The sequence below is a fragment of the Gordonia sp. SGD-V-85 genome (assembly GCF_001456905.1).
GTDB classification, from domain to species: domain Bacteria; phylum Actinomycetota; class Actinomycetes; order Mycobacteriales; family Mycobacteriaceae; genus Gordonia; species Gordonia hongkongensis.
This window is the reverse complement of sequence record NZ_LNQO01000015.1, coordinates 56,668-114,338: the sequence shown is the minus strand read 5'-3', so window position 1 is coordinate 114,338 and position 57,671 is coordinate 56,668. Positions and strand designations below refer to the sequence as shown.

46 protein-coding genes and 1 tRNA gene (2 of these 47 only partly in view) are annotated in these 57,671 nt (G+C 69.2%); 12 read left to right on the top strand and 35 right to left on the bottom strand.

The features are described 5' to 3' along the window. Both mdo and murA read right to left on the bottom strand, forming a co-directional pair. A protein-coding gene (gene mdo / locus AS181_RS17220; protein WP_004021262.1) for an NDMA-dependent methanol dehydrogenase crosses the window boundary here: on the bottom strand, positions 1–851 show its 5' portion. It extends 421 nt beyond the left edge of the window; 851 of the gene's 1,272 nt are visible here — the first part of the coding sequence; it begins with the start codon at positions 849–851; its stop codon lies beyond the left edge, outside the window. A 138-nt stretch (positions 852–989) separates the two neighbouring features. Next, complete coding sequence (gene murA / locus AS181_RS17215; RefSeq protein ID WP_058252773.1) at positions 990–2,246, bottom strand: UDP-N-acetylglucosamine 1-carboxyvinyltransferase; 1,257 nt, start codon at positions 2,244–2,246, stop codon at positions 990–992. Positions 2,247–2,344: 98 nt separating this feature from the next. Between murA and AS181_RS17210 the strand changes: the two genes are divergently transcribed. Then, positions 2,345–3,037: a cob(I)yrinic acid a,c-diamide adenosyltransferase gene (locus AS181_RS17210; RefSeq protein WP_058252760.1), complete on the top strand. Its 693-nt coding sequence runs from the start codon at positions 2,345–2,347 to the stop codon at positions 3,035–3,037. On the opposite strand, the gene AS181_RS17205 is transcribed toward AS181_RS17210, so the two are convergent. From AS181_RS17205 to rpmE, 16 genes are all read right to left on the bottom strand, one after another. Beyond that, positions 3,034–3,474: a DUF2550 domain-containing protein gene (locus AS181_RS17205; RefSeq protein WP_058252759.1), complete on the bottom strand. Its 441-nt coding sequence runs from the start codon at positions 3,472–3,474 to the stop codon at positions 3,034–3,036. The two genes, AS181_RS17210 and AS181_RS17205, sit on opposite strands and share 4 nt — an antisense overlap. A 215-nt stretch (positions 3,475–3,689) precedes the next feature. Next, positions 3,690–4,070, bottom strand: a complete 381-nt coding sequence (locus AS181_RS17200) for a F0F1 ATP synthase subunit epsilon (protein WP_055474987.1) — start codon at positions 4,068–4,070, stop codon at positions 3,690–3,692. A gap of 9 nt (positions 4,071–4,079) precedes the next feature. Next, on the bottom strand, positions 4,080–5,528 hold the full coding sequence (atpD, locus tag AS181_RS17195) for a F0F1 ATP synthase subunit beta (protein WP_010842985.1): 1,449 nt from the start codon (positions 5,526–5,528) through the stop codon (positions 4,080–4,082). Positions 5,529–5,597: 69 nt separating this feature from the next. Further along, a complete protein-coding gene (locus AS181_RS17190) occupies positions 5,598–6,521 on the bottom strand; it encodes a F0F1 ATP synthase subunit gamma (RefSeq protein WP_055474988.1) in 924 nt (307 codons plus the stop codon). Positions 6,522–6,566: 45 nt separating this feature from the next. Next, positions 6,567–8,195 carry a F0F1 ATP synthase subunit alpha gene (gene atpA / locus AS181_RS17185; protein WP_055474989.1) on the bottom strand — a complete coding sequence of 543 codons (1,629 nt, stop codon included), beginning with the start codon at positions 8,193–8,195 and terminating at the stop codon, positions 6,567–6,569. 86 nt (positions 8,196–8,281) lie between these two features. Beyond that, positions 8,282–9,706, bottom strand: a complete 1,425-nt coding sequence (locus AS181_RS17180) for a F0F1 ATP synthase subunit B/delta (RefSeq protein ID WP_058252758.1) — start codon at positions 9,704–9,706, stop codon at positions 8,282–8,284. A gap of 2 nt (positions 9,707–9,708) precedes the next feature. After that, positions 9,709–10,197 carry a F0F1 ATP synthase subunit B gene (locus tag AS181_RS17175; protein ID WP_055474991.1) on the bottom strand — a complete coding sequence of 163 codons (489 nt, stop codon included), beginning with the start codon at positions 10,195–10,197 and terminating at the stop codon, positions 9,709–9,711. Positions 10,198–10,244: 47 nt separating this feature from the next. Then, entirely contained in the window at positions 10,245–10,496 is a 252-nt protein-coding gene (locus tag AS181_RS17170) for a F0F1 ATP synthase subunit C (RefSeq protein ID WP_004021252.1), read from the bottom strand. A 136-nt stretch (positions 10,497–10,632) separates the two neighbouring features. After that, positions 10,633–11,382 carry a F0F1 ATP synthase subunit A gene (gene atpB / locus AS181_RS17165; RefSeq protein ID WP_058252757.1) on the bottom strand — a complete coding sequence of 250 codons (750 nt, stop codon included), beginning with the start codon at positions 11,380–11,382 and terminating at the stop codon, positions 10,633–10,635. Beyond that, positions 11,379–11,792 (bottom strand): hypothetical protein, encoded by a 414-nt coding sequence (locus tag AS181_RS17160; RefSeq protein WP_004021250.1) that lies wholly within the window; start codon positions 11,790–11,792, stop codon positions 11,379–11,381. Before AS181_RS17160 ends, atpB begins: the two co-directional genes overlap by 4 nt. 284 nt (positions 11,793–12,076) lie before the next feature. Continuing rightward, positions 12,077–13,276: a glycosyltransferase family 4 protein gene (locus tag AS181_RS17155; protein WP_058252756.1), complete on the bottom strand. Its 1,200-nt coding sequence runs from the start codon at positions 13,274–13,276 to the stop codon at positions 12,077–12,079. Between the two features lie 51 nt (positions 13,277–13,327). After that, a complete protein-coding gene (glyA, locus tag AS181_RS17150; protein WP_078112010.1) occupies positions 13,328–14,587 on the bottom strand; it encodes a serine hydroxymethyltransferase in 1,260 nt (419 codons plus the stop codon). Next, a complete protein-coding gene (locus tag AS181_RS17145) occupies positions 14,584–15,243 on the bottom strand; it encodes an L-threonylcarbamoyladenylate synthase (protein ID WP_058252755.1) in 660 nt (219 codons plus the stop codon). Before AS181_RS17145 ends, glyA begins: the two co-directional genes overlap by 4 nt. Before the next feature lie 4 nt (positions 15,244–15,247). Further along, a complete protein-coding gene (locus tag AS181_RS17140) occupies positions 15,248–16,156 on the bottom strand; it encodes a N5-glutamine methyltransferase family protein (protein ID WP_058252754.1) in 909 nt (302 codons plus the stop codon). Positions 16,157–16,161: 5 nt separating this feature from the next. After that, the gene (gene prfA, locus AS181_RS17135) at positions 16,162–17,238 is read right to left on the bottom strand and encodes a peptide chain release factor 1 (RefSeq protein WP_058252753.1); all 1,077 of its coding nucleotides are present in this window, start codon (positions 17,236–17,238) and stop codon (positions 16,162–16,164) included. A gap of 120 nt (positions 17,239–17,358) precedes the next feature. Continuing rightward, positions 17,359–17,571, bottom strand: a complete 213-nt coding sequence (gene rpmE / locus AS181_RS17130; protein ID WP_010842972.1) for a 50S ribosomal protein L31 — start codon at positions 17,569–17,571, stop codon at positions 17,359–17,361. 301 nt (positions 17,572–17,872) lie between these two features. Between rpmE and AS181_RS17125 the strand changes: the two genes are divergently transcribed. Together AS181_RS17125 and AS181_RS17120 are read left to right on the top strand one after the other, a co-directional pair. Then, the gene (locus tag AS181_RS17125) at positions 17,873–19,081 is read left to right on the top strand and encodes a sulfite reductase subunit alpha (protein WP_058252752.1); all 1,209 of its coding nucleotides are present in this window, start codon (positions 17,873–17,875) and stop codon (positions 19,079–19,081) included. 1 nt (position 19,082) lies between these two features. Next, complete coding sequence (locus AS181_RS17120) at positions 19,083–20,015, top strand: heme transporter (protein WP_058252751.1); 933 nt, start codon at positions 19,083–19,085, stop codon at positions 20,013–20,015. Between the two features lie 330 nt (positions 20,016–20,345). Here AS181_RS17120 and rho read toward each other — a convergent pair whose 3' ends face one another. The 6 genes from rho to argS form a co-directional block, all read right to left on the bottom strand. Then, entirely contained in the window at positions 20,346–22,415 is a 2,070-nt protein-coding gene (rho, locus tag AS181_RS17115) for a transcription termination factor Rho (RefSeq protein ID WP_058252750.1), read from the bottom strand. A gap of 337 nt (positions 22,416–22,752) precedes the next feature. After that, positions 22,753–23,724, bottom strand: a complete 972-nt coding sequence (gene thrB, locus AS181_RS17110) for a homoserine kinase (protein ID WP_058252749.1) — start codon at positions 23,722–23,724, stop codon at positions 22,753–22,755. Beyond that, positions 23,705–24,790: a threonine synthase gene (gene thrC, locus AS181_RS17105; RefSeq protein ID WP_058252748.1), complete on the bottom strand. Its 1,086-nt coding sequence runs from the start codon at positions 24,788–24,790 to the stop codon at positions 23,705–23,707. Before thrC ends, thrB begins: the two co-directional genes overlap by 20 nt. Further along, a complete protein-coding gene (locus tag AS181_RS17100; RefSeq protein WP_058252747.1) occupies positions 24,783–26,123 on the bottom strand; it encodes a homoserine dehydrogenase in 1,341 nt (446 codons plus the stop codon). The genes thrC and AS181_RS17100 overlap by 8 nt, the downstream gene beginning before the upstream one ends. Beyond that, positions 26,120–27,541: a diaminopimelate decarboxylase gene (lysA, locus tag AS181_RS17095; protein ID WP_058252746.1), complete on the bottom strand. Its 1,422-nt coding sequence runs from the start codon at positions 27,539–27,541 to the stop codon at positions 26,120–26,122. The genes AS181_RS17100 and lysA overlap by 4 nt, the downstream gene beginning before the upstream one ends. Next, positions 27,538–29,190, bottom strand: coding sequence for an arginine--tRNA ligase (argS, locus tag AS181_RS17090; protein WP_058252745.1), 1,653 nt, complete (start codon positions 29,188–29,190; stop codon positions 27,538–27,540). The genes lysA and argS overlap by 4 nt, the downstream gene beginning before the upstream one ends. A gap of 150 nt (positions 29,191–29,340) precedes the next feature. Here argS and AS181_RS17085 point away from each other — a divergent pair, with 150 nt between their 5' ends. The 3 genes from AS181_RS17085 (at position 29,341) to AS181_RS17075 (ending at position 31,639) form a co-directional block, all read left to right on the top strand. Beyond that, a complete protein-coding gene (locus tag AS181_RS17085) occupies positions 29,341–30,159 on the top strand; it encodes a DUF3105 domain-containing protein (RefSeq protein WP_058252744.1) in 819 nt (272 codons plus the stop codon). A gap of 76 nt (positions 30,160–30,235) precedes the next feature. Then, positions 30,236–31,129, top strand: coding sequence for a DUF305 domain-containing protein (locus tag AS181_RS17080; RefSeq protein WP_058252743.1), 894 nt, complete (start codon positions 30,236–30,238; stop codon positions 31,127–31,129). An 81-nt stretch (positions 31,130–31,210) separates the two neighbouring features. Further along, a complete protein-coding gene (locus tag AS181_RS17075; protein WP_058252742.1) occupies positions 31,211–31,639 on the top strand; it encodes a class I SAM-dependent methyltransferase in 429 nt (142 codons plus the stop codon). Positions 31,640–31,653: 14 nt separating this feature from the next. Here the strand turns inward: AS181_RS17075 and AS181_RS17070 are convergent, their stop codons facing one another. After that, positions 31,654–32,526 carry an alpha/beta hydrolase gene (locus tag AS181_RS17070; RefSeq protein WP_058252771.1) on the bottom strand — a complete coding sequence of 291 codons (873 nt, stop codon included), beginning with the start codon at positions 32,524–32,526 and terminating at the stop codon, positions 31,654–31,656. A 157-nt stretch (positions 32,527–32,683) separates the two neighbouring features. Between AS181_RS17070 and AS181_RS17065 the strand changes: the two genes are divergently transcribed. Beyond that, entirely contained in the window at positions 32,684–33,052 is a 369-nt protein-coding gene (locus AS181_RS17065) for a VOC family protein (RefSeq protein ID WP_058252741.1), read from the top strand. A 157-nt stretch (positions 33,053–33,209) separates the two neighbouring features. On the opposite strand, the gene AS181_RS17060 is transcribed toward AS181_RS17065, so the two are convergent. The 4 genes from AS181_RS17060 to AS181_RS17045 all read right to left on the bottom strand — a co-directional run bounded on the left by AS181_RS17060 (position 33,210) and on the right by AS181_RS17045 (position 39,122). Beyond that, positions 33,210–33,282: transfer RNA gene (locus AS181_RS17060), tRNA-Arg, on the bottom strand. A gap of 55 nt (positions 33,283–33,337) precedes the next feature. Further along, entirely contained in the window at positions 33,338–36,328 is a 2,991-nt protein-coding gene (locus tag AS181_RS17055) for an AAA family ATPase (protein WP_058252740.1), read from the bottom strand. Beyond that, the gene (locus tag AS181_RS17050) at positions 36,325–37,515 is read right to left on the bottom strand and encodes an exonuclease SbcCD subunit D (RefSeq protein ID WP_058252739.1); all 1,191 of its coding nucleotides are present in this window, start codon (positions 37,513–37,515) and stop codon (positions 36,325–36,327) included. The genes AS181_RS17055 and AS181_RS17050 overlap by 4 nt, the downstream gene beginning before the upstream one ends. A 50-nt stretch (positions 37,516–37,565) precedes the next feature. Continuing rightward, on the bottom strand, positions 37,566–39,122 hold the full coding sequence (locus tag AS181_RS17045) for an MFS transporter (protein ID WP_058252738.1): 1,557 nt from the start codon (positions 39,120–39,122) through the stop codon (positions 37,566–37,568). 265 nt (positions 39,123–39,387) lie between these two features. Between AS181_RS17045 and AS181_RS17040 the strand changes: the two genes are divergently transcribed. From AS181_RS17040 to AS181_RS17025, 4 genes are all read left to right on the top strand, one after another. Next, positions 39,388–40,458: a glutathione S-transferase family protein gene (locus AS181_RS17040; RefSeq protein WP_058252737.1), complete on the top strand. Its 1,071-nt coding sequence runs from the start codon at positions 39,388–39,390 to the stop codon at positions 40,456–40,458. After that, a complete protein-coding gene (locus AS181_RS17035) occupies positions 40,455–41,213 on the top strand; it encodes a hypothetical protein (RefSeq protein ID WP_058252736.1) in 759 nt (252 codons plus the stop codon). Before AS181_RS17040 ends, AS181_RS17035 begins: the two co-directional genes overlap by 4 nt. After that, positions 41,207–45,142 (top strand): ABC transporter ATP-binding protein, encoded by a 3,936-nt coding sequence (locus AS181_RS17030; RefSeq protein ID WP_058252735.1) that lies wholly within the window; start codon positions 41,207–41,209, stop codon positions 45,140–45,142. The genes AS181_RS17035 and AS181_RS17030 overlap by 7 nt, the downstream gene beginning before the upstream one ends. A gap of 183 nt (positions 45,143–45,325) precedes the next feature. Further along, positions 45,326–49,168, top strand: a complete 3,843-nt coding sequence (locus AS181_RS17025; RefSeq protein WP_058252734.1) for a multifunctional oxoglutarate decarboxylase/oxoglutarate dehydrogenase thiamine pyrophosphate-binding subunit/dihydrolipoyllysine-residue succinyltransferase subunit — start codon at positions 45,326–45,328, stop codon at positions 49,166–49,168. Between the two features lie 64 nt (positions 49,169–49,232). Here AS181_RS17025 and AS181_RS17020 read toward each other — a convergent pair whose 3' ends face one another. From AS181_RS17020 to AS181_RS17005, 4 genes are read right to left on the bottom strand one after another with little or no spacing between them, the layout of a single operon-like run. Then, entirely contained in the window at positions 49,233–50,531 is a 1,299-nt protein-coding gene (locus AS181_RS17020) for a glycosyltransferase (protein ID WP_058252733.1), read from the bottom strand. Further along, positions 50,528–51,910, bottom strand: a complete 1,383-nt coding sequence (locus tag AS181_RS17015; RefSeq protein ID WP_058252732.1) for a hypothetical protein — start codon at positions 51,908–51,910, stop codon at positions 50,528–50,530. Before AS181_RS17015 ends, AS181_RS17020 begins: the two co-directional genes overlap by 4 nt. A 31-nt stretch (positions 51,911–51,941) precedes the next feature. After that, positions 51,942–53,411, bottom strand: a complete 1,470-nt coding sequence (locus AS181_RS17010) for a hypothetical protein (protein ID WP_058252731.1) — start codon at positions 53,409–53,411, stop codon at positions 51,942–51,944. After that, positions 53,408–54,775: a glycosyltransferase gene (locus AS181_RS17005; RefSeq protein ID WP_058252730.1), complete on the bottom strand. Its 1,368-nt coding sequence runs from the start codon at positions 54,773–54,775 to the stop codon at positions 53,408–53,410. Before AS181_RS17005 ends, AS181_RS17010 begins: the two co-directional genes overlap by 4 nt. Positions 54,776–54,939: 164 nt before the next feature. Between AS181_RS17005 and AS181_RS17000 the strand changes: the two genes are divergently transcribed. Next, positions 54,940–56,271: a glycosyltransferase gene (locus AS181_RS17000; protein WP_231742518.1), complete on the top strand. Its 1,332-nt coding sequence runs from the start codon at positions 54,940–54,942 to the stop codon at positions 56,269–56,271. Between the two features lie 28 nt (positions 56,272–56,299). On the opposite strand, the gene AS181_RS16995 is transcribed toward AS181_RS17000, so the two are convergent. Both AS181_RS16995 and AS181_RS16990 read right to left on the bottom strand, forming a co-directional pair. Further along, the gene (locus tag AS181_RS16995; RefSeq protein WP_058252728.1) at positions 56,300–57,178 is read right to left on the bottom strand and encodes a glycosyltransferase family 2 protein; all 879 of its coding nucleotides are present in this window, start codon (positions 57,176–57,178) and stop codon (positions 56,300–56,302) included. A gap of 39 nt (positions 57,179–57,217) precedes the next feature. Continuing rightward, on the bottom strand, positions 57,218–57,671 hold the 3' portion of the coding sequence (locus tag AS181_RS16990) for an ABC transporter permease (RefSeq protein ID WP_058252727.1). The gene runs 377 nt beyond the window's last position; the window shows 454 of its 831 coding nt (coding positions 378–831); its start codon lies off the right edge, out of view; it ends in the stop codon at positions 57,218–57,220.

Sequence of the window (57,671 nt, the reverse complement as noted above, 5' to 3'; positions counted from 1 at the left end):
CTCACCGCATGCGACAGCGAGTGCACGAGACCGAGGCCGCCGGAGTTGAACGCCTGCGCGGAGATGTACTGCGCGTACATCATCCCGGTGCGGGCCGCCAGGTTTCGCGGGTCGTACACGGCGGTGCGCAGATGGTCGCGGATCAGCTCGATCGAGTACTTGGCATTGCCCAGCGAGGGTGCGAAGTCCAGACGCGACACGTAGGGCTCGCTCGCGTGCGCGAGCACGTCGAAACCGCAGAAGGCGGTGAAGTGCTCGGGGCACGTGTAGTAGAGCAGCGGGTCGTCCATCGCCAGGTCGACGAGGCAGGTGTCGTCGAAGGCCACCCATTTGTGCGGCTTGTTCATGTCCGAGGTATCGGTGATGACGTAGGCCCAGGAGGTCTCCGAGCCGGTGCCGGCCGTCGTCGAGACCGCGATGTGCTTCGGATTCTCCTTGTTGGTGGCCTTGGAGAAGCCCTCGAACTCGTTGATGTTGCGGCCGTCGTGGGCGATGACCATACGTGCACCCTTGGCGGCGTCGTGGCTGGAGCCGCCACCGACCGAGATGATGCCGTCGCACTTCTCCGACTGGTAGAGGGCCGCGGCGTCCATGCAGTTGTAGTCCTTGGGGTTGGACTCCACCTGGTCGTAGAGCACCACGTCGACGCCCTGGTACTCGATCTTGCCGATCAGCTCCTCGATGATCCCGGAGCCGCGTAGACCCGTCGTCATCAGGAGCGCACGGGTCATGCCCAGGTCCTTGGCCTCGACACCGAGCATGTCGTGCGCGCCGACACCCAGCTTCGCCTTCGGGAACGGATGGAACTCCTTGATCGGGAAGTCCCAGATCTGGTTCAGCTCAATGGCCATGGTGGTGAACTCCTTGTGACGGTTGGTCTGTCACAACGAGAATGTCGTCCAGATCACAACCGGGACAAGGGGTCCTGCCCGTCCTCGACCACAGTGCACCCGGCCGGACGGGCCGGTACCTGTCCGATCGGACAGGGTTCAGTCGCGCACGCGCTCGATCTCACCGCCGAGACTGCGCAGGATCTCCACGAAGTGCGGGTACCCGCGGTCGATGTGCTCGACGTCGTGTACTTCGGTCACGCCGTCGGCGACGAGCCCGGCCAGCACGAGGCCGGCGCCCGCCCGGATGTCCGAACACCAGACCGGCGCACTCGACAGGCGGTCGATCCCGCGGATGACGGCGTGGTGGCCGTCGGTCCGCGCATCCGCACCGAGACGGACCATCTCCTCGACGAAGCGGAACCGGGCCTCGAAGACGTTCTCCGTGATCACCGACATGCCGTCGGAGATGGCGGCGAGGCCGATCGCCATCGGCTGCAGATCGGTGGGGAATCCGGGAAACGGCAACGTCGAGACGTTGACGGCGGTGGGCCGGCGGTCGTGCCGGACCCGGAAGCCGTCGTCGAAGGTGTCGACCACCGCGCCGGTGTCGCCCAGTTTGTTCAGAACCAGCTGCAGGTGCTCGGGTTTCACGCCGCGCACGGTGACGTCACCGCGCGTCATGGCGGCCGCAATCCCCCAGGTGGCACCGACGATGCGGTCTCCGACCACCCGGTGCGTCGTCGGATGCAGCCGGTCCACACCGACGACGGTCAGGGTCGAGGTGCCGGCGCCGTCGATCTGTGCGCCCATCTGCTGCAGCATCACGCACAGGTCGACGATCTCCGGCTCGCGGGCGGCGTTGTCGATGGTGGTCTGTCCCTCGGCCAGCACGGCGGCCATGAGGATGTTCTCGGTCGCCCCCACCGACGGGAACTCCAGCGCGATCGGTGCGCCGACCAACGTGTCGGCCTCGGCCACCACGCAGCCGTGCTCGATCGAGCTGGTGGCGCCGAGGGCGCGCAGACCCGCCTGGTGCATGTCGAGCGGCCGCGACCCGATCGCGTCTCCGCCGGGCAGCGCCACGACGGCCCGGTGACAACGCGCCATCAGCGGGCCGAGGACACAGACCGAGGCGCGGAACTGCCGGACCGCCGCGAAGTCGGCATGGAACTTCGGCTCCGCCGGCGCCGTGATGGTGACCGTCTCGCCGTCCATGTCGACGACCGCACCCAGACCGCGGAGAACGTCCGCCATCAGCGGGACATCGGCGATCTCGGGTGCGTTGGTCAGCACGGTCGTCCCCTCGGCGAGGAGGGCCGCGGCCATGAGTTTCAGGACGCTGTTCTTCGCGCCCCCCACTGCCACCTCGCCGGACAGACGCGCTCCCCCGGACACCAGAAACCGATCGCTCACGACTGCCACCTTAACCGTCCGGGGTCACCGGCCCACCGGCCAGTACGTCCTCCGACCGTGCGTCCGATCCCGTGGGTCCGGCGCAGTACATTCGACGCATGGCGGTACACCTGACGAGGATCTACACCCGAACGGGCGACGACGGCTCCACCGGGCTGAGCGACTTCTCCCGGGTGTCCAAGACCGATCCGCGTGTCGTCGCCTACGCCGATTGCGACGAGGCGAACGCCGTCATCGGTGTCGCCCTGGCACTCGGGGGTGACGTCCCCGACGACCTGCGGGAAGTGCTCACGACCGTCCAGAACGACCTCTTCGACGCCGGCGCCGACCTCTCCACGCCGGTCGTCGACGACCCCGAGTACCCGCCGCTGCGCATCGCGCAGGATTACATCGACGCCCTCGAGCGCTGGTGCGACTCCTTCGGTGCCGATCTGCCCGCACTGGACTCGTTCATCCTGCCGGGCGGCACACCGCTGGCTGCCCTGCTGCATCAGGCACGAACGGTGACCAGACGGGCCGAGCGCTCGGCGTGGGCCGCGGTCGCCGCCCACCCCGACGACACCAGCGTGCTGCCCGCGAAATACCTGAACCGGTTGTCGGATCTGCTGTTCATCCTGTCGCGGGTGGCGAACCGCACTCGCCCCGCCGCGGGAGGCGACCAGCAGGGCGCGAACTCCCCCGGCGACGTCAAGTGGGTTCCGGGCGGCAACCGGCAACGGCCCCCGGCGAAGCCGGTCCATCAAGACCCGGCGAAGACGGGCGGGAAAGCCCCGGCGCAGCCGGATTCCTAGGCGCTGCGGCGCCGCTGCGATCTCGCGGACTGCCGGGATTCGAGCCAGGACTGGAACGCGGTCACCGCACCCGGGCCCATCGCCAGTTCGTAGTCGTCCTCGGCGCGGCCGGCGGTCTGCACCTGGAGGATGAGCATGCCGTCGAGGATCTCCGTCTCGGTGCCCTCGGGGGCGCGACGACCGGAGATCTCCATGCCCTGTCGTGCGAACGTCACGTTCGGTCCCGGTTTCAGCGACGTGAGCCGGTAGTAGCGCAGAGAGTCGTCGCTGTAGTGCACGGTGCCGTGACGCCATCCCTGGTCGACGCCGGCCGGCACCGTGCGCAGCAGGACCGGAGTGCCCGCGCGACGGAGTTGCGCCAGACGCAGCGCCAGGAAGCCACACAACAGGAGCGCCACCGCCAGCAGCACACTGAGCATCACGACCGCCAGCGACATCACCTACTCCTTCGTGCAGTCACCGCGGATAGGCGAAGCGTCGAACCCGGTAGGGCTCCAGACGGCTTGGGCTGCATACACGCGGGACAGGGGGGCTGTGGAACAAGCATGCCAGAACGTGCACATGAGACGCCAAACGACCTCGGCCGGCCATCGGAGAATTCCGATGGCCGGCCGAGGTCGGTCGTTGACCCTAACCGCTCGCGCGGCTCGCTCTACCGGGAAAGGTGTTGTGCCGCAGTCAGACGCGCGTGAGCACGGTGGTACTCGGGCGAATCCGGCTCCGCCTCGTCGAGCGCGGTCTTCTCCGCGTTGACGTCGACGTCGTCGGCCCAGTCGGCCGACTCCGCCAGCACCGTGACGGCCTCGCCGGTGACGGAGAGGAACCCGCCCTCGACCGCTGCCGCACGACGGTTGCCGTTCTCCTCGACGATGACCACGAAGCCACCCGGGACCAGCTGGCCCAGGAGCGGCTCGTGGTTGGCCAGGACACCCAGCTCACCGACGGTGGTCTGCGCGATCACGAACGTGGCCTCTCCCGAGTACAGGCTCGAATCCGCGGAGACAACCTCGACGTGGAAGGACTTCTCAGCCATGGCGAACCGCTACTTTCCGCTGATCTTGGCGGCGGCGGCCTCCACGTCGTCGAGTCCACCGCAGCTGTTGAACGCCTGCTCGGGCAGGTGGTCGAACTCGCCCTTGGCGACACGGTCGAAGGCCTCGATGGTGTCGGCGAGCGGGACGACCGAGCCCTTCTGGCCGGTGAACTTCTCGGCGACGAGGAAGTTCTGGCCGAGGAACTTCTGGATACGGCGCGCACGCTGCACCGTGACCTTGTCCTCTTCGGAGAGCTCGTCCATACCGAGGATGGCGATGATGTCCTGCAGTTCCTTGTACTTCTGCAGGATGCGCTTGACCTCGTTGGCGACGCGGAAGTGCTCGTCGCCGACGATCGACGCCTCGAGGATGCGCGAGGTCGAGGTCAGCGGGTCCACGGCGGGGTAGATACCCAGCTGCGAGATCGGACGCGAGAGCTCGGTGGTCGCGTCGAGGTGCGCGAAGGTCGTGGCCGGTGCCGGGTCGGTGTAGTCGTCGGCGGGGACGTAGATCGCCTGCAGCGAGGTGATCGAACGACCCTTGGTCGAGGTGATGCGCTCCTGGAGCTCACCCATCTCGTCGGCCAGGGTCGGCTGGTAACCCACCGCGGACGGCATACGGCCGAGGAGGGTCGAGACCTCCGAGCCCGCCTGCGTGAAGCGGAAGATGTTGTCGATGAAGAGCAGCACGTCCTGGTGTTTCACATCGCGGAAGTACTCCGCCATGGTCAGCGCCGACAGCGCCACGCGCATACGCGTGCCCGGCGGCTCGTCCATCTGACCGAACACCAACGCGGTGTCCTGGAGAACGCCCATCTCCTCCATCTCGAGGTGGAGGTCGGTGCCCTCACGGGTGCGCTCACCGACGCCGGCGAACACCGAGGTGCCGGAGAACTCACGCGCGATACGCGTGATCATCTCCTGGATGAGGACGGTCTTGCCGACGCCCGCACCACCGAACAGACCGATCTTGCCGCCCTTGACGTACGGGGTCAGCAGGTCGATGACCTTGATGCCGGTCTCGAGGATCTCGGTCTTGCCCTCGAGCTCGTCGAAGGCCGGCGGCTTGCGGTGGATGCTCCACTGCTCGCCGTCGCGGCCGAGGCCCGGGCTGTCGAGGCAGTCACCGAGGGCGTTGAACACGTGGCCCTTGACGACGTCGCCGACCGGCACGACGATCGACTTGCCGGTGTCGGACACGGCCGCGCCGCGGACCAGGCCGTCGGTCGGCTGCATCGAGATCGTGCGCACCAGGTTGTCACCGAGGTGCTGCGCGACCTCGAGGGTCAGGGTCTTGGCGACCGAGGAGAGAGCGACCTCGGCGTGCAGGGCGTTGAACAGTTCAGGAATCGAGCCCCGCGGGAACTCGACGTCGACCACGGGGCCGATGATGCGGACGACCCGCCCGTCGGCGGAACCCGCCGACTGCGCGGAGGGGGTTTCTACTGCTGCGGTCATGGTGCTTGGGTCACTTCCTCTTTATCGAAGTATGGGTTCTCGTCGATCCGGACTCGGCTGGCGCGCACGCTAATTCGCCAGTGCGCTCGAGCCGCCGACGATCTCGCTGATTTCCTGGGTGATCTGGGCCTGGCGGAGCTGGTTGGCCTCGCGCGACAACGACTTGGACAGTTCTTCGGCGTTGTCCGTCGCGGCCTTCATCGCGGTGCGGCGCGCGGCCGACTCCGATGCCGACGAATCCAGCAGCGCCGCGTAGACCCGCGTCGCCACGTACTTCGGCAGCAGCGCGTCGAGCAGGGCGTCGGCCCCGGGTTCGAAGGTGTAGTTGCGCGACGGCGTGTCGTCGGACGAATCCTCGTCGTGCGACACGACCAGCGGGGCGATCCGCCGGACCTCGGGCACCTGCGCCAGCATCGACTGGAACCGCGTGTAGACCAGGTGCAGCTCGTCGACACCCTCGAGGGTGCCGTCTCCTTCTGGGCGCTCGACCTCGGTGCCCGATCCTGCCTGGAAGAGGTCCACCAGGAAGCTGGTCGCCGTCGCCGCGTCCGAGTACTGCGGTGACTCCGAGAAGCCCGTCCACGAGTCCGAGATCTCCAGACCCCGGAAGCTGAAGAACCCGACACCCTTGCGACCCATGACGAACAGGACCGCTTCCTTGCCTTCGTCGCGCAGGAGCGCGATGAGTTCGCGGGTCGCCTTGAGCACGTTCGCGTTGTAACCACCGCACATACCGCGGTCGCTGGTCACGACCAGGATCGCCGCGCGCTTCGGGTTCTCCCGCTCGTTGAGCAGCGGGTTGTCCAGCGATCCCGAGTTGCTCGCCAGCTCCGAGAGCACGGCGGTCATCTCCTGCGAGTACGGCTTGGCCGCCGCCACCCGTCCCTGTGCCTTGGTGATACGCGAGGTCGCGATCAGTTCCTGAGCCTTGGTGATCTTCTTGGTCGACTGGACCGACCGGATGCGTGAGCGCAGCTCACGAATGCTGGCCATGAGCCCTCACCCCTTCCTTTTCGCGATGTCCGTTGACGTCTGAGATCACTTGCGGATCTTGATCTCTTCGTTCTCGACGTTGTCGGCATCCATCGCCTCGGCCTCGGCCTCGTTGACGACGCGACGGCCGTCGTGGGTGAGGTAGCCGTTCTTGAACTTGTTGGTCTCGGCGATCAGGGCCTCGGCCTGGTCGTCGCTGAGCACCTTGCCGCCGGCGATCGAGTCGTAGACACCGGTCGCGTTGTGGTGCAGGTGGCTCAGCAGCTGGGTCTCGAAGTTGCGCACGTCGTCGACCGGGACCGAGTCGTAGTGGCCCTCACCGCAGAGATAGATCGAGACGATCTGATCCTCGACCGAGAAGGGGCTGTACTGGTCCTGCTTCAGCATCTCGACCCAGCGGGCACCGCGCTCGAGCTGTGCCTTCGAGGCGTCGTCGAGGTCGGAGGCGAAGGCCGAGAAGGCCTCCAGCTCACGGAACTGGGCCAGCTCCAGACGCAGCGATCCCGAGACCTTCTTGAGGCCCTTGGTCTGGGCGGCGCCACCGACGCGCGACACCGAGGTACCGACGTTGATGGCCGGTCGAACACCCTTGTTGAAGAGGTCCGACTCCAGGAAGACCTGGCCGTCGGTGATCGAGATGACGTTGGTCGGGATGAACGCCGAGACGTCGTTGGCCTTGGTCTCGATGATCGGCAGACCGGTCATCGAGCCACCGCCGAGCTCGTCGGACAGCTTCGCACAACGCTCCAGCAGACGGGAGTGCAAGTAGAAGACGTCACCGGGGTATGCCTCGCGGCCCGGCGGACGACGCAGCAGCAGCGAGATGGCGCGGTAGGCCTCGGCCTGCTTGGTCAGGTCGTCGAACACGATGAGGACGTGCTTGCCCTGGTACATCCAGTGCTGGCCGATGGCCGAGCCGGTGTACGGGGCCAGCCACTTGAAGCCGGCCGAGTCCGAGGCGGGAGCCGCGACGATGGTGGTGTACTCCATCGCGCCCGCCTCTTCGAGGGCGGACTTGACGCCGGCGATGGTCGAACCCTTCTGACCGATCGCGACGTAGATGCAGCGAACCTGCTTGGTGGGGTCGCCGGTCTCCCAGTTGGCCTTCTGGTTCAGGATGGCGTCGATGCAGACCGCGGTCTTGCCGGTCTTGCGGTCGCCGATGACGAGCTGACGCTGTCCGCGGCCGATGGCGGTCATGGCGTCGATGGCCTTGATGCCGGTGGCGAGGGACTCCTCGACCGGCTGGCGCTCGAGCACGGTGGCGGCCTGCAACTCGAGGACGCGCTGCTCGTCGGCTTCGATGTCGCCCTGGCCGTCGATCGGGGCACCCAGCGGGTTGATGACGCGTCCCAGGAACGCATCACCGACGGGGACGGAGAGCACGTCGCCGGTGCGGCTGACCTGCTGGCCTTCTTCCAGGGACTCGTAGTCACCCAGGATCACGGCGCCGATCTCGTCCTCGTCGAGGTTCAGTGCGACGCCGAGGACGCCGCCGGGGAACTCGAGGAGCTCGTTGGCCATTGCGCTCGGAAGGCCGCTGACGTGGGCGATGCCGTCCGAGGTATCGGTGATGATGCCGACCTCGTCACGCGACGCTTCGGCTTCGAACGACGAGACGTACTGCTCGATCGCTCCCTTGATCTCGTCTGGTGAGATCGTCAACTCCGCCATGGGTTCTCGTCTTTCCTTGATGTGGCTCGGAGTCTCGAAGGCTCTGAGCTCTGGGCTTCGTGGGTTCGGGTGTGTCGGGGTGGTCGTCAGCGCGGCAGCGTCTCGGCGGCCTTGGCCAGCCGTGTCGCGACATCGGCGTCGATGACCTCGTCGCCGACACTGATCCGGAGACCGCCGAGCAGTTCCGGGGCGATCTCGGTCTGCACCGAGATGGTCCGACCGTAGATTCCGCCGAGCACGCCCGACAGTCGATCGATCTGGGCATCGGACAGCGGTGAGGCGGACACCACGTGGGCGACCGACTCGCCGCGACGGGCGGCGGCCAGCTCGGCGAGCTGATCGACCGCGACGTCGGCGGCCTGGCCGTGCAGCAGGCGCACGGTCGAGGACAGCAGCGTCCAGGTGTGGGTGCCGACCTTGTCGCCGACCAGCTTCTTCAGCAGGTCGACGCGCTTGTCGGCGTCCTTGCCGTGGTCGGACAGCAGCGAGGACAGCTGCGGGTTGGCCTCGAGGACTCGGCTCACCCGGAAGAGCTCGTCCTCGACCTGCTCGATGACCCCGTCGCGTTCGGCGGCGGTGAGGACGATCAGGGAGTTCTGACGACGCAGACCGACGACGAAGTCGCTCGACGACGACCACCGCTGACTCGACGCGGTCGCGAGCACCTCGACGACGACCGGGGCGAGCTTGCCGTCGAACAGACGGTGCACCATGGCCTTCTTGCCCTCGGGGTTCTCGTCGTCCTCGACCAGGCGCTTGCGCAGGACCGGGTTCTCGCCGAGGAAGTTGATGGCCGCGGTGAGGTCACCCGAGGCGTCGGCAAGTGCCGAACCGTCGAGATCGATTGCCGCCGAATCGAAGTGCTCCGACACGGCGAGAGCGGCGTCGCGGCTGGCGGCACGCATCGCGTGCAGACCGACGAGCGAGGCGCTCGAGGGAACCGCGTTCGCCGAACCCGACGACATCTCCTCGAGTTCGTCGATGACCCGGTCGACGCTCGCCGCCTGGGCCGAGTCGTCGGCGAGATGATTGCGCACCAGTTCGCCGGCCTTGTCGACCGCGGTGAGTCCGAGATCGGTGCGCAGCTGACGAACGAGGTTGGCGCGCACCAGGGCGACCTGGTTGCGGCCGTGCTCGGAGATGCGCTTGACCTCGTGGTCGGCCTGTGCGCGGATGTCGGAGGTGATCGCCTCGGCGTCGGCCGCGGCGTCCTTCTGCATCTGTTCCGCCTCGGCCTTGGCCTCGGCGACCGCCTTCTCGCGGGCCTGCTTGCCGTCGGCGACGCGCTTGGCAGCGGCCTCGCTCTCGGCGAGCTGCTGACGCACGGTCTCCTGTCGATCCCGCATCATCTTCGCCACCGGCGGCCGGACGTACTTCCACAGGAGGAAGAGGATGACCGCGAAGCCGAAGAGCTGAGCGATGAAGATCGCGGGGTCGAACGCAGCACCGATGTCGTGCAGCCAGGTGCCGATGGGGCCCTGGTCGGATTCGGTCTCAGTGTTGGCAGCCATGATCAGTTCACCGCTCCGCTCGTCGATCGGGTATCGGAAAGAGTTGCCGAGTCGACACCGAGCACACGCGCCGCAAGCGTCTTGGCGAGTGCGTCCACATCAGCTGCAGCCGTCGAAGCGGCCTGCTCACCCTGCGTCGCCAGCTCGGAGCTGGTCGACTGCAGGGCGGCGTCGGCCTCGGCGGTCGCTCGCTGCTTCATCTCGTTCAGCTGTTCCCGCCCCTGGGCGCGAGCATCGTCGCGCTTGGCGGTGGCCTCACCGCGCGCTTCCTTGAGGAGCGAACGGAACTGGACGTCCGCATCCTCGAATTCGGCGGCGGCGGTCCGGTTGTCCTCCACGGTGCGGTGGATCATCGCGTCCCGCTCCTCGAGGACCTGCTGGATCGGCGGAACCACGAACTTGCGGATGACCAGCAGCAAAATCACGAAGATGAGCAGGACAACGAAGAACGTTCCATTCGGGAGCAGGAAGTTCTCTGCAGCAAGCGTCATTGTGGTGAGGTGTCGTTTCTACTCGGCGACAAAAGGGAGAGCGACGATCAGCCGGCGCTGATCGGGGTGGCGAACACGAAGAGCGCCATGAAGGCCAGGTTGATGAAGTAGGCCGCCTCGACCAGACCGACGGTGATGAAGAACGGGGTGAACAGGCGACCCTGTGCCTCGGGCTGGCGAGCGATACCGGCGATCAGCTGGCTACCGGCCAGACCGTTACCGATACCGGCACCGACGGCGCCACCGGCCATGATCAGGCCGCCACCGATGAGTGCGCCGAGGCCAATCATTGGATCCATTGTGATATTTCCCTTTCGTTGCTGACATCTGGTGTGTCAGGTCTGGAGTTGCGCCGACAGGTGCCGGAGCAGGTCGTCATGTTCGGTTGTGGGCGCGGCCGTGTCCGTCTCCGCGCGGTGCCCGGGTTCGGGCGGGTCAGTGATCCTCGGTCTCCATCGACTGCGAGAAGTAGAGGATCGTCAGCAGCGCGAAGATGAACGCCTGGATCAGACCGACGAAAAGCTCGAAGGACTTCCAGATCGCGTTGGGCGCCCACATGATGTACGGCGGGAAGAGTGCGATCAGGGCGACCATCATGCTGCCGGCGAAGACGTTGCCGAAGAGTCGCAGCGAGAGCGAGATCGGCTTGGTGAACTCCTCGATGACGTTGATCGGCGCGAGGAATGCGACGTGGCCCTTGATGATCCGCTTCGGGTGACCCAGCAGGCCGCGCTTCCGGAAGCCGGCGATCTGGTACCAGACGAAGACGAAGAGCGCGAGGGCGTAGGCGAAGTTCACGTCCGCGGCCGGCGGCTTGAGGATCTCGTGGTGACCGACCTGGACCGGCAGGACGGACAGCCAGTTGGAGATCAGGATGAAGGTGAAGAGCGAGACCGCGAGCGGGAGAACGTAGGGGGCGATCTTCATGCCGATGGCACTCTCGACCTGCCCACGCATCTGGATGGTGATGGCCTCCCAGAACAGCTGCACACCCGACGGCACGCCGGTCGAGGTGACCTTCGACTTCAGGTAGAACGCCAGCGCGAGCATGATCGCCGCGGCCAGCGCCGTCGCGATGATGGTCTCCAGGTTGAAGGTCAGTCCGAACAGCTCGAACTTGGTGTAGTGACCCACCTGGATGGCCGGTTCGCCATCCTCTGCGGCAAGGTTGAAGGCGGTCGTCATGGTTGGCTACGAAGTCCTTTCATCACCGGAATGACCGTGTTCAGCACCAAGACCACTTGGCCGATGGCGAGTCCGAACATCGCGCCCAACCCGTCGGGTTGGACCAGAAAAGCCGCCAGCAGCGCGAGCGCCGTGATGGCACCGAGTCGCATGGCGGAGTTGAGAGCAAGGGCGGTCTTGCGCGGGTTCTCGTCGGCGACCACGACGTCGACGGCACGTCGGACGAGGATCGCGTTGACGAAGATCCCGGCGACACCGAGAAGGAAGAACACCGCGAAGAGCGGATGTCCGACGGCGAGCGAGACGGCAGCCACGACCACGATGAACCCGCCCGCGATGAGCGCGGGGCGGCGGAGTCCGGTCGGCGCCTGGGGATAGACGGGGGCCGAATCAGGGGCAGATGCGGTCATGTCCCTCCTCAGCTCTCCTACTCCATACCGATGGCACGGATCACCCGCGTACGTGCAGCAACACATGGCCGCTGGGCGTCAGCTCGCGTTTCGTTGTGACCCTACCAACACCGTTCTTGGTGTCTCACCGGGGGGTATTGCGTCGTGTGAGACAGAACCGGGGCTTTGTGTCCGGGTCTGCGCACATGTTGACTACTACGGGCGATAGTACACGATAATTTACGGTTTCCTTACCTTAGGCCCAGGTATCGCCCTCACGGAAATGACAGGGTCGCAGACGCCGGTCAGCGGTACGCCTTCGTCGACGTTCGCAGTTCGGCGAGGCGTCGATGCAGGCGCGGCGCCATCGTCACCAGCATCGCGACGACGAGGCCCGCACCGAAGGCCGGGGCGACCACCGACAGCGGGAACAGCGTGCTGGCCGCCGCCGAGAACGCGAGCACCCCGACCCACAGATAGATGATCAGCGCGACCCGGCGCTGCGAGTGCCCGAGTTCGAGCAGGCGGTGGTGCAGGTGCATCTTGTCCGGGGTGTAGAAACCGACGCCGGCCCGGGTCCGCCGGATCACCGCCAGCAGCATGTCGAGCATCGGGATGAAGACGACGGCGGCGACCAGGATCAGCGGGGACAGCAGCGTGAAGATGTCGGCCGGTCCGTAGGCGTTCACGGCGATACGGCCCGAGGCACTCGTGGAGGCCGCGGCGAGCAGCAGACCGATCAGCATCGCACCCGAGTCACCCATGAAGATCCGTGCCGGCGAGAAGTTGTGCGGGAGGAATCCGAGGCACGCGCCGGCCAGTGCCACCGAGATGAGGGCCGGGGGGTAGTAGCTGACGTCGCCGCCCTGGTCGCGCAGCAGACCGAGCGAGAACATACAGATCGCCGCCGCGGCGATGAGTCCCAATCCCGCGGCCAGACCGTCGAGGCCGTCGACGAAGTTGATCGCGTTGATCGTCGCGACCGTGATCGCGACCGTGAGGAGACCGGCCTGCAGCGGGTCGAGCACCAGCGTGCCGATGTCGGCGAACGGGATGTAGAGCTGCAGCCAGCTGATGCCGAGCAGCACCAGGACGCCGGCGGCGGTGAGCTGACCGACGAATTTGGTCAGCGCGTCCAGGCCCCACCGGTCGTCGACGACGCCGACGAGGACGATCACCGTGCCGGCGGCGATCACCGCCGTCATGTCCGTGGTGTAGGCGAATCCGCGATTGAGCGCGGGGAGGTTCGCGGCGAGCGCGATGCCGGCGACCACTCCACCGAACATCCCGAGCCCGCCGAGGCGAGGTGTCGGGATCACGTGCACGTCGCGGACCCGCGGCACGGCGACCGCGCCGGCGCGGATCGCGAAGACGCGGACCGCCGAGGTCAGGAGGTAGGTCATGGCCGCGGCCGTGAGCCCCACGAGCAGGAGCTCGCGCAGGGGGACCCCCGTCCCTCCCCCGTCCGCGGCGGCGGCGAGCAACACCGGTGCGGCACCGGTCATCGCGCCACCACCGGTGTCAGACGGGCAAGGGTCTCTGACATTGCGACCACGCTACCCGTAGGCCAGCGCGGCGATCTCGCGACGGATCCGCTCGTGTGTCTCACGGTCGCGCGTCGACATCGCCGCGGCCATCGCGTCGGCGACGACCGGATGCATCGCGGCGGTCATGCCGCGCTCGGTGGCCACCGGCGTACCGATCCGGATCGCCGATCCCTCGGAGACGGGGCGGGTGTCGAACGGGAGGACCGCCTTGTCGACGACGATCCCGGCCGCGCCGAGCCGGTGCTGCGCCTCCATCCCGGAGATGCCGAAGCCGCTGACGTCGACGACCGCGAGGTGGATGTCGGTGCCGCCGGACACCACCCGGGCGCCCCGAGACGCCAGTTCCGCGGCGAGACCGCGGGCGTTGTCCACCGCACGACGGACGTAGCCGGCGAACTCGTCGGTACCGGATTCCGCGCAGGCGACCGCCTTCGCGGCGACGGCGTGCATCGCGGGACCGCCCTGCACGAACGGGAAGACCGCCTTGCGCAGGGCCTCGCCGTGTTCGGCCCGCGCGAGGATGACCCCGCCGCGCGGACCGCGGATCACCTTGTTGGTGGACAGGGTGACGATGTCGGCGTGCGGCACCGGCGAGGGCAGCAGGCCGGCCGCGATGTGCCCGGCGAGATGTGCGGCGTCGACCCAGAGGATGCATTCGGCCTCGTCGGCGATCCGGCGCAGGGACGCAAAGTCGAACGTCCGCGAGTAGGACGCGGCGCCGGCGACGAGGATGCGGGGGCGGTGCACCAGCGCGAGATCCCGGACCTGGTCGTAGTCGACGAGTTCGTCGTCGCGGCGGACCTCGTAGTGCAATGGCGAGAACCACCGGCCGGAGAAGTTCGCCCGAGAACCATGCGTCTGGTGGCCGCCGTGTTCGAGGCGCAGCGCGAGCACCGGGTCTCCGGGCTGGGCGAAGGCGGCATAGACGGCGAGGTTCGCCGCACTCCCCGACAGCGGCTGGACATTGACGTACTCGGCGCCGAACAGCGCGCGGGCCCGTCCGACGGCGAGCTCCTCGAGCTCGTCGGCCACCTCACAACCGCCGTGGTAGCGCGCCCCGGGATACCCTTCCGCATACTTCGCGTCGAAGACCGACGCCATCGCGGCACGCACCCCGGGCGTCGGCTCGGTCTCGCTGGCGAGCAGCTGCAAGGTGTCGCGGCGCCGGCCGACCTCGCGGCTCACCAGGGCGTCGACCGCGGCGTCACCGGTCGGGGCGCTGCCCGCCTCGACGCCGTGTGGTCCGAACCTCGGCGCGTCGGGGCTCATCGCTCCGCGAGCAGCGCGGCCGGGTCCGTGTCGAGTACGTCGGCGACGGCGTCCGTCGAGACCGCGCCCTCGCGCAGGATGCGCGGACTCGGCCCGGAGACATCGACGATCGTCGACGCCTGCGCGGCCGGCGCCGGGCCACCGTCGAGGTACACCGCGATCTCGTCACCGAGTTGTTCGCGCGCCTCGTCGGCGGTGGTCGCCGGCGGACGCCCCGAGACGTTCGCGCTCGAGACCGCCATCGGCCCCACCTCGCGCAGAACGTCGATCGCGACCGGGTGCAGCGGCATCCGCAGCATGACGGTGCCGTCGGTGTCGCCGAGGTCCCACGCCAGCGAGGGTGCTTGTCGGACAACCAGACTCAGGCCGCCCGGCCAGAAGGCCTCGATCAGGTCGCGGGCAGGCTGCGGCACCGAGAGGACCAGTCCGTCGATCGAGTGCCAAGAGCCGACCAGGACCGGCACCGGCATGTCCCGGCCGCGGTGCTTGGCCGCCAGCAGCGCACCGACGGCGTCGGAATCGAACGCGTCGCATCCGACGCCGTAGAGCGTGTCGGTGGGCATCACGATCAGCCGTCCGGCCTTCGCCGCCCCGACCGCCGCCCGAATCCCCGACGAGCGGTTCTGTGGATCGTTGCAGTCGAAAACAGTGCTCACGCGATCATCCTGCCATGCCGCGTCCGACGGACCCGGCCTGCCGTCGGCGCGCCGTCACGAACCTCGGCCGGCCCGTCAGATCCGTGTGCCGGGTGACTTCCTCGAAGTCGCCGTGCGCGTGCAGGCACGACACGACGGCGTCGGCGGTCGTGTCGTCGTGTTCGATCCCGACGACGCCACCCGGCGTCAGCGTGCGGGCGATGACCGGCACCATCGGCACGATGACCGACATCCCGTCCGCGCCGCCGAAGACCGCGCGAGCCGGGTCGTGGGCGACCTCGGGTCCGACCACGGCGTCGAGCGGCACGTAGGGCGGGTTCGTGACCAGGACCGACACGCTGCCGGCCGGGATGGCTCCCGCGACCTGATCCGGATCGGTGACGTCCGCGGCGACCACGTCGACCCGTGACCCGCCGGCCGGTGTCGCGGCGGCGACGTTGCGACGCAACCACACCAGCGCATCCTCGTCGGCCTCGACCGCCACGACCCGGGTCGCCGGACTCATCGCGGCGATGCCGATCGCCAGTGCCCCACTGCCGCTGCAGAAATCAGCCGCGGAATGCGGCCCGGGGGTGGCGCGGAGTCGGTCGACCGCCCATTCGAGGAGGTACTCGGTCTCCGGCCGGGGGATGAACACTCCGGGGCCGACGGCCAGCTCGACCGGGCCGAACGCGGCGGTCCCGATGATGTGCTGCAACGGAATTCGCTGCGACCGCAGGTCGATCGCGGACCGGAACGCGCGGGCCGGCGCGTCGTCGATCGCGTCCACCAGCACGAGACGGCCCGCATCGATCCCGAGCACGTGCGCCATCAGCCATTCGGCGTCACGGCGGGCGGAGTCGATCCCGGACGCGGCGAGACGGGCGGTTGCGGCACGCAGTTCGTCCAGCACCGGGGTCGGCCTGCCGGTCACAACACCTATTCCGCTTCCATGCGGGCCTGCCGGTCCGCGGCGACGAGCGCGTCGAGCAGGTTGTCCATGTCACCGGCGAGCACCGCGTCGAGATTGCTGGCCTTGTAACCGATGCGGTGATCGGTGATGCGGTTCTCGGGGAAGTTGTAGGTCCGGATCCGCTCGGACCGGTCCACGGTGCGGATCTGGGCCGCACGACCCTGCGCGGCGGCGGCCTCCGCTTCTTCCTCGGCTGCGGACTGCAGCCGGGCGGCGAGGACCTGCATCGCGCGCGCCTTGTTCTGCAACTGCGAACGTTCGTTCTGGCATGTGACGACGATTCCGGTGGGCAGGTGGGTGATCCGGACCGCCGAATCGGTGGTGTTCACGCCCTGGCCGCCCTTGCCGGACGAGCGGTAGACGTCGATGCGCAGTTCCGATTCGTCGATCGTCACCTCGGCCACCTCTTCGGGCTCGGGGTAGATCAGCACCCCGGCCGCCGACGTGTGGATGCGGCCCTGCGACTCGGTGACCGGCACCCGCTGGACGCGGTGCACACCGCCCTCGAACTTCAGTCGCGACCAGACCCCGTCGCGCACGGCCTCTTTCGACTTGATCGAGAAGGTGGCCTCTTTGTAGCCGCCGAGATCGGACTCGGTCACGCCGAGCACCTGCGCCTTCCAGCCGTGACGCTCGCAGTACTTGAGGTACATCCGGGCCAGGTCCGCCGCGAACAGTGCCGATTCCTCGCCGCCCGCACCGGATTTGATCTCCAAGACCACGTCGTCGGCGTCGTGGGGGTCGCGCGGGGCGAGCAGGTCGGTCAACGTCGCGTCGAGTTCCTCGACGGCCTCTTCGAGAGAGGGGATCTCGGCGGCGAACGACGCGTCATCGGCGGCCAGTTCCCGTGCGGCCTCGAGATCCTCGCGTGCCGCCTTCAACCGGGTGTAGGTCGCCATGACGGGCGCGAGCTCGGCGAATCGCTTGCCGACGCGACGGGCCGCGGCGGGATCGTCGTGCAGGGCGGGATCGGCCAGCTGGCGTTCGAGACCCGAGTGCTCGGCCAGGATGTCGTCGATGGCCGAGGGACTCTGCGTACTCATGAAGGCGACCTCACTTGTCGACCGGCGCACGCCGGATGATCGGCGACACCGGGAAGAACTCTGACCGGAAAACACAGCGACGCCCGTCCCGACATCGTCGGGCGGGCGTCGCAGCGTGGTCTACTTGGCGCGCTTGCCGTAGCGCTTCTCGAACCGGGCAACGCGGCCGCCGGTGTCGAGGATCTTCTGCTTGCCCGTGTAGAACGGGTGGCACTGCGAGCAGACCTCGACGTTGATCCGACCGTTGGCAGCGGTGCTGCGGGTCTCGAAGGTGTTGCCGCAGCCGCAGACGACGGTGGTCGTCGCGTACTCGGGGTGGATTCCCTGCTTCATGTCTGACTGTCCCTTTCTGAGGTCGCCGGGTCACCGTCGCTTGTCGACGGTGTGAACCGGAACCGGACTCGACCGATCAGTATGCCACGGGGGCATCACCCGGGAAAAATCCCGGTCACCGCGGTCGCAGGTGCCTCAACGGCAGGCCGCTCGGATCCATTCCCGGCACGGCCACCCGCACTCCACTGCACGTGACGCAGATCGCGATCCTCGTAAGGGTTGCCTAAGTGTAGTACCGTGGCGTCGCCCGCCCTGTCGGCGGCACACGCTCCCCCGCACCCCGTCCCCGAAGGAATCCTCGATGTACGACGCCGCCTCCACCGGCAGCAGCCTCGCAGTCGACACCGCACGGACCTCCCCCGCCCGTCGTACCGGCAAGACGGCCCGATCGCCGTGGAACCGGCGCAATCCCTACCCGGCGACGGTCGTGCGGAACGAACTCCTCTCCGGTCCCGGATCGGCCAAGGAGGTCCGGCATCTCGAACTCGATCTCGGCGACAGCGGCATCACCTACGAGCCCGGCGACGGCATCGGCATCGCTCCGACGAACGATCCCGCGCTGGTCGATCTCCTGCTCGCCCGGCTGCGCGCGGTGGGCGACGAGATCATCGCCGACCGCAAGGCGACCTATACCCTGCGCGAGGCACTGACCAGCAGGTACGAGATCGGCGCGCCGTCGAAGTACCTCGTCCGGGTCGTCGCCGAACGCACCGGACACCCCGAACTCGCCCGACTTCTCGACGCCGGTGACCCGCAGGCACTCGACGCGTGGCTCCACGGACTCGACGTCCTCGATCTGCTGGATCTGGACCCGACCTTCACCCCGACTCCCGAGGAACTGCTCGAGGAGTTGAGTCCCCTCGCGCACCGCGAGTACTCGATGTCGTCGAGCCCGCGGGTCCACGGCGACACCGTCCACATCACGATGGCCACGGTGCGCTACCGCGTCGCCGACCGGGATCGCGGAGGTGTGTGCTCCACCCACCTGGCCGACCGCTGCGCGCCCGGCGACACCGTGCCCGTCTTCATCTCCCCCAACAAGAAGTTCCGGCTGCCCGCCGACGACGTCTCGGCCATCATGATCGGCCCGGGCACCGGCATCGCCCCGTTCCGCGGTTTCCTGCATGAGCGGGCCGCGGCCGGCGCACCCGGCGGCAACTGGCTGTTCTTCGGTGACCAGCATCGCGGCCACGACTACCTCTATGCCGAGGAGCTCGACCGGTTCGTCACCGACGGGCTTCTCGACCGGCTCGACCTCGCCTTCTCCCGCGATCAGGAACACAAGATCTACGTCCAGGACCGGATGTGCGAACACGGCGGTGAGCTGTTCGCGTGGCTCGAGGCCGGCGCGCATCTGTACGTGTGCGGCGACGCCACGACGATGGCCGACGACGTCGACGCGGCGCTGCACGAGATCGTCGCCGAACACGGTGGTCTCGAGCCCGACCAGGCCGTGGCGTACGTCGATCGCCTGCGCGCGGAGAATCGCTACTCTCGCGACGTCTACTGAGATGACCCACTCCGCCGGGGACCATCCGCACGCCCGCAGCGATCTCGAGATCCTGCTGCGGACAGCCGGATTCGCGGAATCCTCGGTGAATCACGACGTCCCCGCGGTCGCCGCGCGCCTGCCCGGTCTGGCCCAGGTCGTCGGCGTCACCGTTGCCGGTCCGGTGATCATGAACGCGGTCGGAGTCCATGACCTCCCGACGGCCGTGGGCGGTCCGCTACGTGTCGACTCGCAGCAGATCGCACTGCGGCTCAACCCCTCTCGCTTGTCGTCGGCGTTGCTCAGCGATCCCGCCGCCCACGTTCCGCCGACCCTGCGACTGTTCGACCACCGCGGCAACACCGCTCACGCCACCTACCTGACGGAGAACTCCGACCGGCTGGCGTTCGAGGCGATGACCTGCACCGGCGCGGCCGCGGTCCTCGATGGGCCCTTCGTGGATTCGCCTGCGCCACAGTGCGTGGAGCCGTCCGCCTCGATCGACGACGATCAGGTCGCACAATTCGACGCGGTACTCACCGACGGAGGTGTCGCCCGCCTGGCGGCCCTCCCCCATCTCGACTGCGCGCGTACCGTCCGCGTCGAGACACGTGCGGTGATCGCCGCACTCGAGCACGCAGCGGGACTGGGGATGACCGTGACCTTCGCGACGGCGGCGCCGGGATGCATCCAGATGCGCCAGGACCGTCTCGACGGAGCCCGCGAGCATCGGGGCCAGATGGTGCTGGCATCCGGCAGCACCCGCGTGATGATCAACTTCGATCTCGTCGGCGAGTGCTGGGTGACGTGGCCCCGCGGGGTGTGGGACCGCTCGGGATCACTCGAGATCTACAGCCGCGGAGGCGAGTGCGCGCTGATCGTGACCCAGACCGGGGCCGTCGCACCGCCGAGTGCGCAGGCGTGGCAACACCTGGCGGCCGACCTCGCCGGCTGAGAGGGTACCGCGCGAGTCGCGCACCCGTACCGTCCCACTGCTTCTCCAAGCCGAGAGAACGACCTGCCCCCTGCTCCTGAGGAGCACCCGAAGCGTGCGGAGGGCGCGTCCAACCCCGCTCCCTGAGGAGCGCCCGGAGCTTGCGGAGGGCGCGTCCAACCCCGCTCCCTGAGGAGCGCCCGGAGCTTGCGGAGGGCGCGTCACGAAGGGTCTTCGCAACCCGTCGTCTCACCAGGACCCTTCGTGACGCTCGCAAGCTCGCTCCTCAGGGAGCGGGGATATGACGCTCGCGAGCTCGCTCCTCAGGGAGCGGGGATATGCCGGACGAACTCAGTCGTCGTTGTTCCCGCCCGGTGCGGTCTTCTGCACGGTCATCAGGAACTCGATGTTCGTCTTGGTCTTCTTGAGCTGACTGATCAGCAGGTCGATGGCCTGCTGCGAGTCGAGACCCGAGAGCACGCGACGCAGCTTGTGCACGATGGAGAATTCCTCCGGCGACAGCAGCAGCTCGTCCTTACGAGTACTCGACAGGTTGACGTCCACCGCCGGGAACACCCGGCGCTCGGAGATCTTGCGGTCGAGCTTGAGCTCGGCGTTGCCGGTGCCCTTGAACTCCTCGAAGATCACCGTGTCGCCGGTGGAGCCGGTCTCGACGAGCGCCGAGGCGATGATCGTCAGCGATCCGCCGTTCTCGATGTTGCGCGCCGCACCCAGGAACCGCTTCGGCGGGTACAGCGCGGTCGAATCGACACCACCGGACAGGATCCGACCCGACGCGGGCGACGCGTTGTTGTACGCACGACCCAGACGGGTGATCGAGTCCAGCAGCACCACAACGTCTTTCCCGCTCTCGACGAGTCGCTTGGCGCGCTCGATCGCGAGCTCGGACACCGAGGTGTGGTCTGACGGCGGCCGATCGAAGGTCGAGGCGATGACCTCACCCCGCACCGAACGCTGCATGTCCGTGACCTCCTCGGGACGCTCGTCGACGAGGACGACCATGAGGTGGCATTCGGGATTGTTGGTCGCGATCGCGTTGGCGATGTCCTGCAGGATCGTCGTCTTACCGGCCTTCGGCGGCGACACGATCAGGGCCCGCTGCCCCTTGCCGATCGGCATGATCAGATCGATCACACGGGTGTCGAGTCGTTCGGGGGTGGTCTCCAGCCGCAGGCGCTGGTTCGGGTACAGCGGCGTGAGCTTGTTGAACTCGGGGCGACGCTTGGCCGTCTCGACGTCTCCGCCGTTGACGGTGTCCAGCCGCACCAGCGGGTTGAACTTCTGGCGCTGGTTCTGCTGGTCGCCCTCGCGCGGCACCTTGACCGCACCGGTGATCGCGTCGCCGCGTCGAAGTCCGTTCTTGCGGACCAGGTTCATCGAGACGTAGACGTCGTTCGGACCGGCGAGGTACCCCGAGGTGCGCACGAAGGCGTAGTTGTCGAGCACGTCGAGGATGCCGGCGACGGGCTGCAACACGTCATCGTCGGACACCTGCGGCTCGTTCGGGGTGTCGCGATTCTGGCCGCGACGACGCTCACGGAACCGGCGACCCCGACGGCGACCGCCGCCCTCGCCGTCGTCGTCCTGACCACCGTCGCGGTTCTGGCCCCCGTCACGGTTCTGATTTCCGTCGCGGTTCTGGTTGCCGTCGCGGTTCTGCTTGTCGCGGTTCTGGCCCCCGTCGCGATTCTGGTTGTCGCGGTTCTGGTTGCGGTTGCGGCGAGTGCGCTGGTCGTTGCCGTCGGAGTCACCCGCGGCCTCGCCCGAGCCGTCACGGCCGCGGCGTCGCTCGCGTCCCGCACCGGTCTCCGACGAGTCGGTCTCGGAAGCGCTGCCACCCTTGGGTGCATCCCCGGCCTGGGCCTCGGACTTCACCGCGTCGGCGCCGTTCCTCGAGCCGTCGGCCTGGGTGGCAGCCGGGTTGTTCGTTGGTCCCGAAGCGTCGGCGTTCGCGGTCTCGGTGGACGACGCCTCGGCCGGTGCGTCGGCGGCAGCGGCCTTGCGGCCGGCGCCGCGCTGGGTGCGCGCGCCGCTCCGGGGGGCGTCGTTCTTCTCGGTCGAGTCCGCCCCGGCCGTTGCCGGGGAGTCGCCGATGGTCAGTTGGTCGTCGTTCGTCGCCGGCTTCGACGTGCCGGCCTTCGACCGGGCGGGAGCGCTCTTCGCGGCCGGGGCGTCGCCACCCGCCTGGCGCTCCTTGATCGCGGCGATCAGATCGCCCTTGCGCATCCCGGAGGTGCCCTTGATGCCGAGTTCACCGGCGACCGTCCGCAGTTCGCTGAGCACCATGCCGGACAGGCCGGTTCGTGCACGTGTCTTGGTGGCCGGTCGTCCCGAGTCGGGGCCGGCCGAACCCGCGGATTCCTGCTCGGCAGGTGCGGTGATCAGGTCCGTATCGGTCACGGAAGTCCTTTCGTTCCTCCCGCAGACGAGAACTGCGTGAGGTCTACGTTTCCCTGCTTCTGTGCGCTAGGGAGTCCGTCCGCGGTGGACGGTGAGAATGTGTGGTCCGCTGCGAGCGTGCCCGGAAACACCTGCGCTTCGGCACCGTCGACAGAGATCCATGACCCCGGCCCGGATACACAGCCGGTCATCTCCGATCGGTGAAGGATGAGAAGCGGCAGGACAAGCCTGCGCGGCTAGACCAGAATATGGTAACCCCGTTCGCATGATAGGGGCAACACGCCGGAAGCGCCAAATGAATGCGCATTCACTCCGGCGGTCGTGCGGACGACGCCGATCAGCCGACGGTGATCTCGACGCCGCCGGCGACGGCGACCGACCGGGCGTCGAATCCGAGGCCCTGCGCCAGCTGACGGATCTCGGCGGGCACCGGCGCCGTACCGAGCACCAGGACGGTCGGTCCCGCTCCGGACACGGTCGCGGCATGTCCACGCGCACGCAGCGCGCTGACCAGATCGTGCGTCGGCGCCATCGCCGACGCCCGGTACGGCTGGTGCAGCCGATCCTGGGACGCGGCCATGAGGTTGCGCGGATCGGTGGTCAGCGCGACGACGGCGAGGGCCGACCGGCTCAGGTTGAACACGGCGTCGGCGCGCGGGACCGAATCCGGGAGCAGTCCGCGGGTGAACGACGTCGACGACTCGGTGTCGGGCACGAAGACCGTTGCGTAGATGTCGGGGTGCACCGGGAGGCGGTGCGCGTGATACGAGGCGACGCCGTCGGCCGATTCGGTCCACGTGACGACCGCCGAGCCGAGCACGCTCGCGGCCGCGTTGTCGGGGTGGCCCTCGAATTCGCTGGACAGTTGTACCAGTTCGTCGGCCGAGAGCCCCGGACCGAGGCCGGCGGCCGAGATCAGGCCCGACGCGGCGGCGAGACCCGACACCGCGGCGGCGGCGGACGAACCCAGACCCCGCGAATGCGGGATCCGGTTGACGCAGCGCAATGTCAGACCGGGGGCCCGCAGCCCGGCGTGTGCCAGTCCGCGGGTGAGCGCCCGCACCACGAGGTGCGAGTCGTCGCGGGGCACGGCGTCGGCGCCCTCACCCTCGACCTCGAGGGTGACGCCATCCGGGACCGTCTCGACGATCACCTCGTCGTAGATTCCGAGAGCTATTCCGAGACAGTCGAATCCGGGCCCCAGATTGGCACTGGAGGCGGGCACGCGGACCCTCGTCGAGAGCCCTACCGGCACCGTTCCCGCGGCAGCCGCCGCGGACCCGGCCCCGTCAGCCGACACCGAGAGCATTCGCGACCGCCACCGGGTCCACCGGAATGGCCTCGACCGCCGGGATGCCCGCCAGCGCGGTGTCGGGGTCCTTCAGACCGTTGCCGGTGACCGTGCACACCACGGTCGAGCCCCGCTCGATCCAGCCGTCGGCACTCGCGGCGAGCAGACCCGCGACGCTGGCCGCCGACGCCGGCTCGACGAACACGCCCTCCTTGCCGGCGACGAGGCGGTAGGCCTCGAGCAGCTTCTCGTCGGTGGCCGCCAGGAACTGCCCGTTCGACTCGTGCTTCGCGGCGACGGCCTGGTTCCAGCTGGCCGGGGAGCCGATGCGGATGGCGGTGGCGACGGTCTCCGGGTCTTTCACCGGCGCACCGTTCACCAGCGGCGCGGCGCCGGCGGCCTGGACACCGAGCATGCGCGGCACCGACGACGAGACGCCGTCGGCGTGATACTCCTTGTAGCCCTTCCAGTACGCGGTGATGTTGCCCGCGTTGCCGACCGGCAGAGCGTGGACGTCGGGGGCACGGCCCAGCACGTCGACGATCTCGAAGGCGGCGGTCTTCTGACCCTCGATCCGCGCCGGGTTGACCGAGTTCACGAGTTCGATCTCGGTGAACTCGGCGGTCGCCTTGCGCGCGAGTTCGAGACAGTCGTCGAAGTTGCCCTCGACCTGGATGATCTTGGCGCCGTGCATGACCGCCTGAGCGAGCTTGCCCATCGCGATCTTGCCCTGCGGGATCAGGACGGCGCAGGTGATCCCGGCCCGGGTGGCGTATGCGGCGGCTGATGCCGAGGTGTTGCCCGTGGATGCGCACAGGACCGCGGTCTTGCCGTTGTTGACCGCGTTGCTGACGGCCATCGTCATGCCGCGGTCCTTGAACGAACCGGTGGGGTTGAGGCCCTCCACCTTGAGGTAGACCTCGCAGCCGGTCAGCGACGACAGATGCGGCGCACTGATCAGCGGGGTGCCACCCTCGAGCAGCGTGACGACCTTCCAGTCGTCGGCGACGGGCAACCGCGACCGGTAGGCCTCGATGAGGCCCGGCCACGCGCGGTGCACAGGCGTAGAAGTCGCTTCAGTCATCGGTACCTTCCAATCGCAACACACTCGACACCTTGATGACGGCGTCCATGTCTTCAAGCGCCGCAACACAATCCGATTGAGCTCGGTCGGGGGCGCGGTGGGTGACCAGGATCAGGCGGGCGTCGTCGCCCGCACCCTCCTGGCGCACCGCGGCGATGCTGACCGACCGCTTCGAGAACTCCCCCGCGACCTGCGCCAGCACGCCGGGCTTGTCGGCCACCCGCATCGAGACGTAATACCGCGTGAACACGTCGTCGATCGGGGCGACGGGCAGGGAGGCGTAGGTCGACTCGAGCGGTCCGCGCCCGCCGTGCACGCGGTTGCGGGCGGCCATGACCATGTCGCCGAGAACCGCGGATGCCGTCGGTGATCCCCCGGCACCCTGCCCGTAGAACATCAGCCGCCCGGCGTTCTCGGCTTCCACGACGACGGCGTTGAACGCGCCGTTCACGGTCGCCAGCGGGTGGGTCAGCGGAATCAGCGCGGGGTACACGCGCGCCGAGATCCGTTGCGCGCCATTGGCGTCGCGGACGCGCTCGCAGATCGAGAGCAGTTTGATCGTGCAGTCGAACTTCTTGGCCGCGACCAGGTCCGCGGACGTGACCGAGGAGATGCCCTCGCGGTGCACATCGGCCGCCGTGACCCGCGTGTGGAAGGCGATCGAGGCGAGGATCGCCGCCTTGGCCGCGGCGTCGTAGCCCTCGACGTCGGCCGTCGGATCGGCTTCGGCATATCCGAGGCGGCCGGCCTCGGCGAGGGTGTCGGCGTAGTCGGCGCCCGTCTCGTCCATCGCGGAGAGGATGAAGTTGGTGGTGCCGTTGACGATGCCGTTGACCCGCTCGACGGTGTCGCCGGCCAGCGACTGCATCAGCGGACGGATGACCGGGATGGCGCCGGCGACCGCGGCCTCGAAGTAGAGGTCCACCTTGGCATCTGCCGCGGCGGTCGCGAGTTCGCCGGTGTATTCGGCGAGGAGCGCCTTGTTCGCCGTCACCACCGACTTGCCGCTCTCGAGCGCCGACCGGATCAGACCGCGGGCCGGGTCGATGCCGCCCATCAACTCCACGACGATGTCGACGTCGTCGCGCGCGACGAGTGCCGCCGGGTCGTCGGTCAGGAGATCCTGCGCGATCTTGCGGGGACGGCCGAGATCCCGCACCGCGACGCCGCGGATCTCCACGGGAGCCCCGACGCGCGCCCGGAGGTCGTCGGCGTTGTCGGTGATGATGCGCACCACCTCGGCACCGACATTGCCCATGCCGAGCACCGCGACACCGATGGTGCGCGAGTCCGCATCGGTTGCGCCACTTGTGTTCTGCACGGATTCGGTCACAGGCCCACCTCCAGGCTGAGGAAGTCGTCGATGGTCTCCCGGCGCAGCAGTAGCCGGGCGTTCCCGTCGGCCACCGCCACCACGGGCGGTCTCATGGTCATGTTGTATCGGCTCGACATCGAGTAGCAGTAGGCACCGGTCGCCGCCACCGCGATCAGGTCGCCGGGGCCGAGATCCTCCGGCAGCCAACAGTCCTTGATCACGATGTCGCCGCTCTCGCAATGCTTTCCCACGACCCGGCACACCACCGCACGGGCCTCCGACACCCGGGACACGAGCCGCACGTCGTATTCGGCGTCGTAGAGAACGGTGCGGATGTTGTCGCTCATGCCGCCGTCGACGGAGACGTAGCGTCGTACGGCGCCGCCGCCGAGTGCGACGTCCTTCACGGTGCCGACGCGATACAGCGTGATCGTGCCGGGACCGGCGATGGCGCGGCCCGGTTCGACGGCGATGGTCGGCATGGGCAGCCCGAGTGCTGCCGACTCCCGCTCGACGATCGCCGCGAGCGTCTCCGCCACCTTCTGCACCGGCAGCGGACGCTCGTCGGGGAGGTACGAGATCCCCAGTCCGCCACCGAGATCGACGACCGACATCTGCGCGGTCTTCTCGACACCGAACTCGCCGACGACGTCGCGGAGCAGTCCGAGCACCCGGTGGGCGGCCAGCTCGAATCCGTCCATGTCGAAGATCTGCGACCCGATGTGGCTGTGCAGACCCACAAGCCTGAGGTTGTCGGTCGCGAAGACCCGCCGGATGGCTTCCATCGCGATCCCACCGGCGAGCGAGAATCCGAACTTCTGGTCCTCGTGTGCGGTCGAGATGAACTCGTGGGTGTGCGCTTCGACACCGACGGTCACGCGCACCAGCACGTCGGCGACGACACCGCGTTCGCCGGCGATCGCGTCGAGCCGATCGATCTCGATCATCGAGTCGAGGACGACGTGCCCGATTCCGGCATCGACCGCAGCGCGCAGCTCGTCGACGCTCTTGTTGTTGCCGTGCAATGCGATTCGCTCCGGCGGGAAACCGGCGCGCAGTGCGATGGCGAGTTCACCACCGCTGCAGACGTCCAGGGACAGCCCCTCGTCGTCGACCCAGCGCGCGATCTCGGTGCTCAGGAACGCCTTCGACGCATAGTGCACTCGCCCGTACGGGCCGAACGCCGCCATCATGTCCCGGCAGCGCGACCGGAAGTCGGCCTCGTCCACGACGAACGCCGGCGTCCCGAACTCTTCGGCGAGCTGACTCACCGGCACGCCGGCCAACCGCAGCTCGCCCGATTCGTCGCGGGATGCGTTGCGTGGCCACACCTGTGCGGGGATGGCGGCGAGCACGGCCGGGTCGTTCGGACGCTCGGCGAGATGGGGCGCGGCCAGCAGTTCGGCGTGCCGGGGGCCGGCGGGGTGGGCGTTCACATCTGCTCCGGCGCGGTGACGCCGACGAGACCCAGCCCATTGGCCAGGACCTGACGGGTGGCCTCGCACAGGGCGAGCCGGGCCCGGTGGATGTCCGCCGGTTTTTCGTCACCCTGCGGCAGGACACGGCACTTGGCATAGAACCGGTGGTAGGTGCCGGCGAGGACCTCGAGGTAGCGACAGACCCGGTGCGGCTCGCGCAACGTGGCGGCGGTCGCGACGACATCGTCGAAATCGCCGATGGTGCGGATCAATTCGCCCTCGGCGGGATCGTCGAGCAGGTCGAGATGGTCCAGCGACGACACGACCCCGAGGTCAGCGGCGTTGCGGGCCAGTGCGGACATCCGCGCGTGGGCGTACTGCACGTAGTACACCGGGTTGTCGTTGGACTGTTTGGTGAGCAGGTCGAGATCGATGTCGATGTTGACGTCGACCGACGAGCGGATCAGCGAATAGCGCGCGCCGTCGACGCCGACCGCGTCGACGAGGTCGTCGAGCGTGATGACCGTGCCGGCACGCTTGCTCATACGGACCGGCGTGCCGTCGCGCACGAGGTTGACCATCTGGCCGATCAGCACCTCGACGGTGGCCGGGTCGTCGCCGAGCGCCGCCGCCGCGGCCTTGAGCCGGCTGATGTACCCGTGGTGATCGGCGCCGAGCATGTAGATGCAGAGGTTGAAGCCGCGGTTGCGCTTGTCACGGTAGTAGGCGATGTCGCCCGCGATGTAGGCGGCGTTGCCGTCGCTCTTGAGGACCACACGGTCCTTGTCGTCACCGAACTCGGTGGACCGCAGCCACCACGCGCCGTCCTTCTCGTACAGGTTGCCGTTGGCCTTGAGCTCGCCGATGCACTCGTCGACGAGGCCGGTGGCGAACATCTTGTCCTCATGGGTGAAGACGTCGAAGTCGGTGCCGAAGTCGTGGAGGCTCTGCTTGATGTGGGTGAACATCAGGTCCACCCCGACCGAACGGAACGTCTCGAGGCGGTCGGCGTCGGGCTGCGACAGCACCTCGGGGACCGTCTCGACGACCTTCGCGGCGATGTCGGCGATGTAATCGCCCGCGTAGCCGTCCTCCGGGGTCGGGTTGCCCAGTGCCGCGGCCTCCAGCGACCGGGCGAACCGGTCGATCTGGGCACCGTGGTCGTTGAAGTAGTACTCGCGCGTGACCGCACCACCGCGAGCGGCCAGCACGCGGCCGAGCGCGTCGCCGACGGCCGCCCAGCGGGTACCGCCCAGGTGGATCGGCCCGGTCGGATTGGCCGACACGAATTCGAGGTTGATGACCGAGCCGGCGAGTTCGTTTCCGCGGCCGTAGTCCGCACCCCGGGCCAGCACCGCCGCGACGACGGTGTTCTGCGCGGCGGCCCCGAGCCAGAGGTTCACGAACCCGGGACCGGCGATCTCGGCCTTCGCGACACCCTCGGCCGCGGCGAACGCCTCCGCGAGCCAGCCGGCGAGTTCCCGCGGGTTCACGCCGAGCCGCTTGCCCATCTGCAGGGCGACGTTGGTGGAATAGTCGCCGTGGTCAGCGTGACGGGGGCGCTCGACGACGATGGAGTCGGGCACCAGGTTCTCGTCCAGTCCGCGGTCGCGGACCACGGTCAGGGTCACGTCGCGCAGCAGCGCGGCCAGGTCGGCGGGAGTCACAGGACACCATCCTATTGGCCGCGGCCACTACACCGACAATCGCACCCTGCTCCACCCATCGGGCCCACCAGTACACTCGTGTGCGCCGAGCGCGGGCCGGGTCTCCCGCGGGTCCGCTCGGCCACCGCAGTCGGATGAGGAAAGAAGTCAATGGCGCGCAAACCAGGGGCCAACGTCCCCAAGTCCCGCAAGCGAGCAGGATCCGTTCCCTCGGCGACGGGACGTCAGGTCGACTGGATGCTGATCGGCGCCGTCGTGGTGGTCATCGGCCTCATCGCCGGACTCGCGATCTACCTCGTCCCCAAGTTCAACGAGCGGCGGGCCGAACAGAAGGACGACTTCGCCGTGGAAACGGTGTCCGAGTTCGTGCCCTCACCGCAGAATCCCGATCCGTCGGCGAACATCCCGGGTGTCACGAAGCGCTACTACGAGGCCGCGCGGCACGTCACCGCGACCCAGCGTGTCGCCTACGACCAGTCGCCTCCGTTCGGCGGACCGCACGACGAGATCTGGGCGACCTGCACCGGCGTCGTCTACCCGAACCCGCTGCGGTCGGAGAACGCCGTCCACGCCCTCGAACACGGCGCGGTCTGGATCACCTACAACCCGGACACGATCTCACCGGAGGACCTCGACTACCTCAAGCAGCTCGTCCGCGGTGAGCAGTACCTGTTCCTCTCGCCCTACCCCGGACTCGACCAGCCGGTGTCGCTGCAGAGCTGGGGACACCAGCTCAAGCTCGAATCCGCCCGCGATCCGCGCGTCAACCAGTTCATCACCGCGCTACGCCGCAACATGATGCCCGGGGTCTACCCGGAGAACCCGCAGACCGCCGCGTACCCCGAGACCCAGGCCACCTGTACCGCCATCCCCGGGTTCGATCCGTCGAACCCCCCGCCGGCCGACGAGGGTGAGCCCGGCCCCGACGCCGTCCCGATGGATGGCGGCAACCAGCAGCCCGCGGGCTGACGCGGGTTCCCACCCGACCAGCAGACCAGGTAACGGACCGGGCCGCACGCCCCGACGAGATCGGCGAGGACCAGCGATGACCGACAACAGCGACCGGCCCGAATCGCGGGACGGGACAACGACTCCCGAGGGTCCGGACGACACGGCCGAGCCGTCGTCGCGCCCACGGATCCTGCTCGCCCTGGGCGGCGCCGCACTCCTCCTGTTCGGTCTCGGCCTGGGACTGCTGATCCAGGCGAGCCTCGCCGACGACTCCACCGGCGACGATTCCCCGGCTGCGAACTCGGCGGCCGTCGGCTTTGCGCAGGACATGACCCGCCACCACGAGCAGGGTGTGGAACTGGCCGCCATCGAACTCGAACACGGCACCGACCCCGAGGTGCGGAGCATGGCGTTCGACATCCTCACCGCCCAGAGCAATGAGATCGGCCAGATGCAGTCGTGGCTGACGCGGTGGGGTCAGCCCGTCACCAACCCCGGCGCGACCATGGCGTGGATGGGCCACGGCGGTTCCGAGACTAACGGGCACGACCACTCCGATCCCGCGGATCACACAGCCGGCGGTCACGATCACGGCCACGGTGGCGACGGCAGTTCGGACCACGGGGACATGGACCACGGAGACATGGACCACGGGGACATGTCCGCACCCGCCTCCGGCGCACCAGCGGCGGGTGCCGCGGAATCCGACGCCGAACAGCCGCCGATGCCCGGGATGGCGACGTCGGCGGAGATGCAACAGTTCCGTGCGATGCGGGGTCCCGAGGTCGACATCCGGTTCCTCCAGCTGATGCTGCGTCACCACGAGGGCGGTCTGCACATGATGGAGTACGCCGCCGACCCGGCGAACGTCGAGCAGGCCTATGTCCGCGACCTGGCGTCGAGCATGAAACGGACCCAGGACAAGGAGATCGCCATCATCACCCAGATGCTGGCCCTGCGTGGCGCACAACCACTTCCGCTGAACTGAGCGCCCCGCACGGCGGGCACGCCGGTGAGGTGAGCAAGTTCGGTCGGGCCACGCGGCTCTCCAAACGGCGATGATGGCGGCATGCTCTCACCACGCCTCGCTGCCGCGGTCGCCGCGTTGCCACTGGCCCCTGGTCTGCGAGTCCTCGAGATCGGCTGCGGGCCCGGGCCGGCAGCACGCGAGGTGGCGCAGCGGGTGGGACCCGACGGCTTCGTACTCGGCATCGATCGGTCGCCTCAGGCCGTGAACGCCGCCCGCCGGGCCGCGATCGCCGGCGGCTTCGGTCCGGACCGACTCGACTTCGACTGCAGCGCCATCGAGGACTTCGATCTCGGCACGCGCATCCCGTTCGACGTGGCGTTCGCTCTGCGCGTCGGCGCACTCGACGGGCGACACCCCGATCTCTACGACGCGGCCGTGGGGGCCGTGGCCCGGGCGCTGCGTCCGGGCGGAGTGCTGCTTGTCGACGGCGGTGATCCGTTGCGGCGCATCGAGTTGCCAATGGGTTGAGGTGACCGGTCGGCTCAGTCGTGCGCGAGAGCGCGTCTGACGGCCTCACACTGACGGCCGAAGAAATCCTGCGCGATCGACGTTCGGGGCGCGACGATGTCGAAACCGTGAAAAGCGCCGGGCACCACGTCCACCTGGCAGTCGACCCCTGCCGCGCGCAGCCGCTCGGCGTAGTCGCGGTCTTCGGTGGCGAACAGGTCCAGGGTGCCGACCCCGATCCACGCGGCCGGCAATCCCGCGAGGTCGGTACGCCGCGCCGGGACGGCCTCCTGTGTGTCCGCACCACCGAGATAACTGGACCACCCGAAGGCGTTGGCCGAGGCGTTCCAGAGGCGGTGGTGCGGATCGGGCTCGCGCGTGCGGTCGTCGAGCATCGGGTAGGTCAACAGCTGCAATCGCAACCCCACCCCTTCATCGCGTGCGCGAAAGGCAAGTGCCGCAGCGAGTCCCCCACCGGCGCTGTTGCCGCCGATCGCGATGCGGGTCGTGTCGATGTCCGGCTGGCCGGTCATCCACCGCAGCGCGTCGAAACAGTCCTCGATGGCCGCCGGGTACGGATGTTCCGGGGCCAGGCGGTAGTCCACGGAGACCACCTCGATGCCGACACGTTCGGCCATCGCCCGCGCCCAGCGATCGTCCTGGGCGGCACTGCCCGTGATGTAACCGCCCCCATGGATCCACAGCAGCGCGGGCAGGCGACCTGAGGAGTGCGCCGGACGGAACACCCGAACCTCGACGCCGCTGGGTGTCGTCGCGGTGGTGACCGGCGCCCGTCCGTTGCGTACCCGGTAGAGCCGACGGACGACGGGGAGCGTGCGCCGGGACACGAGTTGTGCGGGCGCGATCAGCGCCACCCGGCGCAGGTCGGGCGCAAAGTCGTTCCGGATTCTCCAGCGGTTCAGCACAGGTGGAGACTATTCGCCCGATGTCACCCACGCGCGGGATTGTCGCGATTTGCTCACGACTGTGGCATGCTGCTGCCCAGCGTCGCGTGCCGGTGGCGGACCGCGTCCGGCATGGAGGCGCCAGGACGAAAGTTTCGTCATGCCAGTCAGTTTCAATCACATCATCATCGGTGCGCACGATCCGCAGGAATCCGCCGACTTCTACCTCGACGTACTCGGGGCTCGGCCCGCCCCCGGCTGGGGCCCGTTCGTCAACATCCTCCTCGACGACGACACGCTGCTGCAGCTCGCACCGGCGCCGGTCGCCGAGCCCATCCACATGGCGTTCCTGATGGACGACATCGAGTTCGACCGCGGTTACGACGCACTTCGTCGTAGGGGCGTCGACCACTGGGCCGATCCGCAGATGCGTCGCCCGAACGAGATCTCGACCGAGGAGGGCCGGCGGGTGTACTTCAAGGACCCGTCGGGCCAGTTGCTCGAAATGCTCACCGAGCCGTACGTGTGACGCCAACGCAAGAACGCCACACGAGGACCTCTGCGCCGGTTGTCACCGGCACTTCTGATCGCGAGTGGCGCTTCTGCGGCAATGGTGCGCCCGCGCGAATCTCTTTCCAACTACACAGTGGGCGCACACCAGGCGGAGGCTGGCATGGATGTCACAGTGCCCCCGATAGGATTCGAACCTATGGCCTTCTGCTCCGGAGGCAGACGCTCTATCCCCTGAGCTACGGGGGCTCATCGGGCGGGACTCAGCCTAGCGCACCGATCCGTCGACATCCCAATCGGCAGCTCAGGACACGCCGAGCGGGCTCTGCACTCGGACCGACGACCCGTGCTCGCCGCGGAGGACGTGCAGCTGGGCAGGGATTCGGGCCCGGAGTTCGTCAACGTGACTCACCACGCCGACGACACGCCCGCCGGCCCGCAAGTCATCCAGGACCCCCATGACGAGGTCGAGCGCCTCGGGATCGAGGGTGCCGAATCCCTCGTCGATGAAGATGGTGTCGAGCACGCGGCCGCCCGACTCCGCGGAGACGACATCGGCGAGTCCGAGTGCGAGGGCAAGCGATGCGAAGAAGGTCTCGCCGCCGGACAGCGTCGTCGTCGGGCGGAGCGCGCCGGTGTACTCGTCGCGGACCTCGATACCGAGGCCGCCACGCCGGCCCCGCACACCCGCGGCGTCGGTGTGGACGAACTCATAACGCCCCGAGGACATCTCGCGGAGACGCCCCGACGCGGCGACGAGGACCTCGTCGAGACGCGCGGCCAGCACGTAGGACCGCAGCGACATCCGGCGCGCGTTCTGTCCGCGCCCGCTGACCAATTCGGCGAGTCCCTGGAGTTCGGCGTGGCGTGCCTGCAGAGGCGCCAGGGCGTCGATGGCCTCCCAGAAGTGGGTGACGTACTCCTGGAGGTCGGCCGCCTGCCGGCCGGCCACGGCGTGTTCCTTCGCGGCGGTGTCCAGGCGGCGGCGGGCGGCATCACGGTCTGCGGTGAGCTGTTCGACATCCGGCTCCGGAGCCGACATCGCGGCGCGCACATCCTCGTCGGCGAGGGTCTCCTCGGCAGCGGCGCGCAGACTGGCGGCCTCCTGCAGCAACGTGTCCCACGCCGCGATCTGCTTGTCCGGGGCGAATGCCGCTCGGACGGCGGCGACATCGTCGAACCCGGCGTCGGCACACGCCGCGGACAATCGATCGGTCGCCTCGGCGACCCGGTCCCGCGCTCGCGCAGCTTCTTGCCGGGCGTTCCGGTGACGACGTGTGCGACGGACCAGCTCGGCGAGTTCACGGCGCCGCTCGGCGACCCCGCCGCGTCCGCCGGTTGCCTCCCGGACGGCCTCATCGAGCTCGGTGAGGTTCTGCCGCAACGCGGTCACCCGCTCGCGACGGGCGGACTGGGCCGACTCGTCGTCGGCGAGGGTGGTGCGCCACCCATCGACCTCGGCGTCGATCCGATCGACCGCCGTCTGCAGCGCGGGTAGTCGCGACGCGGCACGTTCCGCGGCAGCCAGTTCGGCGCCCACCCGGGCGAGGTCGGCGTCGACGGCGTCGGAACGAGCACCACCGATCACGGCGTCGAGATGCGTACGGCGTTCGACGAGAGCCGCCACCGCGGATTGCGCGATGGCCTTGATCGCGCTCGCCCGCTCCTCGGCGGCCGCTGCCGCGTCTTCGTAGGCTGTGACCTCGGACGCCGGGGCGTCGCCGTCGTCGGTGGCCGGTCGAGGGTGCGTCTCTGAACCACACACGACGCAGGGTTCACCCTCGACGAGCCCGCCCGCCAGTTCCACTGCCATCCCGGCGAGGCGACGCTCGCGGGCGTCGAGCACGCGCTCCCGCGCAGCGGCATTGGCGTCGCGGGCGTCGAGCAACTCCTTCTCCGCGGTCGCGAGCCGGACCAGCACCTCGTCCCGGTCGGTGAGTGCGTCGCGTACGCGGCGGAGTGCGTCGCGCTCGGCCCGGAGTTTCGGGCCCTGCATCCGCAACTCCCCCGCTTCCGCCAGTGCGGCGACGGCCTCGGCGCGACGGCCCGGCGCGGCGTCGAGCAGGGTCCGGGTCTGGGCAGTGCGGCGGTCCGCCTCGACGATGGCCGAGTCCAGGGTCTGGATCTCGGCGACCAGAGCCGGCCGCTGCGCGACGCGTTCGGCGAGGGGCTCCCACCGCCCCGACTCCTCGGTCCAGCGGTCGATCGCCGCATCCAGGCGTGCGTCGAGATCCTCGTCTGACCCGCCGGCGCACAGCGACTCACCCTCCGGCAGCGCGCACAGCTCTGCGTGCGCACGCGTAACGGCCTGCTCGGCGACCGTGAGTTCGCGGGTGACACGGTCGGCGTCGTCGGCGAGCGGCACGATGGGCGCCGCCTGCAGGGCCTGCCGACGAGCCTGCGCCGCCGCGCTCAGAGCGGCTTCGCCGTCCGCGAGCCGTGCGAGTCGCTCGGTGGCCGCACGCCCCCGGCGACGCAGCTCGGCGAGCCGGCTCCCGCTCTCGTACGCGGCCTGCGTCTGGTCGGCCGCGGCCTGCGCCGCACCTGACTCGAGGCGCGTGCGCTCCGCGGCGGTGCGCGCACGCTCGAGACATTCCTGCGCCCAGTCGAAGTCGGGTTCGGCGGTCGGTTCGACCCCGCCCACCGCCACGATCTGACCGGCGACCCGCTCGAGCACGGCGGTCTGTTCGGTCAGCTTCGCCGCGCTCTCCCGCGCCCGGTCACGCAACCACTCCTCGAGGTCACCGAACCGCTCAGTGTCGAACAACCGCTCCAGCAACGCTTCCCGCTCATCGGAGTGCGCGCGCAGGAATCGGGCGAAGTCGCCCTGCGGCAGCAGGACCACCTGGAAGAACTGATCGGCACTCATCCCGAGCAGCCGGACCACGGCGTCGCCGATCTCGGGGATGCGGGTCAGGTCGGGCCCGGATCCGTCGACCCACACGAGAGTCGCCCGGGCATTCACCTTGCGGGTGCCGTCGCCGCGCTTCTTGGGTCGTTCGTGCTCGGGCGACCGCGTGATCCGGAGTCGGCGGGACGCGATCGTCGCCTCGAGTTCGACCTCCGGGACATCCTCGGCCGCAGCGTGATCCGAGAGCAGGCGCCGGTTGGTGTCGCGCACGCCCGGTACCCGGCCGAACAGCGCGAAGGCGACCGCGTCGAGGACCGTGGTCTTGCCGGCGCCGGTCTGGCCGTGCAGCAGGAACAGTCCGTCACCGCCGAGGTCGTCGAAGTCGACCGTGATCTCGTCGGCGAACGGACCGAAGGCCCGGACGCGCAGACGGTGCAGCCTCATGCGGACTCCGCGACGATCGCCTCGATGTCGAACAGGGTCAGTTCGGCCGCGTCGGACTCGGGTTCACCGACCACGGCGCGGAGTGCGCGTTCGAGGAGCACCCGCTCCCCCTTGGTCGGCTCGTCGCGCACGTCGGAGATGAACGACGCGATGATCTCGGCGTCGGTCCGGCCGCGCACGCGGGAACGGTAGTCGACGCCGGAGCCGGAATGCGGCCGCTCCCACTGCACATGGACCGCGAACGGGAACCGCTCGCGCAGCCGACGCATCGCGTCAGTCGGGCGGACCGGGTCGGTCAGCGTCACCTCGACGTAGTGGTCCTGCGCCGCGGCGTACCGTTCGTCGGTCAGCAGGTCGCCGAGAACGCCGGTGAGAGAGCTCAGTTCGCGGACGACGGGCAGCTCGTGTGCGCGGACCTCGGCGACGCCGTCGGCGTCGAGCTCCACCACCAGCGCCGCCTTCCGGTGGGTTCGCTCACCGAAGGAGTACGGCAGCAGCGAACCGCTGTACCGGACCGTGTCGGTGACACGTTGCGGCGAGTGCAGATGCCCGAGGGCGACGTAGTCGGCGCCCGAGAACGTCTCGGCGGGAACCGTTTCCACCCCGCCGACACTGATCGAGCGCTCCGAACCGGAGGCCGCGGCCCCGCTGACGAAGGCGTGGGCGACGACCACGGACCGAACCCGGCGCGCAGCCAGATCGGTGCGGACGCGAGTCATGGCGGCGTCGAGGACAGCGGTGTGCCCGCCGATCGACTCGACGCCGAGGTGGCGTCGCGCGGTGTCGGGTTCGAGATAGGGAATGCCGTAGAACGCGACGTCTCCGTGGGCGTCCGACAGGATGACCGGACGGTCGATGTCGGCGATCGAGGTCCGCAGATGCAGGCCACCGGCGGCGGCGAATCCCGACCCCGCACCGAGGCGAGTGGGCGAGTCGTGATTGCCCGAGGTGACGACGATCTGTGCTCCCGCAGCGGCGATCTCGGCCAGGCCCTCGTCGTACACGCGGACCGCGTCGGCGGACGGGACGGACCGGTCGTACACGTCACCGGCGACGATGACGGCGTCGGCCGACTCCGCGTCGACCAGTGCGGCCAGATGCGACAGTGCGCGACGCTGGTCGGCGAGCAGCTCGACCCCGTGGAACGTCCGGCCCAGGTGCCAGTCGGAGGTGTGCACGATCCGCATGGGCGCAACCTTACGGTCGGGTGCCGACAGATCGTGGGACGCGCGCTCGCCTACGCCGTCGACCCCGGCACCGAGTCGGACCGACCGGCGTCGGCGCCCACCGCGTGCGGGTCGACGACCTGCGGTGGGACCGTCTGATGCGCGGGCCGGACGAAGAAGAAGGTCGCCACGACGCCGATCAGCAGCGCGGCCGCGGGCAGGTAGAGAGACTGCCCCATGGCGGTCGCGAACCCCTCGCGCAGGAACTCCGGCAGTTGCCCGGCCGCACCGTCCTGGGCGTTCTCGGCGTCGACGCCGGGCAGCTCGGCCGCCAGCCGGGTCTGCAGGAGCGCTCCGATCATGGCGGAGCCGAGGACCGAACCGATGACCCGCAGGGTGTTGTAGACGCCGGCCCCGGCCCCGGCCTGATGCCACGGCAGATTGCGGGTGGCGGTCGCGGCCAGCGGCGCCCAGATACCGGCCGAGGCCACGCCCATCAGGCACAACGGAATCACGATCAACCAGACCGGGGTCTCCGGGCGGGCGACGAAGCCCAGCCACGCGATGGCGATCGCGTTCAGCAGCAGTGCCGAGGACACGATCGTGCGTGGGTGGACGCGATCGACCACCCGGCCCACGATCGGAGCCAGGACACCGGTCAGCACCGCCATCGGCACCAGGACGACCGCCGACTCCGTCGGCGACATCCCACCGACGAGCTGGAGGAAGAACGTCAGGGGGATCATCATCGCCGACACCGCGAAGCCCATCGACGCGATGCCGATGGTCGACAGCGAGAAGTTGCGGTCGCGGAACAACGACAACGGGACCAGGGGCTCGGTGCGGATGCGGGACTGCCAGTAGACGAAGACCCCCAGGACGGCGACCCCGCCGACGATGAGCAGCCAGATCCAGGTGTCCCAGTCGAAGGTCTCCCCCTCCTGGATGCCGAAGACCAACGCGGACAGACCCACCGCGGAGAGACCGACACCGATCCAGTCGAACTGGTGGTCGTTGGTGCTGACCCGCGGGACGAGAACGGCCGCGAGGACGAGACCGGCGAGGCCGACGGGCAGGTTGATGAAGAAGATCCACTCCCAGCCGAACGCGTCGGTCAGCACGCCGCCGAGCAGCGGACCGACGAGGGTCGCCACCCCGGCGACCGTGCCCCACACGCCCATTGCGGCGCCGCGCTTCTCGGCCGGGAAGATGCGAGTGATCAGCGCCATCGTCTGCGGGGTGATGAGGGCGGCGCCGACACCCTGCAGACCGCGGGCCGCGATCAGCTCACCGATCGACGACGACAGGCCGCACCAGAGGCTGGCCGCGGTGAAGACCGCGAGACCGAGCTGGTACATCGTCTTGGGGCCGAACTTGTCGCCCAGGCGACCGGTGATCAGCAGCGGCACCGCGTAGGTGAGCAGGTACGCACTGGTGACCCAGACGACGCCGTTGACGTTCGTGTCGAGGTCGGCCTGGATACGCGGCTGGGCCACGGCCACGATCGTCATGTCGACGAGGATCATGAAGAAGCCCACGCAGAGCGCCAGCATCGCGGCCCACGGGCGGCCGGTGACCATCTCGTCGGTGCCCGCGTTCTGGCCGCGGGCGGCGTCGCTCGACTGCATTTCCTCGATGCTAGTGGTGTGTCTCGGAAAGAGGTGGCCGGTCTCCGGTGGAGCGATCGGTGAGCTGGCAAGGCGGAGGAGGGAGCGATAGCGGAGCTATCTCGACCGACGACAACGCAGCCAGGCGCCGATCGAACGCCGGAGACCAGTCGCCTGTTTCCGAGACACACCACTCACCCTGTCCGATTCGTGAACGGCCCGCGCGATCACGGGTTTCGCGGCAGCTCGGGGCGGGATGTCGCTCCGGATCATTACTGTGGAGCCCATGAGCACAGAGTCCGAGCAGAGCACCGCGTCCGAGGGCGAACAGGGTTCGTACGTGATGACCGGCGAGGAGTTCGTCCGGGACACGAAGTACATCGAGACCCGCATCACCGCCGACGGCCGGGACGGCTATCCGGTGGAGGCCGGCCGGTACCGGCTCGTCGCAGCCAGGGCCTGCCCGTGGGCCAACCGGACCCTCATCGTGCGGCGGCTACTCGGCCTCGAGGACGCCATCTCGCTCGGGCTGTGCGGTCCCACGCACGACAAGAACTCGTGGACCTTCGACCTCGACCCCGGCGGGGTGGACCCGGTCCTGCAGATCCCGCGACTCAAGGACGCCTACGAGAAGCGGATCCCCGGCTACCCGAAGGGGATCACCGTGCCGGCGATGGTCGACGTGCCGACCGGCGAGGTCGTCACCAACGACTTCCCGCAGATCACCATCGACTTCTCGCTGGAATGGACCGCCTTCCATCGCGACGGCGCGCCGGAGCTCTACCCGGAGCGTCTGCGCGACGAGATCGACGAGGTCAGCCACGGCATCTACACGGAGGTCAACAACGGCGTCTACCGCTGCGGATTCGCCGGCAGCCAGGAAGCCTACGACGCGGCGTACGACCGGTTGTTCACCAAACTCGACGAGTTGTCCGAGCGGTTGTCGACGCAGCGTTACCTGGTCGGCGACACCATCACCGAGGCCGACGTCCGGCTCTTCACCACCCTGGCGCGCTTCGACGCGGTGTATCACGGCCACTTCAAGTGCAATCGGAGCAAGCTGAGCGAGATGCCGGTGCTGTGGGCCTATGCCCGGGACCTGTTCCAGACGCCCGGCTTCGGCGACACCACCGACTTCACCCAGATCAAACAGCACTACTACATCGTCCACACCGACGTGAATCCCACGCAGATCGTGCCGAAGGGCCCGGACCTCCGCGGCTGGCTCACCGCACACCATCGCGACGACCTGGGCGGTCGCCCGTTCGGTGACGGCACACCCCCCGGTCCCCCACCACCGGCCGAGGTCGTGCCCGCAGCGGACTGGGTACCGACGGAACGAGCGGCGGCGGAATGAAAGACAAGGCGTCACAGGGACTTTCGGCAGACCACGGCCGTACGCCCCCCGGCAAGGCCGTCGAGGTGACCGGCGGAATCCTGGACCGGGCACAGCGACTGCAGGCACCCGCGGTGAAGAAGTACGTCGATTCACTGCGGCGGAAGTACCCCGACGACTCACCCGCGCAGATCATCGAGCGGCTCGAGAAGCGTTACCTGAACGCGGTCACCGGTTCCGGCGGCGCCGTCGGCGCGGCGGCCGCGGTGCCCGGTGTCGGCACGATGACCGCGTTCGGGGCGATGACCGGGGACACGGCGTTCTTCCTCGAGGCGTCGGCCCTGCTCGCGCTGTCGATCGCCGAGGTGCACGGCATCCCGGTGCACGAGTCCGAGCGTCGCAAGGCCCTGGTCATGACCGTCGCGCTGGGCGAAGAGGGTGTGCTGGCCCTCGGTCGCGTGGTCGGCACCGGAGGCGGTGCGCTGCGCCGACTCGGTGGAGCCGCCCTGCCATCCGGTGCGATCACCAAACTGAACAAGACCCTGGTGAACAAACTCGTCAAGAAGTACGCGATCCGCCGGGCGCCGCTGATCTTCGGCAAGCTCATGCCCGCCGGTATCGGTGCGGTCATCGGTGGTGTGGGGAGTCGCGCCCTCGGCCGGAAGGTCGTCCACAACGCGCGCGAGGCGTTCGGGCCGGCACCCCGGACGTGGGTCATCGACGTCGACTTCAGTGAGGCACCCACCCCGGATCCGCTCCCACCCGGTTCGTGGTGACCGCGGCGGCCGCACCGTCCCCACAGTCGGCAGCCACGCCCGGCTGGATCCGCCGGCTCGTCGGCGAGTCCTGGCGATACCGACGCGTCGCCGTCGTCACGATGATCTTCACCCTGGTCGCCGTCGGGGTGGACGTGCTGATGCCGCTGCTGACCAAGGCCGCGATCGACCACGCCACCGGCGTCGTCGACGACGGCCTCTCGCTACAGACCGTGATCGTCGCGCTGGTCGTCTTCGCCGTCGTCCGTTACGCCTGCCATCTCGGCCGGCGGGTGTTCGCGGGACGGCTCGCGGTGAACGTGCAGAACACGCTGCGACTCCGACTCCTCGACACCCTGCTGCACCTCGACGGCCGCAGCCAGCACCAGATCCGCACCGGACAGATCGTGTCCCGCTCGATCTCCGACATCCAGGAGGTCCAGAGTCTCCTGGCCATGGCGCCACTGTCGTTGGGCGCCGCGGTGCAGATGGTCGTGGCCCTGGCCATCATGGCGTACCTGTCGCCGCTCCTGACCGGGGTGGCGTTGCTGATCGCCCCGCTCATCGCCCTCGAGGTGTGGCGTACCCGGCGTCGGCTGTTCGCGGCGACGTGGTCGGCGCAGCAGGCCGCCGCCGACGTCGCCCAGCACGTGGAGGAGACCGTCACCGGCGTGCGGGTCGTGAAGGGTTTCGGCCAGGAGGAACGCGCGGTCGACGACCTCGTCACCCGGTGCCGGACGGTGTTCGCTCGCCGGCTCCGCGCCGCCCGGATCAATGCTCGATTCGCCCCGACCCTGGCCGCCATCCCGCAGCTGGGCATGGTCGGGGTGATCGTCGTGGGCGGCTACCTCACGATGACCGGCGCGATCACGGCCGGCACCTTCGTCGCGTTCAGCACGTACGTCGCCACCATGACCGGCATCGCCCGACTCCTGACGAACCTGATCGTCAACGCCCAGCTGGCGCGGGCGGCCGTCGAACGCGTCTACGACGTCATCGACCATCCCCACGATCCGGGCGACGCCGCGACCGGCACGCTGCCCGGCGGCCCCCTGGGCGTCGAACTGGACGCTGTGGGGTTCGCCCACCACACCCATGACGCCGACGACCCGCCCGCCGTGTTGTCCGGTATCGACCTGCGGATCGAGCCGGGCGAATGTGTGGCGATCGTGGGTCCGCCCGGTTCCGGCAAGTCGACCATCGCCGACCTGGTCAGCCGGTTCGAACGACCCGACTCCGGAACGATCTCGCTGCTCGGCGAGAGCACCGGTGACGAGCCGTCCCGGACCCGATACCGGATCGACGACCTCGCGCCCGAGGCGCTCCACCGTGCCGTCGCCGTCGTGTTCGACGAGCCGTTCCTGTTCTCCGACACCATCACCGCGAACATCGCGATGGGCCCGGCAGCCGCCGGGGCCGACGCCGCCGACCGGGTTCGGGCGGCAGCCGCCGCGGCCGACGCCGCGGAATTCGTCGAGGCGCTCCCCGACGGATACGACACCGTCATCGGCGAACGCGGGCTCACTCTGTCGGGCGGGCAGCGTCAGCGCATCGCTCTGGCCCGCGCCCTGTTCGCCGACCCCCGCATCCTCGTGCTCGACGACGCGACGTCCGCAGTGGACGCCACCACCGAGGCGCGCATCCTGGGCGGGCTCCGCGACCGCCGCGCCACGATGCTGGTCCTCGCCCATCGACGTTCGACGCTCGTCCTCGCCGATCGCGTCGCGGTGCTCGACGACGGCCGGATCACCGCGCTGGGGACGCTCGCCGAACTCGAGGCGACCTCACCGCGCTTCCGCGAGCTGATGTCGAGCACCACGCAACCGGCACCCGACGGCGTCCACGACGACATCCCCGGCGCGGCCGCGGTCGCCGACACCGCGCCACCGCTGCGCGGACCGGGCCCGACCGAGATCGAGAGCCTGTGGCCCGGCATCGCTTCCGACTCGATCGACGTCGCGGCCCGAACCTCTCCGGCGATGGGGGCGGGCTCACGGACCGGTCGCGGCGGCGGCGTGGCCAGCGCGCTCGGTTCGATGCCGGCCACTCCCCAGCTCCAGGCCTCGGTGGACGCACTCCCCCCTGCGGTCGAGCAGCCAGAGGTCGACGTCGCCGCCGCCCGACGCGAGAACCCGGTCTTCACCCTGCGCGGACTCCTCGCGCCGGTCCGGTGGCTGCTCGCCGCCGCACTGCTCGCCATCGCCGTCGACACGCTCGTCGGCCTGGCCTTCCCGAGCATCGCCCGGGCGGTCATCGACTCGACCGGACACACCGAGGGGTCGACCCTGATGTGGGCCACGGTCGGCGGCGTCGTACTGGTCGGAGTCGGCTGGGTCGCCGCGTCGTCGATGGCGATCACCTCGACCAGGGCCGGCGAACGGGTGCTGTTCGGACTTCGGATCCGCAGTTATGCCCACATCCAGCGCCTCGGACTCGACTACTACGAGCGCGAGCTGTCGGGCCGGATCATGACCCGGATGACGACCGACATCGACGCCTTGTCGACGTTCCTGCAGACCGGACTGACCTCGGCGATCGTGGCGGTGCTGACGCTCGTCGGCGTCGGTGTCGCGCTCCTGATCACCGGCCCGCTGCTCGGACTCCTGGTGCTGCCCGTCTTCCCCCTCCTGATCGCCGCGACGGTCGTCTTCCGCCGCGTCGCAAGCCGCGCCTACACGCGCTCGCGCGAACTGATCAGCGTCGTCAATGCGGACTTCCAGGAGAACATCGCCGGCATCAAGACCACGCAGACCTACCTGCGCACCGACGACGCCCAGGCCCGGTTCGCGCGTCGCTCCGGAGAATGGGTCGAGGCCCGGATGGTCTCGCAGCGGGCGATCGCCTCGTACTTCCCGCTCATCCAGCTCATGTCCGACATCGCGACCGCGATCGCGCTGGGCGTCGGCGCCGGGCAGGTGGCGTCGGGTTCGCTCTCGGCGGGCACACTCGTCGCCTTCGTCCTCTACCTGACGATGCTGTTCGGCCCGGTGCAACAACTCTCGCAGGTCTTCGACGGCTATCAGCAGGCCGCCGTGGGCCTCCGCCGGATCGGCGACCTGCTGCGCACGCCGAGTTCGCTGCGCACCTCGGCGACAGCCGAGTCCCCGCCACACGGCGGGTTCGACGGCGTCGTCGACTTCGACCGGGTCGGGTTCCGCTACCAGGGTTCGACGACGGATGCGCTGTCCGCCGTCGACCTGCACATCCCGGCCGGGTCGTCGCTCGCCCTCGTCGGCCGGACGGGCGCAGGCAAGTCGACGATCGTCAAGCTGCTGGCGCGCTTCTACGATCCGACCACCGGACGGGTCCTGGTCGACGGCACCGACATCGGTGACTACGAACTCGCCGGATATCGGCGGCGGCTCGGCCTCGTCCCGCAGGAGCCGCACCTGTTCACCGGCACCGTCGCCGAGAACATCGCCTACGGCCGGCCCGACGCCGATCGGGCCGCGATCGTCGACGCCGCCTCCGCGGTCGGCGCACTGCGCATGATCACCGCCCTGCCCGGCCGGATGAACCATCCCATCGGGGAACGCGGCCAGGGGCTGAGCTCGGGCCAGCGCCAACTCATCGCACTGGCCCGGGCCGAACTCGTCGAGCCCGATCTGCTGCTGCTCGACGAGGCGACCGCGACCCTCGACCAGGCCACCGAGGCGCAGGTCCTCGCCGCCGGACGGGCGGTGACCCGGCACCGCACGTCGGTGATCGTCGCCCACCGACTGGCCACGGCCGCCCGCGCCGACACCATCGCGGTGGTGGACGGCGGACGGATCGTCGAACTCGGAACACACGAGGAGCTGCTCGCGTTGGGACAGAGGTACCGCGGCTTCTGGGATGCCGGCGTCGATCCCGACGAGCCGGCGGTGCCCCGCCCCGACTCACCCGCTCCGACCAGCGCACGGAGGGCCGCCACGGCGGTCACGCGGGCCACCTCGGAACTGACTCCGTAGTAACAGGTCGGTAGGTGTGAGCGAGTCGACGACGCGTAGCATCGTCAGGTGGTTCACCGATAGTCTCCACAAGAGACGACGCGTGGCAGAGAACCCGGCACCTTCAGGGAATTGAGGCGAGATACCGCTGTGAGCAGCAGTTCGATTTCAGACTTCGGACAGAACACGTGGCTGGTCGAGGAAATGTACCAGCAATACCAAGAAGACCCGAACTCGGTCGACCCGAGTTGGCACGAACTACTGAAGAACTACGAACCCGGCGACAACGGTGGCTCCGCCCCGGCCGCCGCTCCGCCCTCGAATTCCGCAAAGCCCACTGCCGCAAAGACTTCGGCCACCACAGCGGCCACCTCGTCCTCCTCCTCGACCACGAGTGCGTCGACCAACGGGTCGGCACGCAACACCTCCGCGCCGGCCACCGAGACCACGCCGCGCAAGCAGGTCACCCTGGATCAGACCCCGGCGCGCACGGCACCGCGCAAACCCACCCCCGCCAAGGAGTCGACCGCCACGAAGGCGGCGTCGGGGCACAGCGTCGCCAGCCGCGACGGGTCGGCCCGCTCGCAGCCCAAGCCCGAGGCGGGCAAGACCGCCGCGCCCGAGGCCCAGAAGTCCGGGTCCGCGAAGTCGGACGCACAGAAGTCCGAGAGCGCCGACGGCAACAAGGTCCTGCGCGGTCCCGCCGCGGCCATCGCGAAGAACATGGCGCTGTCGTTGGAGATCCCGACGGCCACCAGCGTCCGTGCGGTGCCCGCCAAGGCGATGATCGACAACCGGATCGTCGTCAACAACCACCTCGCGCGGACCCGAGGCGGCAAGATCAGCTTCACCCACATCCTGGGTTACGCGATCGTGCAGGCCATCAAGGCGTTCCCGAACATGAACCGGCACTTCGCCGAGATCGACGGCAAGCCGAACGTCGTCACACCCGCGCACACCAACCTCGGCCTGGCCATCGACCTGGTCGGCAAGGATGGCAACCGCACCTTGGTCGTCGCCGCGATCAAGGAATGCGAGACGATGGGCTTCGCCGAGTTCTACACGGCGTACCAGGACATCGTCCGTCGCGCCCGCGACGGCAAGCTCGGCGCGGCCGACTTCTCCGGCGTCACCATCTCGCTCACCAACCCGGGCACGATCGGCACCGTGCACTCGGTGCCGCGCCTGATGAAGGGCCAGGGCGCCATCATCGGCGCCGGCGCGATGGAGTACCCGGCGGAGTTCCAGGGCGCGAGCGACGAGCAGATCGCCGAACTCGGCGTCGGCAAGCTGATGACCCTGACGTCGACCTACGATCACCGGATCATCCAGGGCGCGGAGTCGGGCGATTTCCTCCGCACCATCCACGAGCTGCTGATCGACGACGCGTTCTACGACGAGATCTTCACCGCGTTCCATGTGCCCTACGAGCCGATCCGCTGGCGTCGCGACCTGCCCGCAGGCCTCGTCGACAAGAGCACCCGCGTCCTCGAGCTGATCGCGGCCTACCGCAGCCGCGGCCACCTGATGGCCGACATCGATCCCCTCATGATGGACAGCGATGCGCGCAGCAGCCATCCGGATCTGGACATCCAGAACTACGGGCTGACGCTGTGGGATCTCGACCGCAGCTTCAAGGTCGGCGGGTTCCACGGCCAGGAGAAGATGAAGCTGCGGGACGTGCTGTCGATCCTGCGCGACGCGTACTGCCGGCACGTCGGTGTCGAGTACACCCACATCCTCGAGCCCGAGCAGCAGAAGTGGCTGCAGGAACGCGTCGAGATCAAGCACGTCAAGCCGCCGGTCGGTGAACAGAAGTACATCCTGAGCAAGCTCAACGCCGCCGAGGCGTTCGAGACGTTCCTGCAGACCAAGTACGTCGGGCAGAAGCGCTTCTCGCTCGAGGGCGCCGAGTCGGTCATCCCGATGATGGACGCGGTCATCGACCAGAGCGCCGAGCACAGCCTCTCCGAGGTGGTCATCGGCATGCCGCACCGCGGCCGTCTGAACGTGCTCGCCAACATCGTCGGCAAGCCGTACTCGAAGATCTTCACCGAGTTCGAGGGCAACCTGAACCCGTCGCAGGCGCACGGATCGGGCGACGTGAAGTACCACCTCGGCGCCGAGGGCAAGTACTACCAGATGTTCGGCGACAACGAGATCAACGTGTCGCTGACCGCCAACCCCAGCCACCTCGAGGCAGTCGACCCGGTGCTGGAGGGTCTGGTGCGCGCCAAGCAGGACCTCATGGACGAGGACGATCGGTTCCCGATCCTCCCGCTCATGCTGCACGGCGATGCGGCGTTCGCCGGTCAGGGTGTGGTCGCCGAGACGCTCAACATGGCGATGCTGCCCGGTTACCGCACCGGCGGCACCGTGCACATCGTGGTGAACAACCAGGTCGGCTTCACCACCGCACCGGAACACTCGCGCTCGACCGAGTACTGCACCGACGTGGCGAAGATGATCGGCGCACCGATCTTCCACGTCAACAGCGACGACCCCGAGGCCTGCGTCTGGGCCGCGAAGCTCGCCGTCGACTACCGCCAGGCGTTCCACAAGGACGTCGTCATCGACCTCGTGTGCTTCCGCCGTCGCGGACACAACGAGGGCGACGACCCGTCGATGACGCAACCGGCGATGTACGAGGTGATCGACACCAAGCGCGGCGTCCGCAAGAGCTACACCGAGGCCCTCATCGGCCGCGGTGACATCTCGACCAAGGAGGCCGAGGACGCTCTGCGCGACTACCAGGGACAGCTCGAGCGCGTCTTCAACGAGGTCAAGGAACTCGAGAAGTTCAGTGTCGAGCCGTCGCCCTCGGTCGAGGCCGACCAGACGCTGCCGACGAAGCTGGTGACCGCGGTCGACAGCAAGACGCTCGAGCTCATCGGCGACGCGTTCGTCAACGTGCCCGACGGCTTCACCCCGCACCCGCGTGTGAAGCCGGTCCTGGAGCGCCGCGCCGAGGCCGCCCGCAAGGGCAACATCGACTGGGCGTTCGCCGAACTGCTGGCGTTCGGGTCGCTGGTCATGGAGGGGCGCACCGTGCGTCTGTCCGGCCAGGATTCGCGCCGTGGCACCTTCACCCAGCGCCACTCGGTGCTCATCGACCGCAGCACCGGCTCGGAGTACACCCCCCTCAACCACCTGCAGCCCGCAGACGAGGAGAGCAACGGCGGCCGGTTCATGGTCTTCGACTCCCCGCTCTCGGAGTTCGCGGTCGTCGGCTTCGAGTACGGCTACTCCGTCGGCAACCCGGACGCCCTCGTGGTGTGGGAAGCGCAGTTCGGTGACTTCGTCAACGGCGCGCAGTCGATCATCGACGAGTTCATCTCCTCGGGCGAGGCCAAGTGGGGCCAGCTCTCCGACGTCGTGCTGCTGCTGCCGCACGGCCACGAGGGACAGGGACCCGACCACACCTCGGGCCGCATCGAGCGGTTCCTGCAGTTGTGCGCCGAGGGTTCGATGACGGTGGCGCTGCCGTCGACGCCGGCGAGCTACTTCCACCTGCTGCGCCGCCACGTGCTCGACGGCATCAGCCGTCCGCTCATCGTCTTCACCCCGAAGTCGATGCTGCGCAACAAGGCCGCGGTGAGCCCGGTGGAGGACTTCACCGAGGACAAGTTCCGTTCGGTGATCGACGACCCGCACTTCCTCAAGGACGGCGCGGACCGCAGCAAGGTCAAGCGGGTGTTGCTGGTGAGCGGCAAGCTCTACTACGAACTCGCCGCGCGCCGCGACAAGGAGAAGCGCGACGACATCGCGGTCGTCCGGATCGAGCAGCTCTACCCGGTGCCGCACCGCCGCCTGCGCAAGACGCTCGAGCAGTACGGCAACGCGAGTGAGTTCCGGTGGGTCCAGGAAGAGCCCGCGAATCAGGGTCCGTGGCCGTTCCTCGGCCTCTGGCTGCCCGAGGTGCTGCCGGATGTGCTCGGCGGACTGCGCCGGGTCTCGCGCCGCGCGATGTCCGCGCCGTCGTCGGGATCGAGCAAGGTCCACGCGGTGGAGCAGCAGGAGATCCTCGACGAGGCCTTCGGCGAGTAACCTGCCAGACGACGCCTGCGGCCACCGACCCGAGAGGGTCGGTGGCCGCAGTCGTCTGTGGGTTCTAGGTCAGCCGGGCTTCGCAGATGTCGGCGGCCGCCGCGGCGGCCTTGTCGGCGGGCGTCATCCGGCGGGCGAGAGCAGCAGCGGCCGAACGGGTTCCGTCGTCGAACAGGACCGCGAGACCCGCGCGCGCGTCGTCGTCGGTGAAACTCGACAGCCGGACGGCCGCCCCGACGCCCAGGGCACGGACCCGTTCAGCCCAGAACGGCTGATCGGCGGTGACCGCGCAAACCAGGGTGGGGAGGCCGGCCCGCAGACTCGCCGCGGTGGTGCCGGCGCCGCCGTGATGGACTGCGGCCGCGCATCGCGGCAGGACCGACGCGTGGTCCACACCCGCGACGTAGAACACGTCCGGGTCGTCGGGATCGACTCCGGTCGGATCTCCCATGGCGATGAGGCAGCGCACCCCCTGGGCACGGGCGGCTGTCCGCCAGCGGGCGATCAGAGCCTCCGGGTCGAGGATCGGCATGCTGCCGAACGTCACGAACAGCGGAGCTTCGCCGGCGGCCAGCCATCGGCCGAGATCGGTTGCCCCGGCGTCGATCTCGGAGATACCCGCCCGGCTTCCCGCGGGCAGGTCGAAGAATCCGACGACGGGTTTGCGATCGTCCCACTCCGCGGCGAGGCCCGGAACCATCTCCGCATCGTAGGCCTGGATCTGGGGGATCCCGGAGGCGTTCAGCCGCACCGGCAGCGGTCGCCGAGCCCGGTCGAGCCCGAGTCGGCGCCGGAACCGATTCTCGTTCCATGCGGTCGCGGCCCAGGTCAACCGGTCGGCGAGGCGCCAGGAGCGCCGCTTCCACTCCGGCGACCATCTGTCGGTGAGTCCCGGTACGGCGCCGAGGAGTCCGTTCTCCGACATCGGGCCGTATCTCAGCACGGTCAGCGGGATGCCCAGATGTTCGGCGACCGCCAGCCCGCGGTCCTGGCACAGCGGCGCGACGACGAGGAGGTCGGTGTCGTGCAGCGGCGCCGTACCCGCGATGAAGAGTCGCTCGAGCGCGGCGTCCAGGGCGTCGAATCCGCCGCGGACCGTCCGCAACGCAAACGCCATCCGCGCCAATGGGTTACGACTGTTGCGCGCCGACCGCGCGTCCTCCGACGACCACGCGGTGTCGGAGTCCAGACCGATCTCGTGGACGTCGCGGACGCCGGTGGCCCGCGCGAGGCCGGCCAGGTTCGGCGGGACGAGGGCGCTCACGCGGTGGCCGCGCACCTGGAGTTCGAGGGCGAGGCAGATACCGGGCTGGATGTCGCCCCGGCTGCCGTACAGAATGATCGCGATGTGTGCCGGCGTCACCAGAATCGATGTCCGATCCGCCAGGCGGTCAACTCGTCGGCGATCAGTGTGCGCAGCCGGACGGGATCGCCGAAATCGTCGGGGTCGATGCCGAAGAACGTGAGCGTGACGGTGTCGCCGTAGGTGACCGCCCAGGCGGCGACCGCCGGGCCGCGTTCGCGCCGCTCCTGGGCGGGCATCCCCTGCATCACCGCGCGGATGGCGAACCGGGACGCCGTATGACCGCCGATCCGCATCGCCGAGTCGGGCGTGGCCCCGAGATTCGACACGGTGGTGTCGGGTCCGGGGATTCCGCGCATCAACCGACCGATGAGTCGTCTCGGCAGGATGCGCACGATCGGCTGCAGGTTGTCGGCGGCCTGATCGGCCCCGGACTCGGCGTAGTCGACGAAGGCCCGTTTGCTCGATGACCGGATGGCGGTGAGGTCGGTGTCCGGTTCGACGGGGTCGGCAAGGCGGATCCACACCCCGCCCGACGCATTGGCGCGGTTGTCGTCGTCGCCGTCCCGCTTGCTGACCGCTATGCACACCTTCATCGGACCGTCGAGCGGGCGACCCGAACGGTGCACGATACCGGCGAGCAAGGCGGTGAACAGGGAGTTGCCGGTACCGCCGTGCTCGGTGGCGCGCGCGGCCCATTCGGTTGCCGAGACGTCGACCGTCGCCAGCGTCGTGTCCGGCTCGGGCGCGGACCGTGGTCTCGCCGGACGCGTGGTACGCGACGATTCCGGCGCGGATCGGGTGTCGGCGGACCCGGTGTCGGTGCCTCGCGCCGCCCGGGCCTCGCGGATCAGGATTCGCGCTGATCGGGCGGCTGCGCGCACCGACTCGGCGGCGTCGGCGGCGTCGGCGCGGACCGCCTCCCAAGAGTGTCCGCTGACGGGAGCGGGCAGACCGGCGGTGCGGCCCGCCGCGGCGTCGGCCACCAGCCGGTAGAGGCCGTGACCGTCGGTGATCATGTGGGAGGCGAGCAGGGACACCGCGCGCCCGCCGCCGCGGATCCGAGCCGAGTCGAGCTGCCAACCGGTTCCCCGCACGGGATCGAGACGGCTCGCGCGGAGGACGGCGTCGGCCCACTCCCCGACGGCGTCGGCCTCGACGACCGCCACCGGCCCGGGTCGGACCGGCATCGTCGATCGCACCCAGCGGTGCCGGGCGAACGGGACCCGACGGCGCGACACCGCACGATGCAGCGGCCCGGCCGCGAGTCCGGCGCACAACGACTCGATCGCCGCGTCCCCCGGGTCGTCGTCGAAGACCCAGGTGATCTGGATGGGCGCACCCATCCCGAACAGTTCCGCGACGAGCAGGTACGACTCGTCGGGGCCGGTCACGCGGAGTACCTCGGCGGGACGGGTGTCGGTTGCCGTTGCCGTCACGTGTGCTCCTCAGCTTCACGAGGTGTCATGATCACCAGATCTCATGGGGCAGACCCCAGGCCGTCAGTTCCCGGTCGAGCAGGTCCGCGACCACGGCATCGGAGGGAAAACTCGTCTCGTCGCAACCGAGCACGGTGAAGGTCACCTGATCACGGGTGCGGACCAGCCACGACTGGACGCCGTCACCGAAGCGCTGGCCGACCGAGGCGTCGACGCCCTGAGCCATGCCGCGGAATGCGACCTTGCGCGCCGACCGCCCGCCGAGCACCGTTGCCTCCGGGGGGATGTCGCCGAGGTTGGAGATCACCGCGTCGGGGATCCCGTTGCCCGCGCTGACCAGCTTCACGATGACCGCGGGCGGCAGGAACCAGGCCAACGGCCGCAGGTGGATGTGCGGTGCCCGGCGACCCTCCGACAGCCGGACGAAAGCCGCCTTGCACGCCGCCCGGATGCCGCCGAGATCGCCACCGGCGACCGGCTCGTCGGTGAGGTACACCGACACACCGGCGATCGGGTTGGACCGGGTGTCCGCCTCGCTCTCACGACGGTCGACGGGGACCCCGACCTTGATCGGATTCGGCAGCGGCGCATGGCCACTGGAGCGCAGCAAGCCGGTGACCACCGCGATGAACAGCGTGTTCGCGGTGCCGTCGTGCTCGGCGGCGACCCGGTCGAAGTCCGTCGCGGGGACCGTCGCGGTCGCCCAGGTGAAGTCGGCGGCCGGCGACCGTTCGGCTATCGGCGCGCGGACCGGACGCGGGTCGGGTTCGGGGCCACCGGCCTTGCGCTGCTCGAGTGCCGCCCGCACGAGCCCGGCGAGGACCGCGCCGGCCTGCGACCCGGCGTCGGCGAGGTCGCCGATCCGCTGCCGCCGCCACGAGACCGGCGGACGCGTCGTCGCCGCCGGATCGGCCCCGGACGCCCGGTCCGCGTCGCGAGCCAGTGGCACCTCCGACGCCGAGGCGGCCTCGGCGGCCGCCGCGAGCATGCCGCGACCGTCGGTGACGACGTGCAGGGCACAGAGGGACACCACCGTTCCACCCGACGCGGTGGGCGCCGACCGCAGGCGCCAGCACCGCCCGCCCTCGGCGTCGAGGGGAACCGAGGACATCTCGGCGGTCGCCCAGTCGTCGATCTCCGCCTCCGGCACCGGTCGGCTGTCGGCGGCCAGCCCGGGTGCGTCGGGCGCGGCAACCCACCGCGGGCGGGCTCCGACGACATCCGGTACGACGAGCATGCGGTTGAGGCGCCCTCGCGCGAACGCGGCGTTCATCGCGGTCAGCGTCTCGATCGAGACCTCCTCGTCGAACACCCACACGAGCTGGAGCACCACCGACCAGCCGAGTGCCGGCGTGACGAACCAGAACGGGGCGTCCTCGGAGGTCAGGCGCTCGCCTCGGATCGCCGCCCGCTCGTCGCGGAGCCGGGCTGCGAGGCCACGCAGACCCGGTGCCCGCCCGGCGTCGGGTTGTTCGGCCATGGGCGACTTCGTCGTCGTCATACGTCCACCTTCGTTGCGCTGTGACTGTGTGGTCCCTGTGGGAGCCGTGGCCCCGTGCTCGAGCTTGTCACCGAACGCTCGATCTCGCGCACGGCGTCCCCGAGCGCCACATCCTCGGCCACCAGGGCGTCGCGGAGCCGTCCGGACCGCTCGGCGGCTGCGGGATCGAGCATCGACGCGACGGCGTCGGTCAACCGGTCCACGTCCAGGTCCCGTCCCGCGCGGGCCATGGGCATCGCCACGCCGACCCCCAGGCGTTCGAGTTCGGCGCCCCAGAACGGCTGATCCGCGCCGTACCAGCAGACGACCGACGGCCGGCCCGCGCGCAGAACGGCCGCCGTGGTTCCGGCGCCGCCGTGGTGGACCACCACCGCGCATCGGCCGAAGACCGTGCGGTGATCGACCTGGGACTCGATCCGCACCGCCTCGGATGCGATCTCGGCCCGGACCTCGGCGTCCATTTCGGTCCAGCCGGCGCACACCAGGACTCGTCGACCGAGCCGCCGACCGAGTTCGGTGACGACGCGTAAGGTGGCCGCCTCTCCCCGCAGCGGCATGCTCCCGAATCCGACATAGATCGGGGCGTCCGCGGCGTCGAGCCAGGACGTGAGCGCGTCGGACCCGGCGACGGGCTGGTCTGCCGGCGATCCGAGGAAACCGACCGTCGGACGACGACGAACCGCGGAGTCGGCGGTCCACCTGCGTTCGTGCTCCACGCCGAACATCGGGTCGTAGGCCTGCAATTCGAGGCCGGGCGCTGCCCGCAGTCGGGCGGCGTAGGACGCCGACGACCCGGGCGACCCGAGGTGCATGCGCAGCCGGCGCTCTCGCCGTCGGGTGAGGACGGCGAACGCGGCGTCGTAGGCGACCCATTGCGTCCGGACGGCACGCGGTCCGCCCGGGAGGTGACCGGGCACCGGTGCGACCCGACTGTTACGCCGCACCGGCGCGTGATGAAGGGAGATCAGGGGGACGCCGGCGGACTCGGCGAAGGCGAGAGCGGGCTGTTCGGTGATCAATCCCGTGACGATGACATCGGCACCGTCGACGACCTCGGCCATGTCGGAGACGAGCTGGTCCCACCCGGCGTTCCGGAGCGACAGCAGCACGCGCAGCCGTCGCAGCGGATGACGGCCGGCCTGCTTCCGGGCTCGCGCCACCGACTCGAGGTGGGCCCGGGTGTCCAAGCCGAGACGCACGACCTCGAGCCCGGTGATGCCGTCTGCCCAATCGAGAGCCGGCCCGATCATGTTGGGCGGCACCCCGAGACGGACGTCGTGTCCGCGCCGCGCGAGCGCGCAGGCCAGCACCGTCGCCGGTTGGACGTCCCCGCGGGTTCCGTTGATCACGAACGAGATCCTCATGCCGACCGCCCGGTGATCCTGGTTCCCGGCCGGGTGGTGATCCCGGTCTCCGGCCGCGCGCCGCGGTGGCCGACCGTGTTTAGAATCGGTCCCGATCCGCCACCGCCGGGCACGGGTCGCCCATCCGACCGCACCCAGACGTGAGGGGTTCGACGTTGAGGTTCGTGATCGCAGTCAACGGCAGTCGCGGCGATGCCCAGCCGGCCGTCGCCCTGGCCGCCGAGCTCGTGGGCCGGGGCCACACGGCGACTCTCGCGCTGCCACCCGACCTGGTCGACTTCGGCAGCGGCGCAGGGGTTCCCACCGAGTCGTACGGGTCGAGCACCCGTGCCCTGCTCGACTCGGAGATGGTCCGGGAGGACATGCGGTCGAAGAACCCCCGGACCCGGTTGCGTGCGGTGTCGGCGATGTCGGTGCGGGACGGCCGGGCGATGCAGCAGCGGTTGCTCGAACTCGCCGACGGCGCGGATGCGATCATCGCGAGCAGCGCCGGTCAGGAACGCGCCCACAATGTCTCGGCGGTCCTCGGCATCCCCCACATCCCGTTGCACTACTGCCCCATCCGGCGCAACAGCTCGGTGTCGTTGCTCGCGCACCTGGGCATCGACGCCCCGGCGATCGTCAACGACCTGAGCTGGCGCGTCGCCGAACGCGCCCTGTGGCTCGCCACCCGCTCGGCGGAGACCACGCTGCGGGCCGATCTCGGACTGTCGCCGCTGAACCACCCGTATTCCGAACTCATCGGCCGTACCGGCGTTCCCGAGATCCAGGCCTACGATCCGGCCCTCTTCGACGGACTCGCGACCCAGTGGGGCCGGCGCCGGCCGCTGGTCGGGTTCTTCACCCTTGCGGCCGCGCAACGCGCCGGGGTGGGCGACGCCGGACTCGACGGGGCCTCGGGAGCGGGGACGCTGGCCGACTGGCTCGACGCCGGCGACGCCCCGGTGTACGTCGGCTTCGGCAGCATGCTGCCCGCCGACCCCGACGGTCTGGCCGATGCATTCCGGACCGCAGCGCGGCGACTCGGGATCCGCCTGCTGGTGTCGGGCGGCTGGAGCGGTTTCATGTCGACCGAATCCGGCTCTGCCACATCTGAATCCGAGGCATCGGGACTCACGGATGCGATCCGCGTCGTCGGACACGTCGATCACGACACCGTGCTGCCGCGGTGTCGGGCCGCGGTCCACCACGGCGGCGCGGGTTCGGTGGCCGCCGGGTTGCGTGCCGGCCTGCCGACGCTGATCACGTGGGTCGGCGCCGATCAGCCGATCTGGGGCCGGGCGGTGAGCAAGGCCGCGGTCGGGGCCACGCTGCCGATGGCTCGGGTGACAGCGGAGTCGCTGATCGGCGCCCTCGACACGATCCTGGACACCGAGGTCCGGGGACGGTCCGCCGAGCTCCGCAGTCGACTCATCGCCCCCGACGAGGCCGTACACACGGCGGCCGACATCGTCGAGGACACGGTGCGCGTCACGACGGTGCGCGGCGCCGGCTGATCCCGGAACGCCGACCGACCGCCCGACCCTACGGGAGGACTCGATCGGAACCACCGCCCCGCAACAGGTTTCGCGGGTCGACGCGCCCGGTCCGGGAGTCGTAGGACCGCAACACGACAAGTCGTAGCGCATGCGCGACCGTGATAGCGGGCACGTACACCGCCGCCGAACCCGCTGCCAACCCGAAGCGACGGTGCAGCAGGAACGTTCGCGGCAGGAAACTCATGTAGCGGACGAACGGCACCATGCCGGTCTCCATCCGGCGCGGTGACACCCCGACGGTCAGCGAGCGGAGAAACGCGTTACGGCCCCCGGCGTCACCGACACACAGTCCCATGTCGACGTCTTCGAAGATGTTGCGTCGCATGCTGACACGGTCCCGGATCCGCACCCAGGTCGCACGGCGCAGCACCATGTTCGAGCCGTACAGGACAGGCACCTCGGACACGGACTTCTCGCTCCGCAACTTGTTCAGCGGGTGCAGCCGGGTCTTCCACCGGTCGAACCTGCCGGCGAGCGGCACGTCGTAGGCCTCCCCGCGCCCGCACAGGGCCGCCCAGTCACCGCGGACATCCGCGGTGAAGAACTCCACGATCGTCCGCGCCCAGTCCGGCGGCACCCGGGTGTCGGCGTCGATGCGGGCGATGAGATCACCGGTCGCGGCGTCGAGTCCGGCGTTGCGCGCGTAGACCAACCCCTGTCGTGCTTCGTCGATCACCCGGACACGGGGATCAGCCGAACACCAGGCATCGATCACCGCCCGGCCGCCGTCGGTCGAGTTGTTGTCCACCACCACGATCTCGGTGATCTGGTCGAACTGTGCGGCCAGGCGGGTCAAACAGTCGCCGATCGTGTCCTCCTCGTCGAAGACCGGGACGACCACCGAGAAGGTGAGCGGCGTGCCCATGATGGCTACTCCTTGCGCTGATCGGTTCGGTGCGGACACTCAGGTCCGCCGCATGTAGGTCCGCAGGGTCACCGGCACCACGACGGCGAGGACGGCCGCCGCGCCCACGAGCGTGTAGGCGATGTCGGTTCCCACGTCTTCGCCCGCGGCCAGTCCGCGCGCTGCCGTGACGAGATGGGACACCGGATTCGCCGACGCACAGGCCTGCATCCATCCGGGCATGGTGTCGATCGGGACGAGGGCGTTCGACACGAAGGTGATCGGCATCAGCACGAGCATCGAGACGCCCTGGACGGTCGACGCCTTGTCGAGCAGGACGCCGAGCAGCGCGAAGATCCAGCTCAGCGAGAATGCCACCACCACGATCAGGGCACAGGCGATGGCGACCCCCACGGGGCTCGCCGGCCGGTACCCCATGATCACCCCGACGCAGACCGTGATGGCCGAGGCCACCACGTACCGCAACGTGTTGGCCACCAGGGCGCCGGCCAGC

Excerpts from the sequence above, each read along its gene's own strand:
- AS181_RS17210 (WP_058252760.1), top strand. The coding sequence starts at position 2,345 with ATGGCGGTACACCTGACGAGGATCTACACCCGAACGGGCGACGACGGC.
- AS181_RS17205 (WP_058252759.1), bottom strand. The coding sequence starts at position 3,474 with ATGTCGCTGGCGGTCGTGATGCTCAGTGTGCTGCTGGCGGTGGCGCTC.
- AS181_RS17200 (WP_055474987.1), bottom strand. The coding sequence starts at position 4,070 with ATGGCTGAGAAGTCCTTCCACGTCGAGGTTGTCTCCGCGGATTCGAGC.
- atpD (WP_010842985.1), bottom strand. The coding sequence starts at position 5,528 with ATGACCGCAGCAGTAGAAACCCCCTCCGCGCAGTCGGCGGGTTCCGCC.
- AS181_RS17190 (WP_055474988.1), bottom strand. The coding sequence starts at position 6,521 with ATGGCCAGCATTCGTGAGCTGCGCTCACGCATCCGGTCGGTCCAGTCG.
- atpA (WP_055474989.1), bottom strand. The coding sequence starts at position 8,195 with ATGGCGGAGTTGACGATCTCACCAGACGAGATCAAGGGAGCGATCGAG.
- AS181_RS17180 (WP_058252758.1), bottom strand. The coding sequence starts at position 9,706 with ATGGCTGCCAACACTGAGACCGAATCCGACCAGGGCCCCATCGGCACC.
- AS181_RS17175 (WP_055474991.1), bottom strand. The coding sequence starts at position 10,197 with ATGACGCTTGCTGCAGAGAACTTCCTGCTCCCGAATGGAACGTTCTTC.
- AS181_RS17170 (WP_004021252.1), bottom strand. The coding sequence starts at position 10,496 with ATGGATCCAATGATTGGCCTCGGCGCACTCATCGGTGGCGGCCTGATC.
- atpB (WP_058252757.1), bottom strand. The coding sequence starts at position 11,382 with ATGACGACCGCCTTCAACCTTGCCGCAGAGGATGGCGAACCGGCCATC.
- AS181_RS17160 (WP_004021250.1), bottom strand. The coding sequence starts at position 11,792 with ATGACCGCATCTGCCCCTGATTCGGCCCCCGTCTATCCCCAGGCGCCG.
- AS181_RS17155 (WP_058252756.1), bottom strand. The coding sequence starts at position 13,276 with ATGACCGGTGCCGCACCGGTGTTGCTCGCCGCCGCCGCGGACGGGGGA.
- glyA (WP_078112010.1), bottom strand. The coding sequence starts at position 14,587 with ATGAGCCCCGACGCGCCGAGGTTCGGACCACACGGCGTCGAGGCGGGC.
- prfA (WP_058252753.1), bottom strand. The coding sequence starts at position 17,238 with ATGAGTACGCAGAGTCCCTCGGCCATCGACGACATCCTGGCCGAGCAC.
- rpmE (WP_010842972.1), bottom strand. The coding sequence starts at position 17,571 with ATGAAGCAGGGAATCCACCCCGAGTACGCGACGACCACCGTCGTCTGC.
- AS181_RS17125 (WP_058252752.1), top strand. The coding sequence starts at position 17,873 with ATGTACGACGCCGCCTCCACCGGCAGCAGCCTCGCAGTCGACACCGCA.
- AS181_RS17120 (WP_058252751.1), top strand. The coding sequence starts at position 19,083 with ATGACCCACTCCGCCGGGGACCATCCGCACGCCCGCAGCGATCTCGAG.
- thrB (WP_058252749.1), bottom strand. The coding sequence starts at position 23,724 with ATGCTCTCGGTGTCGGCTGACGGGGCCGGGTCCGCGGCGGCTGCCGCG.
- thrC (WP_058252748.1), bottom strand. The coding sequence starts at position 24,790 with ATGACTGAAGCGACTTCTACGCCTGTGCACCGCGCGTGGCCGGGCCTC.
- AS181_RS17085 (WP_058252744.1), top strand. The coding sequence starts at position 29,341 with ATGGCGCGCAAACCAGGGGCCAACGTCCCCAAGTCCCGCAAGCGAGCA.
- AS181_RS17080 (WP_058252743.1), top strand. The coding sequence starts at position 30,236 with ATGACCGACAACAGCGACCGGCCCGAATCGCGGGACGGGACAACGACT.
- AS181_RS17075 (WP_058252742.1), top strand. The coding sequence starts at position 31,211 with ATGCTCTCACCACGCCTCGCTGCCGCGGTCGCCGCGTTGCCACTGGCC.
- AS181_RS17065 (WP_058252741.1), top strand. The coding sequence starts at position 32,684 with ATGCCAGTCAGTTTCAATCACATCATCATCGGTGCGCACGATCCGCAG.
- AS181_RS17055 (WP_058252740.1), bottom strand. The coding sequence starts at position 36,328 with ATGAGGCTGCACCGTCTGCGCGTCCGGGCCTTCGGTCCGTTCGCCGAC.
- AS181_RS17050 (WP_058252739.1), bottom strand. The coding sequence starts at position 37,515 with ATGCGGATCGTGCACACCTCCGACTGGCACCTGGGCCGGACGTTCCAC.
- AS181_RS17045 (WP_058252738.1), bottom strand. The coding sequence starts at position 39,122 with ATGCAGTCGAGCGACGCCGCCCGCGGCCAGAACGCGGGCACCGACGAG.
- AS181_RS17040 (WP_058252737.1), top strand. The coding sequence starts at position 39,388 with ATGAGCACAGAGTCCGAGCAGAGCACCGCGTCCGAGGGCGAACAGGGT.
- AS181_RS17035 (WP_058252736.1), top strand. The coding sequence starts at position 40,455 with ATGAAAGACAAGGCGTCACAGGGACTTTCGGCAGACCACGGCCGTACG.
- AS181_RS17025 (WP_058252734.1), top strand. The coding sequence starts at position 45,326 with ATGTACCAGCAATACCAAGAAGACCCGAACTCGGTCGACCCGAGTTGG.
- AS181_RS17010 (WP_058252731.1), bottom strand. The coding sequence starts at position 53,411 with ATGACGACGACGAAGTCGCCCATGGCCGAACAACCCGACGCCGGGCGG.
- AS181_RS17005 (WP_058252730.1), bottom strand. The coding sequence starts at position 54,775 with ATGAGGATCTCGTTCGTGATCAACGGAACCCGCGGGGACGTCCAACCG.
- AS181_RS16995 (WP_058252728.1), bottom strand. The coding sequence starts at position 57,178 with ATGGGCACGCCGCTCACCTTCTCGGTGGTCGTCCCGGTCTTCGACGAG.